Origin of the sequence: Actinomadura sp. NBRC 104412 (assembly GCF_030269515.1) — a bacterium.
Lineage (GTDB): Bacteria > Actinomycetota > Actinomycetes > Streptosporangiales > Streptosporangiaceae > Spirillospora.
Genome location: NZ_BSTM01000010.1, coordinates 172,399 through 228,856 on the forward strand (window position 1 = coordinate 172,399; position 56,458 = coordinate 228,856).

54 protein-coding genes and 3 tRNA genes (1 of these 57 cut by a window edge) are annotated in these 56,458 nt (G+C 72.2%); 35 read left to right on the forward strand and 22 right to left on the reverse strand.

Annotation, left to right across the window (positions count from 1 at the left end; translation table 11 throughout):
* On the reverse strand, positions 1–1,008 hold the 5' portion of the coding sequence (locus QSK21_RS15420) for a copper amine oxidase (protein ID WP_285696471.1). The gene continues 231 nt to the left of window position 1, outside the view; the window shows 1,008 of its 1,239 coding nt (coding positions 1–1,008); the start codon lies at positions 1,006–1,008; its stop codon lies beyond the left edge, outside the window.
* Positions 1,009–1,084: 76 nt separating this feature from the next.
* Positions 1,085–1,879, reverse strand: coding sequence for a hypothetical protein (locus tag QSK21_RS15425; RefSeq protein WP_285696472.1), 795 nt, complete (start codon positions 1,877–1,879; stop codon positions 1,085–1,087).
* Positions 1,880–2,089: 210 nt separating this feature from the next.
* Here QSK21_RS15425 and QSK21_RS15430 point away from each other — a divergent pair, with 210 nt between their 5' ends.
* Complete coding sequence (locus QSK21_RS15430) at positions 2,090–3,571, forward strand: APC family permease (RefSeq protein WP_285696473.1); 1,482 nt, start codon at positions 2,090–2,092, stop codon at positions 3,569–3,571.
* Positions 3,558–4,316 (forward strand): IclR family transcriptional regulator, encoded by a 759-nt coding sequence (locus QSK21_RS15435; RefSeq protein WP_285696475.1) that lies wholly within the window; start codon positions 3,558–3,560, stop codon positions 4,314–4,316. The genes QSK21_RS15430 and QSK21_RS15435 overlap by 14 nt, the downstream gene beginning before the upstream one ends.
* Here the strand turns inward: QSK21_RS15435 and QSK21_RS15440 are convergent.
* Positions 4,240–5,952 carry a cytochrome c oxidase assembly protein gene (locus QSK21_RS15440; RefSeq protein WP_285696476.1) on the reverse strand — a complete coding sequence of 571 codons (1,713 nt, stop codon included), beginning with the start codon at positions 5,950–5,952 and terminating at the stop codon, positions 4,240–4,242. The genes QSK21_RS15435 and QSK21_RS15440 overlap by 77 nt on opposite strands.
* A gap of 84 nt (positions 5,953–6,036) precedes the next feature.
* Positions 6,037–6,708: an SRPBCC family protein gene (locus QSK21_RS15445; protein WP_285696477.1), complete on the reverse strand. Its 672-nt coding sequence runs from the start codon at positions 6,706–6,708 to the stop codon at positions 6,037–6,039.
* 145 nt (positions 6,709–6,853) lie between these two features.
* On the opposite strand from QSK21_RS15445, the gene QSK21_RS15450 reads away from it, so the two are divergent.
* From QSK21_RS15450 to QSK21_RS15465, 4 genes are all read left to right on the forward strand, one after another.
* A complete protein-coding gene (locus QSK21_RS15450; protein WP_285696478.1) occupies positions 6,854–9,538 on the forward strand; it encodes a helix-turn-helix transcriptional regulator in 2,685 nt (894 codons plus the stop codon).
* Positions 9,535–9,657: a hypothetical protein gene (locus tag QSK21_RS15455; RefSeq protein WP_285696479.1), complete on the forward strand. Its 123-nt coding sequence runs from the start codon at positions 9,535–9,537 to the stop codon at positions 9,655–9,657. Before QSK21_RS15450 ends, QSK21_RS15455 begins: the two co-directional genes overlap by 4 nt.
* Positions 9,658–9,701: 44 nt before the next feature.
* Positions 9,702–10,808 (forward strand): winged helix DNA-binding domain-containing protein, encoded by a 1,107-nt coding sequence (locus tag QSK21_RS15460; protein ID WP_285696480.1) that lies wholly within the window; start codon positions 9,702–9,704, stop codon positions 10,806–10,808.
* Between the two features lie 95 nt (positions 10,809–10,903).
* On the forward strand, positions 10,904–11,710 hold the full coding sequence (locus QSK21_RS15465) for a mycofactocin-coupled SDR family oxidoreductase (RefSeq protein WP_285696481.1): 807 nt from the start codon (positions 10,904–10,906) through the stop codon (positions 11,708–11,710).
* On the opposite strand, the gene mftF is transcribed toward QSK21_RS15465, so the two are convergent.
* The 6 genes from mftF to mftA are packed head-to-tail and all read right to left on the reverse strand — an operon-like array spanning position 11,700 to position 16,852.
* Positions 11,700–13,175 carry a mycofactocin biosynthesis glycosyltransferase MftF gene (gene mftF / locus QSK21_RS15470; protein WP_285696483.1) on the reverse strand — a complete coding sequence of 492 codons (1,476 nt, stop codon included), beginning with the start codon at positions 13,173–13,175 and terminating at the stop codon, positions 11,700–11,702. The genes QSK21_RS15465 and mftF overlap by 11 nt on opposite strands.
* A gap of 31 nt (positions 13,176–13,206) precedes the next feature.
* On the reverse strand, positions 13,207–13,962 hold the full coding sequence (gene mftE, locus QSK21_RS15475; protein WP_285696484.1) for a mycofactocin biosynthesis peptidyl-dipeptidase MftE: 756 nt from the start codon (positions 13,960–13,962) through the stop codon (positions 13,207–13,209).
* Between the two features lies 1 nt (position 13,963).
* On the reverse strand, positions 13,964–15,157 hold the full coding sequence (gene mftD, locus QSK21_RS15480) for a pre-mycofactocin synthase MftD (protein WP_285696485.1): 1,194 nt from the start codon (positions 15,155–15,157) through the stop codon (positions 13,964–13,966).
* Positions 15,158–15,184: 27 nt separating this feature from the next.
* Positions 15,185–16,429 (reverse strand): mycofactocin radical SAM maturase, encoded by a 1,245-nt coding sequence (mftC, locus tag QSK21_RS15485; RefSeq protein WP_285696486.1) that lies wholly within the window; start codon positions 16,427–16,429, stop codon positions 15,185–15,187.
* Complete coding sequence (gene mftB / locus QSK21_RS15490) at positions 16,426–16,713, reverse strand: mycofactocin biosynthesis chaperone MftB (RefSeq protein ID WP_285696487.1); 288 nt, start codon at positions 16,711–16,713, stop codon at positions 16,426–16,428. Before mftB ends, mftC begins: the two co-directional genes overlap by 4 nt.
* A gap of 7 nt (positions 16,714–16,720) precedes the next feature.
* Positions 16,721–16,852 (reverse strand): mycofactocin precursor MftA, encoded by a 132-nt coding sequence (gene mftA / locus QSK21_RS15495; RefSeq protein WP_285696489.1) that lies wholly within the window; start codon positions 16,850–16,852, stop codon positions 16,721–16,723.
* Between the two features lie 90 nt (positions 16,853–16,942).
* Between mftA and mftG the strand changes: the two genes are divergently transcribed.
* Positions 16,943–18,478, forward strand: a complete 1,536-nt coding sequence (mftG, locus tag QSK21_RS15500) for a mycofactocin dehydrogenase MftG (RefSeq protein WP_285696490.1) — start codon at positions 16,943–16,945, stop codon at positions 18,476–18,478.
* On the opposite strand, the gene mftR is transcribed toward mftG, so the two are convergent.
* On the reverse strand, positions 18,475–19,101 hold the full coding sequence (gene mftR / locus QSK21_RS15505; RefSeq protein WP_285696492.1) for a mycofactocin system transcriptional regulator MftR: 627 nt from the start codon (positions 19,099–19,101) through the stop codon (positions 18,475–18,477). The genes mftG and mftR overlap by 4 nt on opposite strands.
* A 148-nt stretch (positions 19,102–19,249) precedes the next feature.
* On the opposite strand from mftR, the gene QSK21_RS15510 reads away from it, so the two are divergent.
* From QSK21_RS15510 to QSK21_RS15550, 9 genes are all read left to right on the forward strand, one after another.
* A complete protein-coding gene (locus QSK21_RS15510) occupies positions 19,250–20,023 on the forward strand; it encodes a FadR/GntR family transcriptional regulator (RefSeq protein WP_285696494.1) in 774 nt (257 codons plus the stop codon).
* Positions 20,024–20,086: 63 nt separating this feature from the next.
* Positions 20,087–20,956: a transketolase gene (locus QSK21_RS15515; RefSeq protein ID WP_285696495.1), complete on the forward strand. Its 870-nt coding sequence runs from the start codon at positions 20,087–20,089 to the stop codon at positions 20,954–20,956.
* Positions 20,949–21,965 carry a transketolase family protein gene (locus QSK21_RS15520; RefSeq protein ID WP_285696496.1) on the forward strand — a complete coding sequence of 339 codons (1,017 nt, stop codon included), beginning with the start codon at positions 20,949–20,951 and terminating at the stop codon, positions 21,963–21,965. Before QSK21_RS15515 ends, QSK21_RS15520 begins: the two co-directional genes overlap by 8 nt.
* 24 nt (positions 21,966–21,989) lie before the next feature.
* Positions 21,990–23,669: an amidohydrolase gene (locus QSK21_RS15525; RefSeq protein ID WP_285696497.1), complete on the forward strand. Its 1,680-nt coding sequence runs from the start codon at positions 21,990–21,992 to the stop codon at positions 23,667–23,669.
* 12 nt (positions 23,670–23,681) lie between these two features.
* The gene (locus QSK21_RS15530; RefSeq protein WP_285696498.1) at positions 23,682–24,557 is read left to right on the forward strand and encodes an enoyl-CoA hydratase/isomerase family protein; all 876 of its coding nucleotides are present in this window, start codon (positions 23,682–23,684) and stop codon (positions 24,555–24,557) included.
* 75 nt (positions 24,558–24,632) lie between these two features.
* Positions 24,633–25,112, forward strand: a complete 480-nt coding sequence (locus QSK21_RS15535; RefSeq protein ID WP_285696499.1) for a PPOX class F420-dependent oxidoreductase — start codon at positions 24,633–24,635, stop codon at positions 25,110–25,112.
* 135 nt (positions 25,113–25,247) lie between these two features.
* A complete protein-coding gene (locus QSK21_RS15540) occupies positions 25,248–26,807 on the forward strand; it encodes an amidase (protein ID WP_285696501.1) in 1,560 nt (519 codons plus the stop codon).
* A gap of 22 nt (positions 26,808–26,829) precedes the next feature.
* A complete protein-coding gene (locus QSK21_RS15545; protein ID WP_285696503.1) occupies positions 26,830–27,291 on the forward strand; it encodes an anthrone oxygenase family protein in 462 nt (153 codons plus the stop codon).
* A gap of 66 nt (positions 27,292–27,357) precedes the next feature.
* Positions 27,358–29,310, forward strand: a complete 1,953-nt coding sequence (locus QSK21_RS15550) for a potassium transporter Kup (RefSeq protein WP_285696504.1) — start codon at positions 27,358–27,360, stop codon at positions 29,308–29,310.
* A 20-nt stretch (positions 29,311–29,330) separates the two neighbouring features.
* Here the strand turns inward: QSK21_RS15550 and QSK21_RS15555 are convergent, their stop codons facing one another.
* Positions 29,331–30,371 carry a zinc-binding dehydrogenase gene (locus QSK21_RS15555; RefSeq protein WP_285696507.1) on the reverse strand — a complete coding sequence of 347 codons (1,041 nt, stop codon included), beginning with the start codon at positions 30,369–30,371 and terminating at the stop codon, positions 29,331–29,333.
* Positions 30,372–30,651: 280 nt separating this feature from the next.
* Here QSK21_RS15555 and QSK21_RS15560 point away from each other — a divergent pair, with 280 nt between their 5' ends.
* A complete protein-coding gene (locus tag QSK21_RS15560; protein WP_285696508.1) occupies positions 30,652–31,449 on the forward strand; it encodes an SAM-dependent methyltransferase in 798 nt (265 codons plus the stop codon).
* Between the two features lie 274 nt (positions 31,450–31,723).
* On the opposite strand, the gene QSK21_RS15565 is transcribed toward QSK21_RS15560, so the two are convergent.
* Entirely contained in the window at positions 31,724–32,761 is a 1,038-nt protein-coding gene (locus tag QSK21_RS15565; RefSeq protein WP_285696510.1) for a LacI family DNA-binding transcriptional regulator, read from the reverse strand.
* Positions 32,762–33,010: 249 nt separating this feature from the next.
* Between QSK21_RS15565 and QSK21_RS15570 the strand changes: the two genes are divergently transcribed.
* From QSK21_RS15570 to QSK21_RS15620, 11 genes are all read left to right on the forward strand, one after another.
* Entirely contained in the window at positions 33,011–33,988 is a 978-nt protein-coding gene (locus tag QSK21_RS15570; RefSeq protein WP_285696511.1) for a carbohydrate ABC transporter permease, read from the forward strand.
* Positions 33,985–34,818, forward strand: coding sequence for a carbohydrate ABC transporter permease (locus QSK21_RS15575; RefSeq protein ID WP_285696513.1), 834 nt, complete (start codon positions 33,985–33,987; stop codon positions 34,816–34,818). Before QSK21_RS15570 ends, QSK21_RS15575 begins: the two co-directional genes overlap by 4 nt.
* A gap of 68 nt (positions 34,819–34,886) precedes the next feature.
* Positions 34,887–36,125 carry an ABC transporter substrate-binding protein gene (locus QSK21_RS15580; protein WP_285696514.1) on the forward strand — a complete coding sequence of 413 codons (1,239 nt, stop codon included), beginning with the start codon at positions 34,887–34,889 and terminating at the stop codon, positions 36,123–36,125.
* A gap of 5 nt (positions 36,126–36,130) precedes the next feature.
* Positions 36,131–36,994, forward strand: a complete 864-nt coding sequence (locus QSK21_RS15585) for a glycosyltransferase family 8 protein (RefSeq protein WP_285696515.1) — start codon at positions 36,131–36,133, stop codon at positions 36,992–36,994.
* Between the two features lie 50 nt (positions 36,995–37,044).
* Entirely contained in the window at positions 37,045–38,919 is a 1,875-nt protein-coding gene (locus QSK21_RS15590) for a glycoside hydrolase family 127 protein (RefSeq protein ID WP_285696516.1), read from the forward strand.
* Positions 38,912–40,624, forward strand: a complete 1,713-nt coding sequence (locus QSK21_RS15595) for a condensation domain-containing protein (protein ID WP_285696517.1) — start codon at positions 38,912–38,914, stop codon at positions 40,622–40,624. Before QSK21_RS15590 ends, QSK21_RS15595 begins: the two co-directional genes overlap by 8 nt.
* Positions 40,625–40,688: 64 nt before the next feature.
* A complete protein-coding gene (locus QSK21_RS15600; protein WP_285696519.1) occupies positions 40,689–40,940 on the forward strand; it encodes an acyl carrier protein in 252 nt (83 codons plus the stop codon).
* A 74-nt stretch (positions 40,941–41,014) separates the two neighbouring features.
* Entirely contained in the window at positions 41,015–42,487 is a 1,473-nt protein-coding gene (locus QSK21_RS15605; RefSeq protein WP_285696520.1) for a class I adenylate-forming enzyme family protein, read from the forward strand.
* Between the two features lie 106 nt (positions 42,488–42,593).
* Positions 42,594–43,283, forward strand: coding sequence for a 2'-5' RNA ligase family protein (locus QSK21_RS15610; protein ID WP_285696522.1), 690 nt, complete (start codon positions 42,594–42,596; stop codon positions 43,281–43,283).
* A 40-nt stretch (positions 43,284–43,323) separates the two neighbouring features.
* On the forward strand, positions 43,324–45,000 hold the full coding sequence (locus QSK21_RS15615; RefSeq protein WP_285696524.1) for a B12-binding domain-containing radical SAM protein: 1,677 nt from the start codon (positions 43,324–43,326) through the stop codon (positions 44,998–45,000).
* Between the two features lie 115 nt (positions 45,001–45,115).
* Positions 45,116–45,922 carry an SAM-dependent methyltransferase gene (locus QSK21_RS15620; RefSeq protein ID WP_285696525.1) on the forward strand — a complete coding sequence of 269 codons (807 nt, stop codon included), beginning with the start codon at positions 45,116–45,118 and terminating at the stop codon, positions 45,920–45,922.
* Between the two features lie 24 nt (positions 45,923–45,946).
* Here QSK21_RS15620 and QSK21_RS15625 read toward each other — a convergent pair whose 3' ends face one another.
* The gene (locus tag QSK21_RS15625) at positions 45,947–46,882 is read right to left on the reverse strand and encodes a LysR family transcriptional regulator (protein ID WP_285696526.1); all 936 of its coding nucleotides are present in this window, start codon (positions 46,880–46,882) and stop codon (positions 45,947–45,949) included.
* 133 nt (positions 46,883–47,015) lie between these two features.
* On the opposite strand from QSK21_RS15625, the gene QSK21_RS15630 reads away from it, so the two are divergent.
* Together QSK21_RS15630 and QSK21_RS15635 are read left to right on the forward strand one after the other, a co-directional pair.
* Positions 47,016–47,843: an NAD(P)H-binding protein gene (locus tag QSK21_RS15630; RefSeq protein ID WP_285696527.1), complete on the forward strand. Its 828-nt coding sequence runs from the start codon at positions 47,016–47,018 to the stop codon at positions 47,841–47,843.
* 5 nt (positions 47,844–47,848) lie between these two features.
* Positions 47,849–48,406: an anthrone oxygenase family protein gene (locus QSK21_RS15635; protein ID WP_285696528.1), complete on the forward strand. Its 558-nt coding sequence runs from the start codon at positions 47,849–47,851 to the stop codon at positions 48,404–48,406.
* Positions 48,407–48,551: 145 nt separating this feature from the next.
* On the opposite strand, the gene QSK21_RS15640 is transcribed toward QSK21_RS15635, so the two are convergent.
* Positions 48,552–48,959, reverse strand: a complete 408-nt coding sequence (locus QSK21_RS15640; RefSeq protein ID WP_285696529.1) for a nuclear transport factor 2 family protein — start codon at positions 48,957–48,959, stop codon at positions 48,552–48,554.
* Between the two features lie 60 nt (positions 48,960–49,019).
* Between QSK21_RS15640 and QSK21_RS15645 the strand changes: the two genes are divergently transcribed.
* On the forward strand, positions 49,020–49,640 hold the full coding sequence (locus QSK21_RS15645; protein WP_285696531.1) for a TetR/AcrR family transcriptional regulator: 621 nt from the start codon (positions 49,020–49,022) through the stop codon (positions 49,638–49,640).
* Positions 49,630–50,988, forward strand: coding sequence for a protoporphyrinogen/coproporphyrinogen oxidase (locus QSK21_RS15650; RefSeq protein WP_285696532.1), 1,359 nt, complete (start codon positions 49,630–49,632; stop codon positions 50,986–50,988). Before QSK21_RS15645 ends, QSK21_RS15650 begins: the two co-directional genes overlap by 11 nt.
* Before the next feature lie 54 nt (positions 50,989–51,042).
* Here the strand turns inward: QSK21_RS15650 and QSK21_RS15655 are convergent, their stop codons facing one another.
* Positions 51,043–51,807, reverse strand: coding sequence for an SGNH/GDSL hydrolase family protein (locus QSK21_RS15655; protein WP_285696533.1), 765 nt, complete (start codon positions 51,805–51,807; stop codon positions 51,043–51,045).
* 184 nt (positions 51,808–51,991) lie between these two features.
* Here QSK21_RS15655 and QSK21_RS15660 point away from each other — a divergent pair, with 184 nt between their 5' ends.
* Positions 51,992–52,462 carry an acyl-CoA thioesterase gene (locus tag QSK21_RS15660; RefSeq protein WP_285696535.1) on the forward strand — a complete coding sequence of 157 codons (471 nt, stop codon included), beginning with the start codon at positions 51,992–51,994 and terminating at the stop codon, positions 52,460–52,462.
* Between the two features lie 4 nt (positions 52,463–52,466).
* Here the strand turns inward: QSK21_RS15660 and QSK21_RS15665 are convergent, their stop codons facing one another.
* Positions 52,467–52,895 (reverse strand): hypothetical protein, encoded by a 429-nt coding sequence (locus tag QSK21_RS15665; RefSeq protein ID WP_285696536.1) that lies wholly within the window; start codon positions 52,893–52,895, stop codon positions 52,467–52,469.
* Between the two features lie 319 nt (positions 52,896–53,214).
* Positions 53,215–53,742: a hypothetical protein gene (locus QSK21_RS15670; protein WP_285696537.1), complete on the reverse strand. Its 528-nt coding sequence runs from the start codon at positions 53,740–53,742 to the stop codon at positions 53,215–53,217.
* A gap of 170 nt (positions 53,743–53,912) precedes the next feature.
* Here QSK21_RS15670 and QSK21_RS15675 point away from each other — a divergent pair, with 170 nt between their 5' ends.
* Positions 53,913–54,206, forward strand: coding sequence for an SDR family oxidoreductase (locus QSK21_RS15675; protein WP_285696538.1), 294 nt, complete (start codon positions 53,913–53,915; stop codon positions 54,204–54,206).
* Between the two features lie 32 nt (positions 54,207–54,238).
* Here QSK21_RS15675 and QSK21_RS15680 read toward each other — a convergent pair whose 3' ends face one another.
* From QSK21_RS15680 to QSK21_RS15695, 4 genes are all read right to left on the reverse strand, one after another.
* Positions 54,239–54,640, reverse strand: a complete 402-nt coding sequence (locus tag QSK21_RS15680) for an NUDIX hydrolase (protein ID WP_285696539.1) — start codon at positions 54,638–54,640, stop codon at positions 54,239–54,241.
* A gap of 104 nt (positions 54,641–54,744) precedes the next feature.
* A tRNA-Val gene (locus QSK21_RS15685) sits at positions 54,745–54,819 on the reverse strand.
* 32 nt (positions 54,820–54,851) lie between these two features.
* Positions 54,852–54,922, reverse strand: a tRNA-Cys gene (locus QSK21_RS15690).
* A 26-nt stretch (positions 54,923–54,948) separates the two neighbouring features.
* A tRNA-Gly gene (locus tag QSK21_RS15695) sits at positions 54,949–55,020 on the reverse strand.
* A 483-nt stretch (positions 55,021–55,503) separates the two neighbouring features.
* On the opposite strand from QSK21_RS15695, the gene QSK21_RS15700 reads away from it, so the two are divergent.
* The gene (locus QSK21_RS15700) at positions 55,504–56,343 is read left to right on the forward strand and encodes an aminotransferase class IV (RefSeq protein ID WP_285696540.1); all 840 of its coding nucleotides are present in this window, start codon (positions 55,504–55,506) and stop codon (positions 56,341–56,343) included.
* Positions 56,344–56,458: the final 115 nt, after the last annotated feature.

Below are 56,458 nucleotides of genomic sequence, written 5' to 3' on the forward strand. Positions count from 1 at the left end.
GCACTCGGGGTCCTGGTTGAACGTGGCGAACTTCTCGCAGGGCCTGTACTGCGTGAAGGTCACGTCCGGCATGGTCTCCGGGTGCTCCTCGTAGGCGTCGGAGGTGCCCAGCTCCAGCTCGTAGGAACGCGGGTGGTCGTCGGCGTTGCGGCTGTCCGGCGACACGACCCGCCACCAGCGGCGCAGAGCGGTGTTGAGGTTGTCCTCGGTGGTGATGTCCTTCTTCCTCGTCTTGTAGATCGCGGCGCGGCGGCCCCGCTCGCCGGTCGGCGCGGTGTCGTACTGCTCCACCTTCTGGTTCGCGCCGATGCCGAAGTCCACCTTCCAGAACGCGCTGTGGTAGTGGTTCACCGAGTAGTCGCTCTGGCCGGGTCCGATCGGCCAGCCCTCGTCCGGGGTGGTGTAGTCGCGCGGCGCCAGGTCACCGGTCGCCCCCAGCCGGACGCTGATCTGCCCGTCGTCGGCCAGCCGGTACTCGGTCAGGTACTCGTACCAGCCCACCTTCGAGATCGTCTTCAGCACCAGGTCGTGGCCCATCCTGGCGTACGGCTTGGTGGGCGACGGGCCCTGCAGCCGGTACGCCAGGCCCGTCTCCTGCTCGCTGACGCACAGGACCCTCTTGGAGTCCTCGCCGGCGCCCGTCCACGCGGCGCGGCGCTTGCCCTCGCAGTCGTCCCCGTCCATCGGCTCCATGAAGTCCCCGCCGAAGCCGTAGGAGGTGATGTCGTTCCATTCGTTGAAGCCGGAGTCGTAGGGCACGTTGAGCTGAGCCATCGTGATCGAGTCCAGGACGTTCAGCAGGGCCTTGTCCCGCGGGCCCCTGAACGCCACCTTCTCCAGCACCAGGCCGGTCTTCTCGTCCACGTGCCAGCACAGCTGCCACCGGCTGCCGTTCGGCAGCTTCTCCTCGACCATGGCGTTGTCGCCGCAGTACTCGGCGCGGTCGCGGTCGGGCGCTGCGGCGGCCGGGGCCGCCGCAGCGCCCGTGCCGGCCATGGCCAGCGCCACGGCCGCGGCGCCCCATCTCCATCTGCGCGGCCTCCGGGCCGCCGGTGTCTGTCGCGCGTTCGGATACATCGGGCTCCTACCTCAGGCGGGCCACCGTGCGACCGGACAGGTCGATCACGATGTCGGTGATGTCGATGAAGGGACCGTTCGGCACGCGCGTGAACAACTGCACGCACCGGCTGGCGCCGCACTGGTCCGCACCCGTGTCGGCGGGCCGCGCGGTGTAGGTGGTGGCGGTGGCCTGGACCTGCGCGGCCGAGGTGAACGCGCGGCCCGCCGCCCGTCCGAACCTGGCCTTGAAGTCGGCGCTGAGGGGGTGGGCCAGGAAGATGGCCACGGCCTCGGCGGTCTCCCGCTCCGAGGGCGGCGGCTGCATCCTGCCGCGGCTGAAGGTGCCCTCGACCGCGCCCGTGCGCAGGTTCACCACCCGTTTGATCAGCTTCTCGGACGTGTAGTCGTAGAAGTAGACTGCCGCGCGCCTCGGCGCGTCCGGGCCGTCCTCGCCCGGCTTGGGCGCGGCCAGCTCGAACGACAGGTACTCCGGCCCCGGAGCCCCCTTGACGTCGGTGCCGGTCAGCCCGTTCGCGGCGGCCGTCTTCGCCTGTCGCAGCTCGGCCGGTGTGAGCTGGTCGCGGCCGAATCCGCCGCCGGCCGGCGGCGCGGTGGCCGTCGGCTCCGCGACACCCGCGGTGGACGCCGGTGAGGCGGCGCCGTCGGTGTCCGGTGGCGCCGACGCGGTCGCGCCGACGATCCCGCTGAGGCCCAGCGCCACCACGGCGGTGGAGGCCGCCGCGACCATCCCCCATCGCAACCGCTGGGCCCTCGATCTCCAGGGCGGAGCGCGATGCTCGCGCTCGTCCGCCTCGTCCATGGCCCCTCCCGAAGGTGAGTAAGGAACGGCCTCACCTTCGGCCGGGCCGGTTTCGCCGCCGTTACCCGGCCGAAAAGAATCCGGCGCGGTGAACGGGAAAGCACGGCGCCGTCCTTCTCACTCGCCGCGTCGCCTGCCGTAACACGGGCGCAACCCGGGGGTGACGCCGATCACCTAGCTTCATGATCGCTACGGCGCGGGGAGGATCATGTGAGCGCACTCGCCACCGCCATCGCCGAGGCCCTGAGCAGGAGCGACACCCCGGTCTCCGGGCCGCGGGGCGGGCGCGGCCTGGACCGTCGCCGGCTCGGCGTGCTGCCCGTCGCGGCGCAGGCCGTCGCCACGGTCGCGCCGTCCCCCGGGATGGTGTCCGCGACCGGCCTGGCCACCTCCCTGGGCGCCGTCGCGGTGCCCGTGCTCGGCCTCGCCGCCCTGCTGATGGTGCTGGTCTCGCTGGCCATCGCCCAGTTCGCGCGGCGCATCACCGCGGCCGGGTCGCTCTACACCTACGCGGCCAAGGGGCTCGGCCCCGCCGGGGGCTTCCTCACCGGCTGCCTGCTGCTCCTCGCGTACGGGGCGCTGGTGGTGATGTGCCTGTTCGGCGCGGGCCGCCGGACCGCCGGGTTCCTGACCGAGGCGGGCGTGCCGCTCCCGGCCGGAGGGGACGGTCCCACCCTGCTCGCGGCGGCGCTCCTCGGGACGGTCATGACCGCCTGCGTCATCCGCGGCGTGCGGATCTCGGCGTCCCTGACGCTGCTGCTGGAGGCGTGCTCGGTCATCACCGTGCTCGCCGTCCTGCTGCTGTCGGCGGCGACCGGGGCGCCCGGCCTTCCCGCCGCCTCCCACGCCTCCGGCACGGCGGCCTCCGCGCTGATCGTCTCGGTCACGGCGCTGGTCGGGTTCGAGAGCGGCTGCGGTCTCGGAGTGGAGACGCGCCGCCCGTTCGCCGTCGTCCCGCGCGTGGTGATTTGGACGCCGGCGGGCTGCGGGCTGCTCTTCGTCCTCGCGGGCGCGCTGCACCTGGCCGGACCGGGAGGCGCCGGGCCGCCCGGTGAGGGACCGGCGCCGTTCCTGCCGGGGCTGCTGCACCTCGGGCTGGCCTCGTCGCTGTTCGCGTGCGCGATGGCGTCCGGGAACGCGGTCACCCGCGTCCTGTTCACCATGGGGCGCGAAGGGATGCTTCCAGCGGTGCTCAGCCGGACCCATCCGCGCCGCCGCACCCCGCACGCCGCCGCGTACGCGATGACGCCGTTCGCGATCGCGCTGCCCGGCGCGCTGTGGGCGATGGGCCTGCCGCCCGGGCCGCTGTCCGGCGCGCTGTCGGCGCTGACCGTTCTCGCGTTCCTGGCCGCCTACCTGCTGGTCTGCGCCGCCGCCCCGCTCTTCCTGCACCGGATCGGCGAGCACGTCCCGGCCACGACCGGCACGGCGGTGCTGGCGGCCTGCGCGTCCGCCGCCGTCCTGGCCGGTGTGGTGGTCACCATGGCGGGGGAGGGACGCGTCCGCCTGCTCGGCCTGTTCGGCCTGACGCTCGTCCTGGGCATGGCCTGGTTCCTGCGGGTCCGCCGCCGCGCGCCGCACCGGGCCGCGGCCATCGGGTACTTCGACCCGGCCGCGCCGGAGGACGTGCTGCCCGGAGCGCTGCCCGAAGGCCCGTCCTGGGGCGAGCGGAGCCGCCATGGCCGCCACTGACCTGCCGCCCGTCGGCCGCCAGCCGAACGCGATCCACAACGCCCTCAGCGTCCTGGAGGAGGTCGCGCGGGCGGGACCCGGCGTGACCGCCAAGGAGATCTCCACCGCGCTCGGGCTGCCGCCGGCCACCACGTACCGGCTGGTCAACCAGCTCGTGGCCGAGGAGTATCTGGTGCGGCTGCCCGATCTGCGCGGCTTCACGCTGGGCCGCAAGGTGATCGAGCTGGCCGGCGCGGTCGCGCCGCCGCGCCTGCCCGGCCCGGCCGCGGACGCGCTGGCCGGGCTGCGCTCCGAGGTCCGCCTGGCGATCAACCTGGTCTCCTACCGGCGCGGACGGCTGCGGATGCTGGACTCCGACCCCGACCACCCGCCGACGTCGGACGCCGTCCTGTCCCGGCACCCGCACGCCTCGGCCTTCGGGAAGCTGCTGCTCGCCGAGCACGGCGACTGGCGGTCGCCGGCCGGCGGCGGCCGTCTGCGCCGGCTCACCGCGCGCACGATCGCCGATCCCGTGGCGCTGGACCGCGAGCTGGACCGTGTACGGAACGAGGGCTTGGCCAGGCAGTGCGAGGAGTTACGCGCGGGCCGCGGCTGCCTGGCGGTCCCCGTACGGGACGCCTCGGGCACGCTGGTGGCGGGGCTCGCGGTCAGCGGCCCGCCGGATCGCATCACCGCCTTGGAGACACCGATCCTGCGGCGGGTACGCGACTGCGCGGCCGATCTGAGCCACCTGCTGCCGCGCTGACCCTTTTCTGGAAGAGCAGGACACCCGCGGCCAGGAACGCCAGGTTCACGGCCAGATGTCTCAGTTCCCCCCGCCGGAGCCCGTCACCCAGCGGGGTCAGGTACAGGAGAAGCGAGCCCGTGACGAGCAGCCCGGCCCCCACCGCCCGGCCGGCTCCGCGCGCGCGGACCAGAAGGAGCAGCCATTCGCGCGGACCCCGGTCCCCATCGATCCGCGCGGGACGCACCACGTCCAGCGCGAGCCGTATCGGCGCGCCCGCCACCAGGAGGGACGAGGCCAGACCCGTCAGCAGCGCCTGCTGGACGACCAGTGCGCCCGTCTCCTCGAACGCGTACCGCGCGACCCCCGACTGCGTCGCCACAACGACGACGAGCAGGCTCGCGTACCAGGCCAGGACGCGCGACTTCGGCCAGCTACGGCTCCGCGCGACCCCGGCCACGTAAAGACCGGCCAGCACCACGACAAGGACGGCGAAGAAGAGGTCGAACCGCCACAGCGTCGCGAGCCGCCCCAGCGTCGGCTCCGCGAGCGGAGCCTGACCCAGCAGCGCCTGGACCGCGCCCTCCTCGACCGCCGCCTCGGACGGTGCGGTACGGCTCAGCGCGACGGCCAGCCCCATCGCGGCGGCCATCACCACCGTCTCCACCGTCGCGAGCCGGGCGAACCCGTAGACGGAGCCGGCGGCGACAGCGGGGAGCGTGTGCCTCCGATGCCACCAGCCGAACCACCCCAGGACCGCGAACGCGACCCCTTTGGCGATGGCGAGCCGGCCGTAGTCGCCCGCCACCAGATCTGCGACGCTCGGTGTGCGGGTGGCCAGGTTGGCGACGCCGCTGAGGCCGACCGCGAGAAAGCACCACGGGGCCATCCGCCCGAACCGCTCGCACATCACCTCGATCCGCGGCCCGCGCCGTGCCGCGTGCGCGACGAGTACCACCAGCCCGCCCACCCAGAACGCCACCCCGACGACGTGCAAGGCCAGGGACGTCACCGCCGCCCCATGGTTGGTCGCCGCAGCCGAATGCCCGGTGAGCGGCGGGGGCAGCAACGCGACCCCTGCGAGCGCCAGCGCCCCCAGCGCGCCGCCTGGCGTACGCCGCGTCCATGTCAGCACGGCGAGGGCGAGTGTCAGTGCCACGACGAGCGCGAGTGCGTTTCCTTGCGGCAGGTCCCTGATCTGCTGGAGGACGCTACCGGTGGTGAGCACCCGTCCAAGCGGCTCCCCGAGCACGTCGGACAGCGTGAGGGCGAGCGTCGCCGCCGCGGCCAGAGCCCACCCGCTCGACAGCCACGCCGCCGCACGGAGGTGGCGCGCCGCCGCGGGGGCCAGCCTCCCGCCGTCGAGCGGGATGAGCACCGCCGCCGCGAGCACGGCGCCCACCGTCAGGACCGCGAGCCCGTCCAGGGCCAGCCGCACGGCGGGGAGCCCCCAGCCGGTCAGCCGTCCCGCCTCGTCCAGACCGGGGACGACCTGCGCGCCGTCGCCGGAACCGCCGCCGGCGAGCGCCACCGCCAGGACCGACGCCGCCACACCGGCGGCGACCGCCGCGACACCTCCGGCGCGCAACGCGAACCCGCTCACCTGGGTGGCCCGAAGCAGATCGTCGACCCCATGGCGCCGCTCCCTCGCCCTCAAGCCCGCCTGAAGACGATCACGCTAACGCCCGTTTGCTTCGCCCCTGTTACGTTGTGCGCACCCCTTACGTTGTGCGCCGCGGGGTCAGGTGCGGGAGCGTCCCCTCAGCCGTGCGAACAGGCGGCGGAACATGCCGGCCACCATCACCTTCAACAGCGTGGTGCCCTTGATCGCCGAGGCCGGCTGCTCGGCCGGCTTGGTCTCGGTGGCCGCCTTGGGCTCGGCGGTCTTCGGCTCGGCGCCTTCGGAGGTGGCGGCCTGCTCGGCGGCGGGCTCGGCCTCTGCCGCCGCGGGCTTCCGCTCGCCCTGCTCGGCCTCGATGCGCTCCTGGACGCACTTGGCCATGTCGCCGACCATGCGTGCGGACACGTCCGCCATGATGCCCCGGCCGAACTGCGCGAGCCTGCCCGAGACGGTCAGGTCCGTCTCCAGGAAGACCTGCGCGCCGTTCCCCGAGGGCTCCACGCGCATCTTCGCCTTCGCCTGGGCGGTGCCCGCGCCCCTGGCGTCCTTGCCCTTCGCGCTCAGCACGGCGGTGCGCGCCTTCTCGTCCAGCTCGACGATGGTGGCCGTCCCGGTGAACGACGCGGTGACCGGGCCGAGCTTCACCTTCACCTTGCCCCGGAAGGAGTCGTCGCCGAGTTCCTCGGTGAGCTCCGCCCCTGGGAAGCACGCCGCGACGTTGTGCGCGTTCTGCAGGAAGGCGAAGACCACGTCGGGATCGGCCTCGACCTCGAAGGTGTTCTCAATGAGCATGGGCCGTCCTCCAGGGGGTCGCCGAGAATCTCGGGTGTCTTGACCTTAATGGCACGCGCTCCGCTCGCCTAGGTGCGATCCAAGGATTCGGCAACGCCCGTCCGGCAGGACGGACCGGTACCGGGGTGTCGGCCATGCTGGGGGCATGTCCGCGGAGACGATCATCCGTGCGCTGGACGGAATCTACACCCGTGGCGCGGCGATCCTCCTGAGGGGTCCGGCGGGGATCGGCAAGTCCGCGCTTCTTGCGGAGGCACGGCGGCGGGCCGCCGAGCGCGGCGTGCGCGTGCTGACCACGGCGGGGGCGCGGGCCGAGAGCGGGCTGCCGTTCGCCGGGCTGCACCGGCTCCTGCGGCCGCTTCTCGACCGGGTGGACGACCTGCCCGCCCCGCAGCGCGACGCCCTGCGGACGGCGTTCGGCATGGCGGAGACCGTCGCGACCCCCGGCCCGTTCCTCATCGGGTTAGGCACGCTCGGGCTGCTCGGCGCCGAGGCCGCCGGCGGGCCGCTGCTCCTGACCGTCGAGGACGCGCAATGGCTGGACCGGCCGACCGCCGACGCGCTGGCGTTCGCGGGACGGCGGCTCGGCCCCGAAGCGATCGTGCTCGTCGCCGCCATCCGCGACGGGTACGAGAGCCCGCTGTGGGAGGCGGGGCCGGTGGAGGTCCGGCTCGGCGGGCTTCCGCGCGAGGCGGCGCGGCGGCTGCTCACGTCGAGGTTCCCGGGCCTGCCGCCCGGCGTCCGCGAACGCGTTCTGGACGAGGCGGACGGCAACCCGCTGGCGCTGCTGGAACTCCCGCAGGCCCTCGACCACGCGGCCCCCGGCGAGGAGGAGACGCCGCCCGCCCGTCTGCCGCTGACCCCGCGGCTTCAGCGGGCGTTCGGTGCGCGGGCCGCCGAGCTGCCCGCCCCGACCCGTACCGTGCTGCGCGTGGCGGCGCTGGAGGAGGACTGCCCGCTGGCCCCGGCGCTCGCCGCGGCCGGGATCGTCGACGGGGCGCCGCGCGGTGTCGAGCACCTGGCCCCGGCGGTACGGGCCGAGCTGATCGAGACCGGCGACCGTACGGTCCGGTTCCGCCATCCCCTCTACAGGGCGGCCATCCGCCAGGCGGCGAGCCTGGCCGAGCGGCATGCGGCGCACCGGGCGCTGGCCGAGGCGCTGGAGGGCGACCCCGACCGGCGCGTGTGGCACCTGGCGGAGGCCGCGGTCGGGCCGGACGAGGCGGTCGCCGCCGAACTGGCCGAGGCCGGGCGCCGGGCGCTCCGGCGCGGGGCGATCGGCACCGCCGAGGCGGCCTTCGAGCGGGCCGCCGCGCTGGCACGCGACCCCGCCCGCCGGGGGCGCCTGCTGCTGGACGCGGCGGCGGCGGCGAACGACCGGGGACGCGGCGGGACGGTGCTCCGGCTCCTGCGCGAGACCGAGCATCTGGAACTCGGCCCGGAGGAGCACGCCTACCGGATGTGGATCGAGGACGACCTGCCGCTGCGCGACACCGGGCGGGTGCGGGCCCTGGTGGACGAGGCCCGCCCTGGAGATCGTGACCTCGCGTTGAACCTCCTCATGGCGGCCGCCGCGCGTTGTTATTGGGGCGACCTCCGGGACGAGGGCCGTGAGGTGGTGCGCGCCGCGGACGCGCTCGGCGTCGCCTGCCGAGATGACCGGCTGCTGTGCGTCCACGCGCTCGCGGCACCGATCGAGCGGGCGCCGTCCGTCCTGTGCGGTCTGCGCCAGGCCGTGCCGGGAGAGGACCCCACCGCGCTGTACTCGCGGGCCATCGCCGCGTTCGTGGTGGGAGCGTTCGACCGGGCGCTTCCGCTGCTGTCCGCGTCCGTCCGCAGGCTGCGCGAGCAGGGGCGGGTGCGCATGCTGGCGCACGTCCTTCCGATGCAGGCGTGGGCGGCGCTGGAGGTAGGGGACTTGGGTGTCGCGGCGGCGGCCTCGGACGAGGCGAGCAGGACCGGGCGGCCCCTGTGGCAGGCCGCGGGACGGGTCGCCGGGGCGGGCCTGGCCGCGCTGCGCGGCGATCGGACGGGTGTCGAGAGGCTGACGGCCGAGGCCGAGCGGGTGGCGCTTCCGGCCGGCGCGACGGCGCTGCTGGCCCTCGTCCAGCACACGCGCGGACGACTGGAGCTGGCCGAGGGACGCCACGCCGCCGCCTACGAGGAACTGCGCCGCATCTTCGAGCCCGGTGACCCGGCCGCTCACGCCCCGGCCCGTCGGCACGCGATCGGTGACTTCGCCGAGGCCGCGGCGCACAGCGGTCACCGCGACGAGGCGCTGGCGCGGCTCGCCGAACTGGAGCAGGACGTCCCTCAGGCACCGGCGTCATGGGTCCACGCCCAGTCGCTCTTCGCCAAGGTGCAGCTTGCCGCCACCGGCGACGGCGAGGCGGCGGAGCGCGCCTTCCGGCGGGCGCTCGGCGAAGGCGGGCAGGCCACGGCCTTGATGCGGGCGAGGCTCCTGCTCACCCAGGGCGAGTGGCTGCGGCGCCGGCGGCGGCTGATCGAGTCACGCGCCCCCCTCCGCGCCGCACGCGACGCCTTCGACGCCCTGGGGATAGGCCCGTGGGCCGAGCGTGCCCGCCGCGAACTGCGCGCGACGGGCGAGCGGAGCCGGCGGCGCGAGCGCCACTCGCCGGTCGAGCTCACGCAACAGGAGCTCCAGATCGTCCAGATGGCCGCACAGGGCCTCTCCAACCGGGAGATCGCGCAGCGCCTCTATCTCTCCCACCGCACGATCGAGTCGCACCTGTACCGGGTGTTCCCGAAGCTGGGCGTCGCCTCCCGCGCCGAACTCGCCGGCGCGCTCGGCGACCACCCGTCCTCATGAGCCGGCTTCAGCTCACCCTCGCCGTGGGCGACCACGACATCACCCGTCCGCTGATCGATTCCCGCACCGCCTACGACCATCCCATACGTCCGTCGAAGACGGGGGACGCCTCAGCCTGACCAGGCCGGCCGCCGCTGGAGTCGGGCAGATAGGATCACGTCGCGTGGATGAGGTTCTCAGCAGGTCGCGGCTCAACCGGGCGGCGCTGGCACGGCAGATGCTCCTGGCCCGTCAGGAGGTGACGGCGGCCGCGGCCGTGGAGCGGCTGCTGGTGATGCAGGCGCAGGAGGCCAGGCCCCCGTTCGTCGGTCTGTGGAGCCGTGTCGCGGGGTTCTCCGCCGACCTGCTGCGCCAGGCCCTGCACGGGCGTGAGGTCGTGCGCGCCACGCATGTGCGGGGCACGCTGCACCTGCTGAGCGCGGCCGACTACCTCGCCTTCCGGGCGCCGGTGCAGCCGGTGCTGACCGCCTCCGCCGCGTCGATCGCCAAGCGGCTCGGCGGGCCGCTGCCGGAGCAGGGCGAGCTGCTGGCCGCCGCGCGGGCGATCCTGGAGAAGGGCCCCGCGGATTTCGGGACGATCCGCGAGGGGCTGCGGGAGCGGTTCCCGCAGGTCAACGAGCGCGCGCTGGGTTACGCGGTGCGGATGCAACTGCCGCTCGTGATGGTGCCGACCGGCGACCCGTGGGCCTTCCCGGCGAACGCGGACTTCACGCTCGCGGAGCTGTGGCTGGGCGAGCCCATCGCGCCCGACGAGTCACCCGCTCCCCTGGTCCTGCGCTATCTGGCGTCCTATGGGCTGGCCGGCGTCGCCGACATGCAGACCTGGTCCGGGTTGAAGGGCCTGAAGCCGGTCTTCGAGGAGCTGCGCCCGCGGTTGCGGGTCTTCCGGGACGAGAACGGGAGGGAACTGTTCGACCTCCCGGACGCGCCGCGCCCGGAGGCGGAGGTCGCCGCGCCCGCCCGGTTCCTGCCCGAGTTCGACGGCCTGGTGCTGGCGTACGCGGACCGCGGCCGGATCGTGTCCGAGGAGCACCGGCCGCGCCTGGTGACCAAGAACCTGCGGGTCCCCGCCTCCTTCCTGTGGGACGGCTTCGTGCGCGGCACGTGGAAGGCCGCGATCAGGAAGACCTCGGCCACGCTCGTCCTGACGCCGTTCGAGCCGCTGCCCGGCGCGGCCCTGGCGGAGCTGGAGGAGGAGGGGCGCGGGCTCCTCGGGTTCCTGGCGCCCGGCGTGGCCACGACCGACGTCCGTGTCGACCCCGCCGGCTAGCCAAGATCCCTTTCCTCCCTTGTTTCTTTTGGCACCGAGTGCCATCCTGTTGTGGCTGATAAAGGCCGGCGTGGGGGAAGTCACGGAGGACAGCCATGGGACGCTTGACGGGCAAGGTCGCATTCATCACCGGCGCGGCGCGCGGGCAGGGCCGCGCGGAGGCCGTACGGCTGGCGGCCGAGGGCGCGGACATCATCGCCGTCGACCTCGCCGAGTCGGCCGGCCCGGACGTCCTCTACCCGCCGGCCACGCAGGCCGACCTGGACGAGACGGCCAGGCTGGTGAAGGAGCAGGGGCGGCGCGTCCTGGCGCGCAAGGCCGACGTCCGCGACCTGGGCGCGCTGGAGGCGGCCGTCCGCGACGGCGTCGCCGAGCTCGGGCGGCTGGACATCGTGGTGGCCAACGCGGGCATCGTCAACTACGGCCGCGCCTGGGAGATCACCGAACGCCAGTGGCAGGACGTGATCGACGTCAACCTCACCGGGGTGTGGAAGACGGTCAAGGCCACCGTGCCGACGCTGATCGAGCAGGGCGAGGGCGGATCGGTCATCATCACCAGCTCGGTGGCGGGCCTGAAGGGGCTGCCGCTGCTGGCCCACTACGCCAGTTCCAAGCACGGCGTGACCGGTCTGGCCAAGGTGCTGGCCAACGAGCTGGCCTCGTACGACATCCGGGTCAACAGCATCCACCCGCACGGCGTGCGGACGGGCATGACCGACACCTCGATGCAGGAGCTGCTGGACGTGGAGCCCGCCTACGGCCCCATCTACATGGCCGGCCTGCCGTACGAGATGGTCGAGCCGGAGGACATCGCCAACATGGTCGCCTTCCTGGCCTCCGACGAGGCCAAGTACATCACCGGCTCGCAGATGCGCGTCGACCTCGGGGCCCTCAACCGCTGAGCCCTCCGCCGCCGGGCCGCCTCAGGCGGCGCACCCACCGGTCCAGCCCGTCGGGGAGACGGACCTCGGGACGCAGGGGAGCGGCGGTACGCGCACGGGCCGCTGCCGCCGTCACCCCCGATCCGTACGCGGCGTCCTCCGCGAGCCGCAGCAGCGTGTACCGGACGGGATCGACATCCGGTCGTTCCCGCACCCACTCCAGGGCGATGGGCGCGAGCATGGCCAGCACGGCGCCGCGCGCCAACCGGCTGCGCCCGCAAGCGCCCATCGCGAGCAGTCCCAAAGGCCACCACTCGCGGCGCAGCGCATGCCCGATCGCCGCACCATCGGCCACGACGCCCTTGGCGACGACGGCCGCAGCCAGGCTCCAGCCGGTGGGCAGCGATGACAGCCTCCTGGCCAGCAGCGCCGAGGCGACACCCTGGCACACCGCGGCCGAACCGAAGTTCCCCCGCGCGAGCAGGCCGAGCACGGCGAGGTTCCACGCGGACGGACGCGCCGGTGCGAGCCGGCCGGGGTGGCGCAGCGCCAGATCGGCCGCGGACGTGCCGTACTCGTGGCGGCGGCGTGCCCACTCCACCGGGCGCAGCCGTGGCGTGTGGGCGACCTGGACGGCGGGCTCGTAGCGCACGTTCCAGCCGAGGTCGCCGAGCCGCCACACGAAGTCGACGTCCTCGCCCAGCCGCAGCGCCTCGTCGAAGGCGGCGGCCTCCTCCAGCGCCGCCACCCGCACGACCAGGGTCGCGGTGGGGACGAAACCGAGCCTGCCGCCCGGCCTGACCAGCGCGGGCCGCCGTCCCATGTCCAGGGCCGACCGCGCGGCCTCGTACCGTGCCAGCAGGCGCGGGTCGCCGGACCGGGGCACGATCCGCGGAGCGACGGCGCCGACGCGCGGGTCGTCGAAGTGCGGCATCAGCACGTCGAGCCAGCCGGCGGCGGGGCGGCAGTCGGAGTCCACGAACGCGACGAACGGGGTCCGCGCGAGCCGCGCCCCGGCGTTGCGCGCGGCGGCGGGACCGCGGTTGCGGTCCAGCCGCACCAGCCGGGCGCCGTGCGCGTCGGCGGTCTCGCGCAGCGGACCCGGGTCCGGCGAGCCGTCGTCCACGACGATCACCGGGACGTCCTTCAGGGCGGCCAGGGTCCGGTCCAGTTCGCCGGCCCGTCCGAAGGCGGGCACCACGACCGTCACGTCATGCGGCCCCGGCCGGGGCGCCGGCACCGGATGGGCCAGGCCGTGGTCGAGGAGCCGCCGGGCCAGGGCGCGTTCGACGGGCGACGCGACGGCCAGGCCGCCGGCGCCCGCGCGGCGCAGCGCCGCCAGGTGCGGCAGCGCGGCCTCGCCGAGGCGCACGACCTTCCACGGCGAGCCGCCGGTGATCACCCGTCCGCCCGACCACGGCGACGCGTACCGGTCCAGCGCCACCCGGAAGCCCACGGGAAGCACGGCCGGACGCCTCTCGCTCACCACGCCCGGAACCCTTTCACGGCTCCGCCCCTCATGGGGGCGGCCCAGGCGACGCCACACCCGGATCGATGAGGCGTCCGCTCTCCTCCACGCGCCCGCCGCCGATCCGCGCGGCGACCGTCGACGCCATGGCGGCCACGATCGCGCGTCCCCGCTCGGCCGAGGACCCGGCCGGGTCGCCCAGGACACCCGACGGCGACACCGCGCGCACGCCCTTGGCCACGAGGTCGGGCATGATCTCCGCCAGCGGGCGGGTGTCCCCCTCGACCTCGCCGAACGGCTGTACGAGGTGGGGCGCCAGGTACAGCATCACGGAGGTCTCGGTCACGCCCGCGTGCGCGTCGCCTCCCGGGGCCTCACAGCCGATCCACGCGGCCTCGTGCCCTTCGGCGCGCAGCCGGCCCACCGCGGCGTCGAGCGTGCGGACGTTGCCGCCGTGCCCGTTGACCAGGACGACCCGCCCCGCCCACAGTGCCAGCGAGCGGACGGTCTCCACGATCACCGCGTACAGCGCGGCGTGCCCGATCGAGATCGTCCCGGGGAAGCCGGCGTGCTCGCCGCTGGCCCCGTACGGCATCGCCGGGGCGACGAGCACCTGCCCGGCGGTGCGTCCGCGCAGGATCCCGGCGGCGCGCTCGGCGACGGCCTGGGCGATCACGGTGTCGGTGGACAGGGGCAGGTGCGGCCCGTGCTGCTCGGTCGAGCCGACTGGCAGCAGGACCAGCGGGTCCGCCAGGACGTCCGGCCAGGCGGCTCCCGCCAGGTCGTGCTCCCCGAGGCTCGGCATGTCAGCCGGCGGACCCGGTCCCGTCCCCGAGCGTCACGCGGAAGCCGGGCGGGATGTGCAGGTCCGCCGGGGACAGGTCGTGGACGCTGGAGTGGCCGAGGCCGAGCACGGCGGAGTCGAGGCCGCCGCGCATGATGTCCAGCACGTTCTCCACCCCGGCCTGCCCGTTGGCGGCCAGGCCCCACAGGTAGGCGCGGCCGATGAGCACGGCCCGTGCGCCCAGGGCGAGCGCCTTGGCCACGTCGCCGCCGCGCCGCACCCCGCCGTCCAGCAGCACCTCGATCTGGTCGCCGACCGCCTCGGCGATGGACGGCAGCAGCCGGATCGTGGCGGGCGTGGTGTCGAGGTTGTTGCCGCCGTGGTTGGAGACCGACAGGGCGGTGACCCCCGCGTCGACGGCCCTCTTGGCGTCGTCCACCCTCGTGACGCCCTTGAGCAGGAAGGGTCCTCCCCATTCCTTGCGGAGCCAGGCCACGTCCTCCCAGGTGGGAGGCGGTGTCTGCATCCACTCGCCGTAGGCGCCGAAGAAGGTGGGCGCCTCGCCGCCGGGCGGCGTGAGGTTGGGCGTGGTGAGGTCGGGGATGCGGCCGGTCCTGGCGAACCGCCACAGCCAGCCCGGGTGGGGCAGGACGCCGGGCGCCATTTTCACCGCGGTCTTGAGGTCGATCCTCTCGGGGATCATCGGGCTGCCCCAGTCGCGGCCGTTGGAGAACGACCAGTCCAGGGTGGCGATGAGCGCCTTGGCGCCGGCCTTTCGCGCGCGCTCCATGCGGTGGAGCATCGTGTCGCGGTCCCCGCTCCAGTACATCTGGAAGAAGACGTTGGGGTTGGCGGCGGCGACCTCTTCGATGGGCTTGCTGGCGAACGAGCTCAGCCCCATGATCACGCCCCGGTTGGCCGCGGCGCGCGCCACGGCGACCTCACCCTCCGGGTGGACGGCCTGCACGCCGGTGGGGGAGATGACCACGGGCAGGGCCGTCTCGACGCCCATCACGGTGGTGGACAGGTCCCGGTGCGCCTTGTGGCCCGCGACCTTGGGCGCGAAGCCGAGCTCGGCGAACGCCCCGGTGTTGTCGGCGATGGTCCGGCCGCGCTCCGACCCGGCGAGCAGCGCCCCGTACACCATCCACGGCAGCCGTTTCTTGGCCCGCCGCTGCGCCTCGGCGACGGTCTCGAACCAGGGGTTCCTGAACATCTCTGCTGTCTCTTCTCGATCCGGTCGTTACGGGACGCGCAGGCCGGCCAGCGGATCCTCGGCGCACTCGCTCACCGGTGGCCGTTCCGGTCCGGGACGGCGGGTGAGGAGCCGGACGGGCACCGGGCCGCGCCGTGCGGGCGCGGTGCGGTGGGAGTGGTCGGCCGAGGGCTTGGGGATGCCGGCCCGGTCCGCGGGCCGCTTGGCCAGCAGCGCCTCGCCGTGGCCCTGGACGCATTCGGGGTCCGGGCCGTCCAGCGGCAGTCCGGTGAAGAACTTCGCGGCCATGCAGCCGCCCTTGCAACTGTCGTAGAACCCGCAGGACGTGCACGCGCCACCGTGCTGCGGCTCACGCAGCCTGCGGAACAGCTCCGACTCGCGCCACACCCCGGCGAACCCGCCGGAGTCCCGGACGTTCCCGGCGAGGAATTCCTCGTGGATGGCGAAGGGGCAGGCGTACACGTCGCCGATCGGGTCGATGAGGCACACCACCCGCCCGGCGCCGCACAGGTTGAGGCCGGGCAGCGACTTCCCGTAGGCCGACAGGTGGAAGAAGGAGTCGCCGGTCAGCACGCTGTCGCCGTGCGCGACCAGCCAGTCGTACAGCTCGCGCTGCTGCCCGCTGGTGGGGTGCAGCTCGTCCCAGACGTCCGCGCCTCGGCCGGACGGGCGCAGCCGGGTCAGGCGGAGCTGCGCGCCGTACTCGTCGGCGAGGGCCTTGAAGGCGTCCATCTGCGGGATGTTGTGGCGGGTGCACACGACCGAGAGCTTGAAGTTCCTCATCCCCGCGTCGCGGAGGTTGGCCATGGCCCGCAGGGCGGTGGCGTAGGAGCCGCGGCCGCGTAGCGCGTCGTTGACCTCGGCGGTGGCGCCGTCCAGCGAGATCTGGACGTCGACGTAGTCGTTGGCGGCCAGCCTCCGCGCCGCCTCCGGCGTGATCTTGACGCCGTTGGTGGAGAACTTCACGCCCACGTGGTGGGCGGTGGCGTAGTCCAGCAGCTCCCAGAAGTCGGGGCGGACGGTCGGCTCCCCGCCGCCGATGTTGACGTAGAAGACCTGCATGGCCTCCAGCTCGTCGATGACGGCCTTGGCCTCGGCGGTGCTCAGCTCGCGCGGGTCGCGCCGTCCCGAGCTGGACAGGCAGTGGTCGCAGGACAGGTTGCAGGCGTAGGTGAGCTCCCAGGTCAGGCAGATCGGCGAGTCGAGCCCGTACTCGAACAGGTCGACCAGCCGCGTCCCTGGCGCGGTGGCCCGCGGCGCGGTGACGGTCATGGGGTCCTTTCGACGATCATGGACGACCTGACCAGGGCGCCGAGCGCCGCGCCGAAGGCGTCCAGGTCGGACGCGGGGACGCCGGCCTCCGCGCAGGCGGCCCTGGCGGTGGGCGCGTCCCCCAGCGACCGCAGGACCTCCAGCAGCCGGCGGTCCTTCAGGAACGACAGCTTGCGGGTCCCGAAGTGGTAGAGGAGCGCGCCGAAGGGTTCGGGCCGCACCGAGACCTGCGGGTGCAGGTCCCAGGCGCGGTCGAGGTCGAACCCTGACATGACGGGAGCCACGGCCGGTCTAGTAGACGCCGCACATGCCGTCGATCGAGACTTCCTCGACAAGGGAGTCGGCGAGGGCGAGCTCTTCGGCCCGGGCGTCGTCGGCCGCCTGGTCCCTGGTGTCGGGGGCGGTGCCGGTTGCGGTGTCCATATGGCCTCCTCCTTGATCGGCCGGCCTGGTAGGCGGGTTAACCGGATACTAAGTGCATCGAGTGTCAAAAGGAAGGGGCGGTCCGGGACGATGCCTGATCGGCGCCCTGACGTCCTGGTGGTGGGCGCGGGCGGCAGCGGCGCGGCCCTGGCCGCCCGGCTCAGCGAGGACCCCCGCCGCCGGGTCCTGCTGCTGGAGGCGGGACCGGCGCCGCGCGACCCGTCCGGGTTCCCCGCCGGGCTCCTGGACGCCCGCCTGGTCCCCGGGGCGCAGCCGGGACACGCGGGTGTGCGGGCCTTCCCGGCCCATCTGATGCCGGGCAGGCCGTACGCGGCCGTCCGGGGGCGCATCCTGGGCGGCTCGACCACGGTCAACGGCGGCTATTTCATCCGGGCCCGGCGCGCGGACTTCGCCCGCTGGGCCGCGGCGGCGGGCGACCCCCTCTGGTCGTACGAGAAGGCGCTGCCCTTCATGCGCGCTCTGGAGACCGACCTCGACCATGGGGCGTCCGCGCTGCACGGTGACAGCGGGCCGGTTCCGGTACGGCGCGTCGGCCTCGGCCATCCCGCCGCCGCCGCGTTCGCGGCCGCCGCACGCGAACTGGGCCATCCGCCGGAGCCGGACAAGAACGCACAGGAGCCGCCCGGTTTCGGGCCGGTGCCGTCCAACACGGTGGACGGCCGCCGCGTCAACACCGGGATCGCCTACCTGCTCGGCGAGGCGGCCACTCGTCCCAACCTCACCGTGGTGGGCGACCGCCCGGTGCGGTCGGTGGTCGTGCGCGGCGGCCGGGCGGTGGGCGTCGTCGCCGGAGGCGAGGGGCGCTGGACGGTGGTGGAGGCGGGGGAGACCGTGCTGTGCGCGGGCTCCCTGGTCACCCCGCGCCTGCTGCATCTCTCGGGAATCGGCCCGCCCGCGGACCTCGAACGCGCCGGGGTCCCCGTCGTCCACGGCCTGCCCGCGGTGGGCGCCGCGCTCAGCGACCACCCGCAGATCGTTCTGGAGTGGACGCCGCGGCGGCGGATGGACGCGCCTCGCGGCTCATGGCTCGGCGGCGTCCTTCACCTGGCAGGGGACGTGGAGATCCTCCAGTCCCTCGTCCCGGTCTCCGGGCTGGTCGACGGGACGACGGCCGTTCCCGGCGCCCCCATGGCCTTCCTTGTCTCGGTGCAGACGCCCCGCAGGACGGGCGGGTTGCGCACCGTGTCGGCCGACCCCGAAGCGCCGCCGCGCATCGACTACGGCTACCTGGGAACCGAGGCCGACCGGCGCCGGATGCGGGAAGCGGTGCGGGCGGCGGTGGCCGTGGTGGACTCGGCGGCCTTCGGCGAGGTCTCCCAAGGGCCGGTGGGGCCCGTCCGCAGGACGCTGGACGACGATCGCCTGCTCGATCTGTGGATCCGTGCGCACCTCGGCACGTCACAGCACACCTGCGGCACCGTCCCGATGGGCCCGGCGGGCGACCCGTCCGCGGCCGTCGACGCCTGGGGGCGGGTCCACGGCCTCACCGGGCTCCGCGTCGCCGACACCTCGATCCTTCCGGTGGCGCCGGTACGAGGACCCGCGTGCACGGCCGTTCTCATCGGGGAGCTCATCGCCCACGCCATCGATCGCGGCCTGGGCTAACCCTTCTCCAGGACGGCCGTCAGCCCGCTCGCCACCTGCCGGATCGCCTCGTCCAGCAGGCCCGACAGGGCCGTCTCGTCCTCTCCCGCCAGCCACACCTGGTACGCGGTGAGCGCCCCGGCGAGCACGACGTTCCCGGCGAGCTGGGGCTCCATCGCCGACTCCGGCAGCCCGGTGCGCGCGGCCACGAACTCGATGATCACCCTCCGCCACGACTCGTACCGCAGCGTCGCGTCCGCCTGAAGGGTCGGCACCCCGAGGATGAGCTGCATGCGCTGCCGGTGCCAGGGCACGTCCCTGGGGTCGAACCGGTTGAACTCCACCACGGCCTCGCGCACCACGTCCATGATCGGCCGGTGCGGGTCGGCCTCCTCCAGCAGGCGGCGCAGCCTGCGCAACTGCTCCTCGAAGTCCCCCCACACCAGGTCGTTCTTCGACGAGAAGTAACGGAAGAACGTCCGCCGCCCGATCCCCACGGCCGCCGCGATCTCGTCCACGGTGGTCTCGTCGAACCCCTTGGCGGCGAACAGCTCGAAGGCGAGCCGCTCCATGGTGGCTCGCGAGGTCACCCGGGGCCTGCCCATCACCTGCTGGGCGCCGGTCCTGCCACGTGGTGAATTCACGTACACCAGGGTTCCACGGCCCACCTCGTCCCCACGACACTCTTGCGTCCACGGCCGGGGTGTTGTCGCCGTGCCGAGCACGCACCGGTGACCCAGTGGGCGGTCAGGTGGCATGGCCACTTGGCCGGAGGTGAGATATAAGTGGGCCGTGGCCGAGACATCCCGGCGGCGGCCCGATCCCGTCAGCCTGCCCGGCATCACGCCGCTGACCACGACCCGGCTGGCCGACGACCTGGCCGAGCGGATCAGAAGCCTCATCCTCAGCGAGGACATCGCCGAGGGCGCCCGGCTGCCGCCCGAACGGGAGCTGGCCGAGCGCTTCGGCGCCAGCCGTCCCACCGTCAGCCAGGCGCTGCGCGCCCTGTCGCTGATGGGGCTCGTCGAGATCCGCCGCGGCTCGGGCGCGTACGTGATCCGGCGGCCGGAGACGATGGTCACCACGTCGGTCAACCTGATGCTCGACTTCGACCGCGACTCGGTCGGCCGGCTCCTGCAACTGCGCCTGTGGCTGGAGACGCTGGGCGTCCAGGAGGCCGCGGCGAGGACACCCGAACTGGACGAGGAAGAGGCCGCCGCCGTCCGGCGGTCCCTCGACCGGCTCGGGGACGGCACGCGCAGCGTCTCCGAGTGGATCGCGGCCGACACCGTCTTCCACGCGACGGTCGTGCGCGCCGCGGGCAACCCCTACCTGGCGGCCATGTACGAAAGCATCCACACCGCCGTGCTGTCCTACGAGTACAAGGACTGGGTCGACACCGAGGCGGTGCCGGACTGGCTGGCGCGGTCGGATCCGCGGCAGCACCTCGCCCTGCACGAGCCGATCGCGACCGCCGTGCTCGCGCGGGACCCCGAGGCCGCCAAGCGCGCCGTCGACCGCCACCATGAGGCGATGCTCCGGCACATCGCCTCCCTGCGGCCTTGACACCCTCCCGGAGGCGTTGTCCAATCCGGCTAGGCCACTTTGCCACTTCGAGGGAGCGGGACGATGACCGCGTCTCTTCGCGTCTCCGACCCGGAGGCGGCCTGGACGGTGGACGACCCGCGCGAGCTCGCCCTCCGCATCCGGCTCCGGGCGGTACGGATGGTGGCGCCGCACGGCTTCGGCTACCTCGGCCAGGCGCTCTCGTCCGCCGAGCAGGTCGCCGCGCTGTTCTCCCACGCACGTCCCGGCCTCGACCGCCTGGTGTGCTCGCCGGGCCATTACGTGATCGGGCCGTTCGCCGCTGCGGCGGAGCTGGGCCTGCTGGACGAGGAGACCGCTGCCTCCTACGGGCAGGACGGCTCCCCGCTGGAGGCGATCGGCACGGAACGGTCGCCCGTCTTCGACCACACCTGCGGTTCCCTCGGACAGGGGCTGTCCGCGGCGGTCGGCTTCGCGCTGTCGGACCGCCTGCGCCGATCCGGCTCCCGGAACGGAGCGCCCGAGGAGCACGCCCGGACGTACGCGATGGTCAGCGACGGCGAGCTGGAGGAGGGGCAGGTCTGGGAGGCCGCGATGTTCGCCGCCCACCACCGCCTCGACCGCCTCACCGTGCTGGTGGACGCCAACGACTCGCAGGTGGACGGGCCGGTCAGCGGCATCACCACGCTGGAGCCGATCGCGGGCAAGTGGTCGGCCTTCGGCTGGCACGCCCAGGACCTCGACGGCCACGACGTGGACGCGGTACGGGCGGCGCTGGAGGCCGCGTCCGCCGAGACCGGCCGGCCCAGCGTCCTGATCTGCCGGACGTCCACCCTGCACGGCCTCGACTGCCTTCCCCGTGACGCCGACGGCCACTTCATCAAGCTGCCCCCCGAGCTCGCCGCGGCCGCCGTCGCCGAGCTCACGTCCCGGCTGGAGCCGACCCGTGAGTGAACGCGTGCGCGAACCGCCGTACCGGACCGAGCTCAAGCCCTACGGGCGGGCGCTGCTCGACCTGGCCCGCCGCCGCGACGACATCCTGTGCCTGAGCGGCGACCTGACCCGGCAATGCGAGGTCGATCTGTTCCAGGCCGAGCTGCCCGGACGCTTCATCCACGCCGGGATGGCCGAGGCCAACATGATGGGCATGGCCGCCGCCCTGGCGCGTTCAGGCCACACCCCGTTCGTCCACACCTTCGGCGTCTTCGCGACCCGCCGTCCCTACGACCAGATCGCCAACGCCATCGCCTATCCCAACCTCCCGGTGCGCATCGTCGGCTTCATGCCGGGGGTGTCGACGCCGGGCGGGCCGAGCCACCAGGCGATCGACGACCTCGCGCTGATGCGCGGGCTGCCGAACCTGACCGTCGTCGATGTCGCCGACGCCGTGGAGGCCGCCCAGGTCCCGGAGGCCGTCGTGGACGTGCCGGGACCCGTGTACGTACGGCTCAAGCGCGGCGAGATCCCGGTGATCTTCGACGCGGGGCACCGGCTGACCCTCGACCGGGCGCGGATCCTCGTGCCCGGCGACGACGTGGTCATCTACGCCTGCGGCATGATGGTCGCCACCGCGCTGGCCGCCGCCTCCGCGCTCGCCCGGCACGGCGTGTCCGCGGGCGTCGTCGCCGTCCCCGTCGTCAAGCCGCTGGACACCCGTACCGTCCTCGCGGCGGCGGCCGGGGCGCGCGCCCTGGTCACGGCGGAGAACCACTCGATCGTCGGCGGCCTCGGCTCCGCCGTCGCGGAGGCCGTCGCCGAGGCGGGGCTCGGACGCCCGCTGCGCCGCGTCGGGCTGCGCGACACCTTCGCCGAGGGCGCGCGGACCGCCGCCTACCTGTTCGACCGCTACGGCCTGTCCACCCAGGCGCTCGTCGACGAGGCATGGTCCGCCGCGGGCCGCACGGACGCGCCCCCGACCGCACCGGTGCCCGCCCCCGACGAGGGCGAGTACGCACCCGTCTGATCCCCCTCGCGGAGGAGGTCGTCCATGGCCCCTGATCTCATCCTCACCGGCGCGAAGATCTGGACCGGGCTCGGCTGCCCCGTCGGCGACGGCCACCCCACGTCCATCGCCGTCACGGGCGGGCGGATCACCGACATCGGCCCGGAGAGCCGCACGACGGCCACGGCGGGCGACACGACCACCGTCATCGACGTCGGGGGACGGCGGGTCGTGCCGGGGCTGGTCGACTCGCACCTCCACGCCGTCCGCGCCGGCTGGAGCTACCTGGACGAGCTCGACTGGACGGAGGTCCGCTCGATCGGCGAGGCCCTGGACACGGTGCGGCGCGCGGCCTCCGAGCGCGAGCCCGGGATGTGGATCACCGTGCTGGGCGGCTGGCATCCCGCGCAGCTCGCCGAGAGGCGCATGCCGACCAAGGAGGAACTGGACGCCGCCGCGCCCCGCCACCCCGTCTTCGTCCATCCCCTGTACGGGCACGACGACCACGGCGTGCTGAACGCCGAGGCGCTGAACACCCTGGGCTGGACCGGCCGCTGCGCGGACCCCGACGGCGGGGTCCTCCATCGCTCGGACGACGGCACCCCGGACGGCAGGCTCGCCGGCCTGGGCGCCTACCAGCACATCAACCGCGTCGCCCTCACGCCCGGCCCGGAACGGTCCGAGGCGTCGACGCGGGCGTTCTTCTCCCGCCTCGCCGCGCTCGGGCTCACCGGCGTCATCGACGCCGGGGGACTGGGCATGGGCCCGGACAGGTACCGCCCGATCCGCGCGGTCTGGCGCGCCGGCGACCTGCCCATCCGCGTCCGCCTCAACCTCGGCGCGCTCACGCCCGGGTCGGAGGCCGAGGAGATCGCCGCCTGGCAGTCCTTCCTCGACCCGGCGGTGGGCGACGACCTGCTGTCCGTCCTCGGCGTCGGCGAGGTCATGCACTTCGGCTGCCATGACTGGGAGGGCATGGTCCCGTTCGAGATCACCGACGAGGCGTACGAGGAGTTCGCCGCCATGGCCCTCCGGGCGGCGCGGCGCGGCTGGCCCATGACCGTGCACGCCATCCTGGACAGCTCGATCGGCCGGATCCTGGACGCGATCGAACGGGTGGACGCCGAGACCCCGGTCCGCGATCTGCGCTGGTCGCTGTGCCACGCCGAATGCATCGGGCAGAAGGACCTGGCGCGCGTCCGGGACCTCGGGCTCGCGCTGGCGTTGCAGGGCCGGCTCGTCCACAAGGCCCGGGTGTGCGCGGACCGGTGGGGCGAGGAGGCCGTCCGCAACGGGCCGCCGCTGGGCGACATCGCCGACCTCGGCATCCCGTTCGGCGCCGGCACCGATGGGACCCGCAGCGCCTCGTACAACCCGTGGCGGTCCCTGCGGTGGTTCGTCACCGGGCGTCCCCAGGACGGCGGTCCCGCCCGGGCCGAACGGCACCGCCTCGGCCGCGAGGCCGCGCTGGACGCCTACACCAGGGGGAGCGCCTGGCTGTCCTTCGAGGAGGACCGGCGCGGGGTCCTCGCCCCGGGGGCGTGCGCGGACCTCGCGGTCCTGTCGGCGGACTACTTCACCGTCGCCGACGACGACCTCCCGGCGATCACCTCCGACCTGACCGTCGTGGACGGCCGCGTCGTCCACGCCGCCGGCGACCTGGGCGACGTGCCCGTCCAGCGGCACGACCCGCGCCCGGGACCCCGGCGCCGCACCGACCAGTGAAGGGACCGGCCGATGTCACTCCAGTCCTTCGTCGACCCGCCCAGGTTCGAGGAGTACAGCGAGCGCTTCAAGGAGTTCTTCCGCATGGAGCGCGACGAGGACGGCGTCCTGCTGGTCGAGGCCCACACCCTCGGCGGGCCCGTCCAGCTCAGCGTCCAGAACCACCGCGCGCTCGGCCAGATGCTCAAGACGGTCGGGGCCGACCCGGACAACGAGATCCTCATCCTCACCGGCACCGGCGAGGAGTTCATGATGGGCTCGGACCCCGAGGGCTTCGCCCTGGAGGACGCCGACCTGGAGTACTGGGCGTACGAGTACGCCTACAAGGACGGCCGGATCAACGTCTCCGCGCTCGTCAACGACCTGGAGATCCCGACCATCGGCCTGATGAACGGCCCCGGCTTCCACTCCGAGATCGTGCTGATGTGCGACCTCACGCTCGCCGCCGAGGGCGCCACGATCTTCGACCTGCACTACGACATCGGCTCGGTGCCCGCGGACGGGATCCACAACGCCTTCCAGGAGCTGCTCGGGGTCAAGCGCGCCGCCTACGCCCTGCTCACCGGCGAGGCCATCACGGCGGAGAAGGCCCTGGAATGGGGCATGGTCAACGAGGTCGTCCCGCGCGACCGGCTGGTCCCGCGCGCCCGCGAGATCGCGGCCCACATCCTGACGCAGCCGCGCACCGTCCGCCGCCTCACCACGCAGATCGTCCGGCGTCCCTGGAAGCAGCGCGTCGTCGACGACCTCGACGGTGGCTTCGGCATCCAGATGTTCGGCCATCTCGCGAAGAAGAGGTCCGTCCACGGCGAGGCGCACATCAGGTCGACGGTCGAGTACGTCCGCGAGGGCCGCAGGAACAACTTCGATCCCGATCCGGAGCGATGATCCCTTGCCCGGCCGATCGGCCCCCGCTACCGTCGAACTAGATTCGGGTTTCAATTCCCACGGACGGGGACGAGCGTGGCAGCGAACCGGCGGGCCGCCGGGGTCAACCAGCGGGCCCAGATCAGGATGACCGACGCCGAGGTCGAGGAGTTCCTCGCCGGGCGGCACACCATGTCGGTCGCGACCATCGGCCCCGACGGGTCGATCCATCTGGTCGCGATGTGGTACGGGTTCCTGGACGGCTGTGTCGCCTTCGAGACCAAGGCCAAGTCGCAGAAGGTCGTCAACCTCCGCCGCGATCCGCGGATGACCGTGCTGGTCGAGGACGGCGACTCCTACGAGCGGCTGCGCGGTGTCGAGCTGGTGGGCAGGGCCGAGATCATCGAGGACCCCGACCGGCTGTGGGAGGTCGGGGTGAGCGTGTTCAGCCGCTACCAGGGCCCCTACACCGAGGAGATGCGCCCGTTCGTGGAGGCGATGATCCGCAAACGCGTCGCGGTCAAGCTGCACGTGGAACGCACGGTCTCCTGGGACCACCGCAAGCTCGGCCTGTGATCTCCCACGGAGGGGCGATCACTTATTGACCTGATCAATATGCGAATTTAGGGTCATTCCGGGGTCGGCGGCGTTACGGCCGGTGCCGGGTGGAGTGCGCCGGGGGCGCCCCGGTCCTTGGCGCGGAGGTGGCACGTGGCTGTCGATGTTCCGGGCAAGGGCGAACTCGCGGCGATCGCCCGTGGTTACGGGATGCATCTGGGCGACGAGGATCTGGCCTCGTTCGAGCCGCTGGTCGGCGGCCTGCTGTCGTCCCATGACGCGGTCGAGGAGCTGTACGCGGAGACCGCGCCCAAGGCGCCGGACGGCCGGTCCTGGAGCGAGCCGGCCGAGAACGCGCTGGGCGCCTGGACCGTCAGGACGGAGCTCCGCGAGGCCGAGGACGGCCCGCTGGCCGGCCGCACGGTGGCGGTGAAGGACAACATCGCCGTCGCCGGCGTGCCGATGATGAACGGTTCGCGCACTCTGGAGGGCTTCGTACCGAGCCGCGACGCGACCGTCGTGACCCGGCTGCTGGCCGCCGGGGCGACCATCACCGGCAAGGCGGTGTGCGAGGACCTGTGCTTCTCCGGGGCCAGCCACACCTCCGTGACCGGGCCCGTCCGCAACCCGTGGGACCCGGAACGGACGTCCGGCGGGTCGTCCAGCGGCAGCGCGGCGCTGGTCGCGGCCGGGGACGTGGATCTGGCGCTGGGCGGCGACCAGGGCGGATCGATCCGGATCCCCAGCGCGTTCTGCGGCGTGGTCGGCCACAAGCCCACGCACGGCCTCGTCCCGTACACCGGGGCGTTCCCGATCGAGTTCACGCTCGACCACCTCGGGCCGATCACCCGCACCGTGGAGGACGCGGCGCTGCTGCTCGGCGTCCTGGCGGGACGGGACGGCTGGGACCCGCGCCAGCCGGCCGACCTGCGCACGCAGGACTACCTCGGCGCGCTGACCGGAGACGTGTCCGGGCTCCGGGCGGCGGTGGTCAGCGAGGGCTTCGGCATTCCCGGCCTCTCCGACCCCGGCGTCGACCAGGCCGTCCGCGCGGCGGCGGACCGCCTGAGCGAGGCGGGGATGCGGGTCGAAGAGATCAGCATCCCCTGGCACCGGCACGCGATGCACGTCTGGAACGTCATCGCGACGGACGGCGCCACCGTGCAGATGGTCGACGGCAACGGCTACGGCTACAACTGGGACGGCCTGTACGACCCGGAGCTGATGGCCTTCTACGGCAGGCAGCGCCGCGAGGTGGCCGACCAGTGGTCGGAGACCGTCAAGCTGGTCGCCCTGGGCGGCCGGTACTCGCTGGACCACCATCACGGGCGCCACTACGCCATGGCGCGCAACCTGGCCTTCGAGGTGCGCCGCCACTACGACGAGGCGCTGGCCTCCTTCGACGTGCTCCTCATGCCGACCCTCCCCATCGTCGCGACACCGCTGGTCGCGCCGTCGGAGCCGCGGGAGACCTCCATCGCCCGCGCCCTGGAGATGATCCCCAACACCGCGCCGTTCGACGTCAGCGGCCACCCGGCCACCAGCGTCCCGGCCGGTCTGTCCGGCGGCCTCCCCGTCGGGCTGATGATCGTCGGCGGCCGCTTCCAGGACGCGACCTGCCTCCGCGTCGCCCACGCCTACGAGTCGCTGGCCGGCGGCTTCCCCGCCCCTCCGGAGGGCGCGCGTCCCGTCGCCGGCCCGGCGGCCGGGTAGCCCGTCCACCGGGGGCCGCGCCATGCCGGACGTCACGCTCGTCAAGATCACACGGCGGGTGGGCCTGCTGGGCGCCGGACTGAACGCGGGCGTCGCCGTCACCGTGCTGTTCCTCGAACTGGCGCTGCGGCGCCTGGACGGCCCGGAGTACGTCGCCGTCAGGCAGGCCGAGTTCGGCGTCTTCACCTCGTTCGTCGGCGCGGTCTTCGTCCCCACGTTCGTCGCCGTGGCCGCGCTGGCGGTCCAGGCGCGCAGGGGACGCGGCCCCGCGCCGCGGCCGGCGCTGGTCGCGTTCGTCCTGCTGTCGCTGAGCCTGCTGGTCACCCTGGCCGTCAACGGGCCGATCAACGTCGAGCAGCTCGGCTGGAACGCGGCGGCGCCCCCGGCGGACTGGGCGGATGTGCGCGACCTCTGGCAGATCGCCCATGCCGCCCGGACGGTCATGATCGTGGCGGCGTTCGGCTGTCTCGTCGAGGCGGTGTAGCCGGCCGGCGGGTGGCCGCGTCCCGGCGCGTCGAGTGCCGCCGTGCTGGCCGGGTAGGCGTCGTCCATGACGGAATTCGCGCCGGTCAGCGGGCCCTCCGGCGCTGACGGCCGCTCGACGGGCACCGCGCGCGGCAGGGCGGCGCTGTCGGCCGGGGCGCTGGGGGTGGTGTACGGGGACATCGGCACCAGCCCCCTGTACGCGCTGCAGACGGTCTTCTCCATCGAGCACGGCGCCGTCCGCCCCACCGGCGAGGACGTCTACGGCGTGATCTCCATGGTGTTCTGGTCGATCACCCTGGTGGTCTCGATCAAGTACGTCCTCTTCGTCCTGCGCGCCGACAACGAGGGCGAGGGCGGGGTGATGGCGCTCGCCGCCCTGGCGCGCAGGACCCTGCACGACGCGCGCGGACGCGGGACCGTGGCGGTCGTGCTCGGGGTGCTCGGCGCCTCCCTGTTCTACGGCGACAGCATGATCACCCCGGCCATCTCGGTGCTGTCGGCGGTGGAGGGCCTCCAGGTGTCCACGCCCGCCCTGTCGCACCTGGTCCTCCCGGTCTCGGTGACGATCCTCACCGTGCTGTTCCTGGTCCAGCGCTGGGGCACGCACCGGGTGGGGAACCTGTTCGGGCCGGTGATGCTGCTCTGGTTCGCCGCGCTGGCGGCCGGCGGAGTGGCCGAGGTGACGCGGCGGCCGGGCATCCTGGCCGGGCTGTCGCCCACGTACGCGATCACCTTCGCCGCCGGGCACCCCTACGTCGCGTTCATCGCGATGGGCGCCGTGGTGCTGGTGATCACCGGTGCCGAGGCCCTGTACGCGGACCTGGGCCATTTCGGGCTCCGCCCGATCCGGCGCGCCTGGTTCTGGGTGGTGTTCCCCGCGCTGACGCTGAACTACCTCGGGCAGGGCGCGCTGCTGCTGCGCGACCCCGCCAACACCGCCAACCCGTTCTACCTGCTGTTCCCCGGCTGGGCGCGGCTGCCCATGGTGATCCTCGCGACCGCCGCGACGGTGATCGCCTCGCAGGCGGTGATCACCGGGGCGTTCTCGGTGTCGGGCCAGGCCCTGAAGCTGGGCCTGCTGCCCTACCTGCGCATCCGGCACACCTCTCAGCAGGAGGCCGGGCAGGTGTACGTGCCCGCCGTCAACTGGATCCTGTTCATCGCCGTGCTCGTGCTGATGATGGGCTTCCGCTCGCCGGAGCGGCTGGCGACGGCCTACGGCGTCGCCGTCACCGGCACCTTCCTGATCACCACGTCGCTGCTGCTGGTGGTGGCCCGGATGCGGTGGCGCTGGCCCGCGTGGAAGGTGGCCGGGGCCGCCGTCGTCATCGGCGGAGCGGAGATCACCTTCTTCACGGCGAACCTGACCAAGGTCGGGCACGGCGGCTGGCTGCCGCTGGCGGTCGCGGTGGTGGTGTTCACGGTCATGCGGACCTGGAAACGCGGCCACGAGATCGTCACCGCCCGCCGCACCGCCAAGGAGGGCCCGCTCTCGGACTTCATCGAGGACCTGCACAGGACCGGGGCGCTCCGGGTCCCCGGCACGGCGGTGTTCCTCCACCACGGCAAGGACACCACTCCGCTGGCCCTGCGCGCCAACCTGGAGCACAACCACGTCCTGCACGAGCACGTGGTCATCCTCTCGGCCGCCTCGAAACACGTCCCGCAGGTTCCGGACGAGGAACGCCTCACCGTCGACAACCTCCGCTACCGCGCCGACGGCATCGTCCACCTCACCGCCCGGTACGGCTTCAAGGAGCCGCATGACATCCCGGCGGCGCTGCGGCTGGCCGCGGCGTCCCGGGCGGTGCGCCATGACATCGAGCTCGACATCGACCCCGACGGGGCCTCGTACTTCCTGTCGCACATCACGTTGCGCGTCACCAAGGCCCCCGGCATGAGCGGGTGGCGCAAGAAGCTGTTCTTCGCGCTGGCGCGCAACGCGGCCAGCCCGGCCGAGCACTTCCACCTGCCCGAGACCCGGACCGTGGTGGTGGGCGCCCAGATCGACGTCTGACGGCGGCGCCCGCCGCGCGGTCAGGGGGTGACGAGGACCTTGATCGCTCCCGTTTCGGCGGGGTGGCCGAAGACCTCGTACGCCTCGCGGAAGTCGTCGAAGCCGAAGCGGTCGGTGATGAAGCGTCCGGCATCCAGCCGCCTGCCCGCGATAAGGCGGAGCAGCATGGGGATGGTGTAGGTGTCCACCAGGCCGGTGGTGATCGTGATGTTCCGCATCCACTGCTCCTCAAGGTGCAGCGTCGCGGGCTTGCCGTGCACGCCGATGTTGGCGACCCGGCCGCCGGGACGGATCAGCGCGACCGCCAGCTCGAACGTCTCCGCGCGTCCCACCGCCTCGATCGCCACATCGGCGCCGAGCCCCTCCGTCGCCTCCATGACGATGTCACGCGGGTCCCGCCGCCCGTTGTTGACGGTGATGTCGGCGCCGAACCGCTCGGCGGTCCCCAGCCGGGCGTCGGCCAGGTCGAGGGCGATGATGTGGGAGGGGTTGAGCATCCGCGCGGTCATGATGGCCGCCAGCCCGATGGGACCGGCGCCGATCACGACGACCGTGTCACCGGAGCCCACGCCGCCGTTCAGCACCCCCACCTCGTAGCCGGTCGGCACGATGTCGGAGAGCATCAGCACGTCCTCGATGGGCATGTCGCCCGGCACCGGGTGGACGGAGGTGTCGGCGAACGGCACCCGGACGTACTCGGCATGGGTGCCGTCGATCTTGTGGCCGAGGATCCAGCCGCCGCCGCCGACGCACTGGCCGTAGCGCCCCTCGCGGCAGAACCGGCATGTCCCGCAGGAGGCGATGCAGGACACCAGGACCTGGGCGCCCGGCTGGATCATCCGGACCTCCGAGCCGACCGACTCGACCGTGCCGACGGCCTCGTGCCCCAGGATCCGCCCGTCGGTCACATCGGGCATGTCCCCCTTGAGGATGTGCAGTTCCGTACCGCAGATCGACACGGCGTCGACACGGACCACCGCGTCGCGCTCGTCGACGATCTCCGGCTCGGGCACCTCCTCCAAGGAGGGGACTCCGGGACCGTGATAGACCATCGCCCGCATCAGTAGCCCTCCTCGGCCGCTCCGGTGGCTGCGTCACCTTCCAGCCTGGTCGGCCGCGGGACGGAGGTGACAGGGCGGCCGCCGTGGCTGTGCCGACTGATGACCCATCCCAGAAGTCCCCTTTCGCTCCCTTTGGGGCTCGCGGGGCGCGGCCGTCCGCCAGGGTTCCCGGGGCGCGGAGGGTCAAGATCGCCGCGACGGCCGCCCCCCGGGGTGTAGGTTTGCCAACAGGCTTTTCGGTGGAAAGCAAGCGTTCGGGAACGTAGCGGCCGGAGGGGTAATGGCGACGGACGAGGTGCCTCCAATCGACCTGAAGACGGACATCGCGCACCCGGCGCGCGTGTACGACTACTGGCTCGGCGGGAAGGACAACTTCGCCGCCGACCGCGAGGTCGCCGAACGCGCGCTGGCCGTGGCACCCGAACTGCCGCGCAGCGCCCGCTCCAACCGCCGGTTCCTCAAGCGCGCGGTGGAGCTGGCGGCCGGTGAGGGCGTCCGGCAGTTCCTCGACATCGGCTCGGGCCTGCCCACGGCCGAGAACACGCACCAGATCGCGCAGCGCACGTCGCCCGGGGCCCGCGTGGTGTACGTGGACAACGACCCGATCGTGCGCGTCCACGGCGAGGCCCTGCTGGCGAGCGACGCCACGACCACGGTCGTGCAGGGCGATGTGCGCCGCCCCGAGGAGATCCTGTCCCACCCCCAGGTGACCGCGCTCATCGACTTCACCCAGCCGCTGGCCCTGCTGCTGCTCGGCGTGCTGCACTTCGTGCCGGACGACGAGGACCCGTACGGTCTGATGGCCCGGCTGCGGGACGCCATGGTGCCCGGCAGCTACCTGATCTTCTCGCACATCACCGGCGACGCCGATCCCGACAAGGGCCGCGAGCTCCAGGAGGCGATCAACCGGGAGGCGCGCGCGACCATCCGCACCCGCGAGGAGGTCGCGCGGTTCTTCGACGGCTTCGAGATCGTGGAACCGGGCATCGTCCCGCCGGACCAGTGGCGCTCCGAAGGCCCCTCCGACCCGGACCGTTTCTGGCTCTGGACGGGCGTCGGCATCAAACGACCCGCCTGAGCCGGAAGGCACGCCCCACACCCGCCGCGACCGCCGGCTTCGTGCGGCAGTGCGGTGGCGCTCGCCGGAGTTGCCAGGAAGGTCGTGCCGCTGACATCACGCCTCCTCCGGGAAGGTGATCGGAGCGGGTCCGGGGTGCGGCGGCCCGAGTACGCCCTGGTCGGCGCGCTCTTCCCGGTGGCTCGCGAGTCGTGGCCGGCGTCGGCCGAAAGCGCGAAAGCCTTTTCGGTGCCCGTGACCGTGAGCTCGGCCGGTTCGGTCGTCAACGGGGCCGTCAGTCCCGGTCGTCCGGCGCGGCGCGGCGTGGCTGCGGCGCGGTGGAGTCGCGGACGACCAGGCGGCACGGCATGCGATGGACGCCGCTGCCGGCGCCGCCGTCGATGGCGGCGAACAACTGCTGGGCGGCGGCCCGGCCGAGGCGTTCGAGGTTCATGTCGACGGTGGTGAGCGGCGGCCGGGCCTCGGTGGCGAAGACGTCCCAGTTGTCGTAGCCGATGACCGCCAGGTCGTCGGGGACCCGGCGGCCGAGTTCGTGCGCGGCCTCGGCCACCCCGTAGGCGATCTGGTCGCTGCCGCAGAACACCGCGTCCACGTCGGGGACCCGGGCCAGCAGCAGCTCGGCGGCCTGCCGGCCCCAGCGCTGCGACCACGCGCCGTACAGCACCTCGCCACCGGCCAGCGGCAGGCCCGCCTCCTCCAGGGCGGCGCGCATCCCGGCGGCGCGGTCCCGCGCGGCCAGGTAGTCGAGCGGGCCTGTGACGTGCGCGATGTGCGTGCGGCCCAGGGTGAGCAAGTGGTTGATGGCCAACCCGGCGCCGCCCACGTCATCGGGGACGAACGAGACGTCGTTCGGGTCGGTCGACGGGGCGTAGGCGTACACCACGGGGACCGGCAGGCCCTCGGTGATGGAGGGCCGCGGGTCGGTGCTCTCGCCGACGACGATGAGGCCGTCGACGCGCCGGGCGAGCAGGGTGCGGATGTAGTGCTGCTCGCGGATGGCGTCGCCGCGGCCGTCGCACAGCAGCACCGACATCTGGCCCGCGCCGAAGGCGTCCTCGGCGCCGAGCAGCACCGGCAGGCTGAAGCGGTCGACGCCGCCGGTGAGCAGGCCGACCGTCTGGGTGCGGCCCGACAGCAGGCCGCGCGCCAGGGCGTTGGGCTCGAAGCCGAGCTCCTGGGCGACCCGCAGCACCCGGGCGCGGGTCTCGGCGCGCACCTGCTCGCGCCCGTTGAGCGCCTTGGACGCCGTGGCGATCGACACCCCGGCGCGGGCGGCGACGTCGCTGATCGTGACCGGCCGCTTGTGGGCCACAGTGAAACCCTTTCATCTGCTGGGGGCTCGGGCTCCCGAAACGATCCGGAAACATTCCGTTGACAGGAGCCTTCTCTAGATCTATACCACTAAGAACCACCGAAAACCTTTTTCGGCGCGAGCGATCTGGCCGGACGGGGACCGCTCCGAGGAGGAGACGCCATGGAGTTCCAGTCGAGGCATTGCGGGGATCCTTCGGGCGGCGCTCGCCGCGGTGTCCGGCGTCCAGACGGACTCGGGTGAGCCGCGATGACCGGGAGTGCGGCCCCACCCGCGGAGAAGACGCGGGCGACCCGGACGGCGCGCGTACCGGACATGGCGCCCTCCACTCGGGTGGCACGGTTCCGCCGGTGGTCCCGGCTGGTCTTCCTGGTGCCGGCGGGCCTGTACGTACTGTTCGCCTTCGCGCTGCCCGTGGCCTACAACCTGCTTCTCAGCTTTCAGGAGACCTCGCCGGCCACGATCTCCACGCTGTTCGCGCCGTTCGCCGGGCCGGCCAACTACGAGTCCGTCCTGTCCAACCCGACCACGCAGAGCGTCATCGTACGGACGTTCCTGTTCACCGCGGGATCGCTGTTCTTCCAGTTCCTCATCGGGCTCGGCCTGGCGCTGCTGTTCAACCTGCGGTTCCCGCTGCGCCGGCTGGCCCGCTCCCTGGTGATCATTCCCTGGCTGCTGCCGCTCCTGATCACCGGGCTCACCTTCCAGTACCTGCTCCAACTGGAGGCCGGCGCGGTCAACCGGATCCTGCAGGCCCTCGGCGTCATCGACGAGCCGATCGGGTTCCTGCTCACCCCTGACTGGGCCTTCGTCAGCATCCTGGTGGCCAACATCTGGATCGGCATCCCGTTCTTCACCGTGCTGCTGTACAGCGCGCTGCAGGACGTGCCCGCCGAGCTCCAGGAGGCCGCCATGATCGACGGCGCGAACGCCTGGCAGCGGCTGATCCGGGTGACGCTCCCCATCATCCGACCGGTCATCGAGGTCGCGTTCGTGCTCGGGTTCGTCTTCACCGTCAAGGTGTTCGACGTGGTGATCGGGCTGACCCAGGGCGGCCCGGCCAACACCACGCAGATCCTGGCGACGTGGGCCTACAACCTGTCGTTCCAGCAGTACGACTACGGCGCGGGTGCGGCCCTCAACACCGTACTGCTGGTCATCGCCCTGCTGGCGGCGCCGATCTACATCTGGCTCAACCGGCAGTGGCTGCGCGGGGGGCTGTCATGAACCGGCGGCAGCGTCCGGTCACCACCGTGCTCGCGAGCATCGCCGCGCTGCTCTCCCTGGTGGTCGTGCTGTTCCCGCTGTACGCGGTGATCATCGCCTCGTTCCAGACCAACGAGCAGCTCATCGGCGCCCGGTTCAACTTCTGGCCACCGGACCCGACCCTCGACAACTACCGCGAGGTGATCGACGTCCAGGGCGGCCACGTCCTCAGCACGCTGCTGATCGCCGTGGGCACCGCGCTGCTGACCCTGGCCATCTCGCTTCCGGCGGCGCATCTGCTGGCCCGCTACCGGTTCCGGGTCACCGCGATCATCGTCGGCGGTCTGCTGGTGGCGCAGATCCTGCCGTCGATCGTCATCGCCAACTCGCTGTTCCTGCTGTACCACCGGCTGGACCTGCTGAACACCTATCCCGGGCTGATCCTGGCCGACGCCAGCTACGCGGTGCCGTTCGCCATCCTGGTGGTGCGCGCCTTCATGCTGGGGCTGCCGGCGGACGTTCTGCAGGCGGCCGAGGTCGACGGCGCCGGGGAATGGCGGACGTTCACCAGCATCGTGCTGCCGATGAGCCGGTCGGCGATCATCACGGTGGCGGTGTTCGCGTTCCTCAACGGCTGGGGCGACTTCATCTTCGCGCTGACGCTGCTGCCCGGCAGCAGCGAAATGGCCCCGATCACCCTCAGCATCCACAACTACTTCGGCCAGTTCGAGCAGAATCTCGGCGCCGCGATGGCGCTGGCCGTCATGGGCCTGCTGCCCGCCGCGATGCTGCTCATCGCCGCGCAGCGCTACATCGCGGCCGGCCTCACGCTCGGCTCGGTCAAGGGATGAACCCCAACCCCACTCCCACCCCGGAGGTTCGCATGGACAGAACGGCAACTCGATGCAGGAGGTTCGGGGTGGGCGCGGCCGTGGCGGCGCTGACCCTGGCGCTCGCCGCGTGCGGCGGCTCCGAATCGGGCGGGGACGGCAAGGTCACGCTGACCCTGCTGGACTACTACACGGCCGGCGGCGGGAAGACGGCCGTGGACGCCTACATCAGGACGTTCGAGTCGAAGCACCCGAACGTCGACGTCAGGCGGCAGAGCGTTCCGTTCGAGAACCTCATGCCCAAGGTGCTGCAGGCGGCCAGCGCCGGAGACATGCCCGACATCGTCATCATCGACAACCCGAACCTCCAGCAGGTCGCGGCCACCGGGCAGCTACGCGCCTTCGACGACCTGCCCGGCTACACCACGCAGGGGTACTACGAGGGCGCCATCAAGGAGTGCGAGTTCAAGGGCAGGCACTACTGCTATCCGGTGGGCTCCAACTCGGTCGGCCTCTTCTACAACAAGAAGATGCTCGACGACGCCGGCATCAAGCCGCCGACGACCTGGGCCGAGCTGACGGACGCGGCCGCGAGGCTGACGAAACCGCCCACCTACGGCATCGCGGTCTCCGCCCCGGCCGACGAGCAGTCCACCTGGCAACTGGAGCCGTTCGCGTGGAGCGGCGGGGGCGGCATGACCCAGGTGGACTCCCCGCCATGGGTCCAGGCCCTCCGGCTGTGGACCGGCTGGGCCGAGAAGGGCTACATGTCCAAGTCGGTGCTCCAGTGGGACCAGTCTCCCGAGCTGCCCCAGCAGTTCCTGCAGAAGAAGGCCGCCATGATGATCAACGGGCCGTGGATCTTCCCGTTGCTGAACGAGGCGGGCTGGAAGTACAACCAGGACTACGGCATCGCGAAGGTCCCGGTGCAGCGGCCGGGGCAGAAGGTCGTCGCCCCGCTCGGCGGTGAGACCTGGACGCTGGGCGACTCCGGCAACGGCGCGCAGAAGAAGTGGGCCTGGGAGTTCGTCAAGGGCACGCAGGAACCCGCGGTCATGCAACAGCTGACCAAGGAGATGTACATCGTGCCCACCAAGCCGGCCGTCACCGCCGAGTTCCTGAAGGGCGGCGAGGAGTACGCGGTGTTCGCCGAGCAGTCGCTGACCGCGCGGCCGCGCACCACCGAGTACGGCGCGAACTACCCGAAGGTGTCGCAGGCGGTCTGGACGGCGATCCAGGCGGCCCTCACCGGTACCAAGACGCCGGAGGAGGCGCTGAAGGAGGCACAACAGACGGTGGGGTCCGTACCGCGGCAGCAGGGCCAGTGACACCGATGCCTTCGGACACCGTTGAGCTCGCACCCATCGTCTGCTGTGTGGACGACGGCTTCGTCCGGCCTCTCTGCGTGCTGATGCAGTCGATCGCCACGGCGGAGCCCGGCGCGGCGGCGGACATCACGCTCCTGGTGATCCACCAGGGTCTCCAGGAGGAGAGCCGCACGGCGATCCGCTCGAACGCCGACCGGCTGGGAATATCGGTGGATCTTCGGCTCGTCCCGCCGCCGGACCCCAGGTATCCGGCGTTCCGTACCGGAAGTGACGCGACGTACACGCGGCTGGCCATTCCCGAGGTCATCCCGGACCACCGGGTCGTGCTCTACATGGACGTCGACATCATCCTTTTGCAGGATATTCGCCCACTGCTGGCAATGCCCCTCGACGGGGCGCCCTTCGGCGCCGTTCCCGACCCGACGAAACCCGTGCTCCGGCTCGGCCGGGCCCTGCCCGGATGGCAGGACCTGGGACTCAGCGGGGATCGCGAGTACTTCAACAACGGAGTGCTGCTGGTCGACATCGAGGAATGCCGCCGGCGGGATTTCTTCGCGACGGCGTCCCGCCTTCTGGTCGAGCGCCAGGACAATCTCCGGTACTGGGACCAGGACGCGATGAACCTGGCCGCCGACGAGGACTGGCTGCGGCTCGACCGCAAATGGAACACGTTCGCCTTCTCTCCCCTCGTGCAGCTCGGCGGGTACGTCCATCGAGGTGAGCCGGTGCTTCCGCTCGCCCGGTTGCTGGCCGAGGAGGAGACCGCCGCCGTCCTGCATTTCGCCGGACCCAGGAAACCCTGGATGTGCGACTATCCCGACAATCCACTACGAGATCGTTACCTTCGGCTCCTTCAAATGACCACCTAGATGTCCGTTACGGCGCTGGTACGTGTGCGACGTCCAACCGGGAGTGCTCCGTGAGTAAACCTGTGATTCCGAGCGGCGGGCGGCTGCGCCCGCTCGGCATCGACGAAGTGCGGCTGGCGCCGGGCTTCTGGGGAGACCGGCAAAGACTGAACGCCGATGTGATCCTCGAACACTGCCGGTCATGGGAGGAACGCCTCGGCTGGATCGACAACTTCCGCCGGCCGGACGCGCCGCACCGGGGCCGCGAATTCAGCGACTCGGAGATCTACAAACTGCTCGAGGGAATGATCTGGGAGGCGGGGCGCGAGCCCGATTCCGGCCTGAAAGCGCGGATCGACGAGCTCTCCGAGATCATCGCGGGGGCGCAGGAGCCCGACGGGTACCTGAACACCCGCTGGCGCGGGAACCGCTATGCCGACCTGGAGTGGGGCCACGAGCTGTACTGCTTCGGCCACCTCATCCAGGCCGGGGTGGCGTCGCTGCGCTCCCCGGGCCCCGGCCTGCTCGGGGAGGTCGCCATCCGCGCCGCCGATCACGTCTGCCGGGAGTTCGCGGACGGGGCCCGCGAGTCGGTGTGCGGACATCCGGTGATCGAGATGGCGCTGGTCGAGCTGTTCCGGGTGACGGGGGAGGAGCGGTACCTGGAGCAGGCCAGGCTGTTCGTGGAACGGCGCGGCCGGCCGGTGCTCGACGACATCCACCTCGGCCGCGCCTACTTCCAGGACGACATGCCGGTCCGGCAGGCCAGGGTGTTCCGCGGCCACGCCGTACGCGCCCTCTACCTGGCCTCGGGCGCCGTGGACGTCGCCGTGGAGACCGGCGACGAGGACCTGCTGGCCGCGATCATCGACCAGTGGGACCGTACGGTGGCCGCCCGCACCTACCTGACGGGAGGCATGGGGTCGCGGCACAGCGGCGAGATGTTCGGTGAGGACTGGGAGCTGCCGCCCGACCGCGCGTACTCCGAGACCTGCGCGGGCGTCGCGTCGGTCATGCTGTGCTGGCGGCTGCTGCTCGCGACCGGCGACCCGCGCTACGCCGACCTGGCCGAGCGCACCCTCTACAACGTGGTGGCCACCTCCCCGGCGGCGGACGGCCACGCGTTCTTCTACGCCAACCCGTTGCAGGTGCGGGTGCCGGGTCGGGTGCCCGATCCGGACGTGGTGAACCCGCGCGTGGAGGCGCCGCTGCGGGCGCCGTGGTTCAGCGTGTCGTGCTGCCCGAACAATTTGGCGCGCACGTTCTCCAGCCTCGGCGGCTACATCGCCACGCGCGACGACCATGGCGTCCAAGTGCAGCAGCTCGCCCCGTGCACGATCGAGACGACGCTGGAGGACGGGCGCCGGGTCGGGCTCCGCGTCGACACCGGCTATCCCTGGTCCGGTGAGGTGACCGTGCGGGTGGACGAGACGGACGGGGGGCCGTGGCGGCTGTCGGTGCGGATCCCGCCGTGGGCGGGCCGGACGGAGTCCTACCTGGTCGAGGAGCGCGACTGGCGTCCCGGCGACGAGATACGCCTCGACCTGCCCATGGAGCCGCGCTGGACCCGTCCCGACCCGCGCATCGACGCGGTCCGCGGGTGCGTGGCGGTCGAGCGCGGTCCGCTCGTCTACTGCGCCGAGTCCCTCGACGACGACCCGCCGCTGGCCGGGCTTCACGTCGACACGTCGGCGCCGCCACGGGAGCTGAGGGACGGCGACGGGCTCGGCCGCATCCTGCTCTCCGTCCCGGCACGGACGGTGTCCGGGGACGGTCCATGGCCCTACGGCGCGCCGCGTCCGGAAGCCCGTGCCCCCGGGGCGACGACGCTGGTCCCGTACCACATGTGGGGCAATCGCGGCCCCGCGACCATGCGCGTCTGGCTCCCGGAGGACACCCGGCTCCGGGAGGTCACCCGGCTTCGGGAGAACCGCGACGATGGATGACGAGGGACGGGTCGTGGTCCGGTTCGCGGCGCGGGTGCCGGACCCGGCCACCGGGCCGCTCACCTGGGGGCAGCGCTTCATCTGGGATGCCGCCGCCTCCCTGGCCCCGCACGACGAGCACATGAACCTCACGCTCGTCGTCCCGGTCCCGGCCGGGCCGACGGTCGGCGAGGTCGCGGGCGCGGTGACGGCGCTGGTCGAGAGGCACGCCTCGCTGCGTACCACCTATCCCCTCGGCGACGACCTGGAGCCCTACCAGGTCGAGCTGAGCGACGGTGAGCTGGAGCTCCGCATCAGCGAGATCCGTGCCGGCCCGGAACGCAGCGTGGAGGAACTGGCCGCGCGGCTGGCGGGCCGTTCGTTCGATCTGGCGAACGAGCTGCCCGTGCGCGCCGGCATCAGCGTCGAAGGCGGTGCGCCCCGGGCCGTCGTCCTGGCGTTCTCGCATATCGTGGCCGACGCGTGGGGAGGGCGGATCCTCCGTGCCGATCTGGAGAGGCTCCTGAGCGGCGGGGATCCCGGTGCGCCGCCGGAGCATCGGCCCATCGACCAGGCGGCGTTCGAGAACTCCGACCTCGGCCGGCGTATCGAGGCCAGGTCGCTCGACCATTGGCGATCCAGGCTGGAGAGGTTCCCGCGGACCATGTTCGCCACCCGTCCGAGAACGGACCCGGCTCCCCGCTACTGGCGCGGGGAACTGTCCTCGCCGGCCCTCGCCTTGGGAGTGGCGGCACTGATGAGGCGATACCGGATCTCCGCCAACTCCGTCGTCCTCGCCGCGCTCGCGCTGCACCTGGGGCATCTGGCGGACATCGACCGGTGCGCCGTGAAGGTGCAGGTCCGTAATCGGTGGGGGCCCGAACGGAACGACTCCGTCGAGATCTTCCTCCAGGAGGTCCCGGTCGTCTTCGACCTCGACCGGGGCTCGTTCGCGGTGACCGCGCGGGCCGTCCAGGACGAGGTGATCCGATCGGCCCGCCACGCGCGGTGCTCGCCGGTGAAGATCCGGGCGCTGCTGGACGACCTCGACACGCGGCGAGGCACCCGCACGGCCCTGGACACCATGATCAACACGATGGGGCTGCCGGTCGCCGCGCCGCCGCCGATCCCGGAACCCATCGAGGACCTGTCGGCCGCGCTCGCCGCGCTGCGCCCCGGCACCGCCTTCAGATGGACGGAGAAACGGGAGGTGGAGGGGGTCAGATGCCTGGTCATCTCCAACCTCCCGTTCGAGGACCGGATCTCGGTGCTGGCGGACACGGCCTGCCTACCGCCCGGCGATGTCCGCGCGCTCCTGTTCGGGATCGAGCGGCTGGTCGTCCACGTCGCCACGGCAGGCGACGAGCCGCGGGCCGCCATCGCCGAATCGGGACTCGTCCCGTTCCCCCGAGGACCGGAATGGCGCAGGCTGGGCGAGTCGTGGACCGACCTGGAGGCCACCGCGGCGATGGTCGCGGACCGGGCCGGGCTCGCCCGCGAGGCGGTGCACCTCGCGGTGGGCGACGAACTGGTCGCCTATCTGGCCGGGCCCGTGCCGAGGCGGGAGTTCGACCGCCTTCCGGAGCGGTGCTTCGCGGCCCTGGCGCAGGACGCGACCGTCGCCCTGCCGGACCGCTTCGTCCTGGTCGAACGGTTACCGCCACCCGTCCTCGGCGCCGACGGATGGCGCCGCCAGCCCGCCCTGGCCGTGGCCGCCCGGCGATGACGGCGACGTCCCGGACCGACCACCCGCCCACCGAAGAGACCCGCCGGAGAACCGGGAGGCGACCATGGCCGACCGCCATCAGATCGTCGACTCCGTGACCGGCCACCTGCGCGCGGCGCTGCCGGAGCTGGGTGACCTGGAGGTCGATGAGGACAAGGACCTGCGTGACTACCCGGGATTCGACTCCCTGATGATCCTGGAGGCCCTCGTCTGGCTGGAGACCGAGTTCGGGGTGGTCATCCCGGACGAGGAACTGAGTCTCGACCGTTTCTGCACGGTCGGCAAGATCGCCGATTACGCCGTCGAGCACCTGTAGCACCGGCCGGCACCGGCGGGAACCGCCGTGCCCGGAACACCGATCCCCGCCACCGCCACCAACGGGAGGCAACCATGAGCACTGGCGGCATCGCCGACGCCGTACGGCAGGGTCCCGGCGCGGCGGACGCGGCGGCCATCGTCAACAACGGACGCGTCTGGACCTTCCAGGCCCTGCTGGACGCCGCGGAGGCGCTGGCCGAACGGCTCACCGGGCCGGGTGTGCCGCACCGGCGGCCGGTGAACGCGGAGCTGTCGGACCCGGTCGCCACCGCCATGGCCACTCTGGGCTGTGACCTGGCCGGCCTTCCCATCGTCCACCGCGATCCCGCCATGCCGCAGTCGGCGCCCGGAGCCGTCACCCTGCACGACGGGAGGGCACGGACACCGGGCGCCGACGAACGGCGGCTCGCGGACACCGGCCTGTGGCTGCGGTGGGACGAGAGGGGCTCCGACGACGCGCCCGGCATGGCCGGCCTCCCCGGCCGGTCGCAGATCTTCCTCACCTCGGGCTCGACCGGAACGCCGACCGGGGTGGTCACGACCGCCACCGCGGTGCTCCTCAGCGCCCGCCGGATCGCGAGGTTCCTGGGGTACGGGCCGGACACCCCGGTGCTGACCTGCGCGCCGGTCTTCCATGGATACGGGTTCAGCACCGGCCTGCTGGCGCCCTTGCTGCGCGGAGCGCCGGTGTGGTTCTGCTCTCCGCGCTCGGTGCCCTCCCAACTGGACCGCGCGGCCCGTCACCACGGCGCGCACACGATGGTCGCGCTCCCGTCGCACTACAACCTGATCGCCGGGCTGCCAGAGGACGCCGCGCCCTCGCCCGGGGATACCAAGGGCCTCGCCGGGCTGCGCGGTTGCGTGTCGGGCGGAGCTCCGCTGCCGCCCGGCGCCGCCGCCCGGCTCCTGCGCCGGTACTCGTTCACGCTCTACAACGGCTACGGATCCAGCGAGGCCGGGATCATCGCGTTCAAGCCGGTCACCGGGGAGGACGACCCGGGAGACGTCGGCGTCCCGCTGCCGGGGATCTCCGTCAGGATCGACACGGCGGCGGAGACCGGGGACCCGGCGCCGGACGGAGAGGGCCGCGGCGGCACCACAGGGGAGCTGCTGCTGTCCTCGGACGGGATGGCGGCGGGCCGGATGGAACCCGGCGGGATGCGGCCGCTCGACCTGGACGACGGCTGGTACCGCACCGGCGACCTCGCCTCCATCGACCCGTCGAGCGGCGCGATCAGGCTGCTCGGCAGGGTCGACACGATGATCAACGTGGCGGGCGAGAAGGTCGGCCCCGCCGAGGTCGAACGGGTCCTGGCCGCTCACCCCGGCGTGCTGGACGTCCAGGTGCTGCCCGCCCCCGACCGGGTACGCGGCCAGGTGCCGGTGGCCCGGGTGGTGCTGCGGGACGCCGCCGCCGAAGGCTCCCTGATCGCCTGGTGCAGGGAGAGGCTGGCGCCGCATCAGGTGCCGGCGCGTATCGAACGCGTCGCGGCGATCCCCCGGTCGGCGACCGGGAAACCGCTGCGAGGACGGGTGCCGTCGTGAACGGGATCCCGCCGGCGTATGTGGTCGACCGCCCGCCCGGACCTCGCCTCCCGCACGAGAATGCCCGCCGATGGACACGACCGTTGAACGATCTCAGGAGCGAGGCTTGCCGGCGACCCACGCACAACGCTCGATCTTCTCCATGCCCTTTTCGAGGCTGCTGTTCTCCACGCTGCGCAGGCGCGAGGCATGGCATCTGTCCCGTGGCGGCCCGACGATCTGGGTCCCCTCGCCGAGCGGCACGATCCTCACCAGCGTCGTCCGCGTTCCGGATCACCTCGGGGCGCGGTTGCGGGAGGCGGTGCTTCCGGCCGGTGACGCGCACGGGGGCCACTACGTCTACCCGGTGGGTGACCTCCACGTGACCCTCACCAACCTGGACGCCTACCGCGATGTCCCGGTCGAACGGATCGAAGAGGCGCTGACGGACTGCCTGTCCAGGGTCGGGCCCGTGGAGCTGTCCCTTCGCGGGCTGGCCATCTCACGGGCCACGGTGTTCGCGCAGGTGCACGCGAGCCCGGCCTGGAGGCTGTTCCGTCTCCGCGCCGCCGTGCGCCGGACGCTGACGCCGTCCGCCGGCGCCATTCCCGGGAGACCCGCCGACATGGTCGGGTTCTGCAATGTGCTGCGCTTCAGGCATCGGGACATCGCGCCCGCGAAAGCGATCGTGGCCGGTCATCGCGATATCGAGATCGGTCGCTTCCTGCTCGACGACGTCGAGATCGTACGGACCGACAAGGTCCTGTCGGCGGCCAACACCGCCATACTCGCCAAGTGCGCGCGGAGGTCGCCGTGAAGCAAATCGTCCGCAATGCCAAACGATTGGGGTCACGGCGATGCGCGTTCATCTCGTAAGCCTTCAGGCGGAGTCCTATCCGCTCACGACGACGCCACTCGCGATCATCACGCTGGGCGCGTTCCTGAGGTCCCGCCATAACGGCGTCTCCGTCACCTACACCGATCTGCAGCTCAGTGATCTGGAGGCGGATCTGCTCCCCGCCCTCGACGCCGAGCGGCCGGACATCATCGGGATCTCCGCCCAGTACGGCACCCTGAGGCAGGCCGGGCTCCTGCTGGACCGGCTCCGGCAGGAGGGCTGGTTCGACCGTTCCCGCGTGGTGGCCGGCAATGTGCTGCCGACCTACGCCTACCCGTGGCTGCTGGAAAGGTATCCGGATCTGCTCTGCTGCGTCGGCCGGGGCGAGATGTTCCTGCTGCGCCTGGTCTCCCAGGTCGCCAAAGGCGAGGTGGATCCCCGGCGGTTGCCGGGATGCGCCTGGTCGGAGGCCGGGCGGCCCACGCTCTCCGACGCCAACAGGTTCGAGCTGGAACTGCTGCCCCCGGCGGACTGGGACGGCCTGTTCGCGCGTTACACACCCGGGCTGTACGAGGAGGTCTGGGTCGAGGCCAGCCGGGGCTGCCCGCATAAGAAGAGCGGCTGGGGATGCACTTACTGCGCCATCATGCCCGACGCCGGTTCACGCGACTGGCGGCCGCGCGGAAAGGATTCCGTCCTGACAGAACTGTCGGTCCTGGCGCGTTACGGCATCTCCCATATCCGTTTCGCCGACGAGGAGTGGATGGCCGACCAGCCGGAGCGTGCGCTGACGTTCTCGAACGAACTGTACGGGCTGCGCCGGGAACTGCTCGACGACGGAATTCCCATGCCGACGTTCGACATGGCCATGCGGGTGGACGACGTGATCCGCCGGAACAGGCGCGGCGGCAACGGCGATCTGCTGGACATGGGCGCGCACCTCGACCACAAGAACAACCACAAGCGGATCGAGGCGCTGCGCCGCCTGCACGAGATAGGACTCAAACAAATCTATCTAGGAATCGAGTCGGGTGCGGCGGGCCAGCTACGGCGCTACTACAAAGGCGTCCGGCCGGAGGACAACGAGCTGGCCCTGAACACGCTCACCGACCTGGGCATCCAGGCGGCCTGCGGGTGGATCATGTTCGACCCGATGGTCACCCCCGCCGAGCTCCAGGAGAACGTCGCCTTCATCCGGCGGAACGACCTGCTGCCCGCGTCCCCGCACGACAGCTTCGTGACCTATCCGCTGAGCCGCATGCGGCCGCTGGAGGGAAGCCCCTCGGTGAAGGTCCTGCGTGACCAGGACCTGCTCGGCCCCCGGACCGCCACCATCGTCGAGTACGAGGTGCGCTACGAGGACCCCGTGGTGGCGGGAATCGTCGATCAGGTCGTGGAGTGGGAGCGCGGCATCGCCCGCCCGGCCCTGTACGCGCTCAAGAACCGGGTCGCGCGGATGGCCTGGCGGGACGGGCGGCCGCCGGAGGACGACAGGATGCTGGCCGACCTGTATTTCGCGCTGAAACGGCTCGATCTCGCATTGGCGGACGAACTCAGCCGTGCCGCCCTCAACGGATGCGGCGAGTCCGGGCTCGCCGCCGTCCGGTTCCGGCTGGAGGAGGAACGCTCGTCCCTGGTCGGCGGCGTCCGCGGAGCGACGCCGATCCTGACAGGGGCCGCGGACCCGGCGGCGTGAGAGGCCGCGTGGTTCCCGCGCGCCCGCGCCTCGTGACATCGTGCCCAGGGATCGTGCCCACCGATATAGTGGCGCTCCCAGCGGCCTTTCGTCCGGAAAGGACGGAGATGCGTTCGTGAACGGCGACTCCTCCGCCGAACGGCGGCAGCGCAACCTGGACACGGGCGTGGCGCACACGGCCCGGGTCTGGAACTGGTTCCTGGGCGGCAAGGACTACTACCCGGCCGACCAGGCGGCGGGGGAGCAGGTCGCCCGGGTCAACCCGGATGTGATCCCTCTGGCCCGCGCCTCCCGCGCCTTTCTGGTGCGCGGCACCTCCCATCTCACCCGCGAGGCCGGGATCCGGCAGTTCCTCGACATCGGCACGGGCCTGCCCACGGCCAACAACACCCACGAGGTGGCGCAGTCCATCGCCCCCGAATCGCGGATCGTCTATGTCGACAACGACCCGCTGGTGCTGGTCCACGCGGAGGCCCTGCTGACCAGCACCCCGGAGGGCGCGACGCACTACATCGAGGCCGACCTGCGAGATCCCGAGACGATCCTGAGCGAGGCGGCCGGCGTCCTCGACTTCGACCGGCCGATCGCGATCATGCTGATCGCGATCCTGCACCATATCCCGGACACGGCCCAGGCCCGGGAGATCGTCGCCCGGCTGCTGGAGGCCGTGGCGCCGGGCAGCCACCTGGCGATCGCGCATGCCGTCCACAGCGAGGTGATGGACAGGGGCGCCGCCCAGTGGAACAAGGTCGGCAAGCCGCCCCTGGTCCCGCGCCATCCCGAGGAGATCGCCGGCTTCTTCGAGGGGCTGGAGATGCTGGAACCCGGACTGGTCACCACGACGCGATGGCGCCCGGACGGCATCGATCTGGGCGTCGTCCGGGACATGGACCAGATGGCCGGCATCGGCCGCAAACCCTGAGCCGCGACGACCCCCGGTTCGCGGCTATGCGCCGGGTCGCCGGGCGGGCGGCACGGTCACCGTCTCGAATCCTCCCTCCGCCGCGATGATGTCGGCGGCGGCCTGGGTGAAGGCGCGGATCCGGTTGGTCTCGGCCGTGGCGCGCCAGGCGAACCGGCGTTCCCTGGCCGGTCCGTCGAGGATGGGCACGTAGGCGATGTCGGGCCGGGTGTCGTACTTGCTCGCGTGGGCGGGCACCACGAAGACGCCCAGGCCCGCGCCGATGAGGGAGAGCATCTCCTGGACGGTGCTGAACTCGGGACCGGATCCGACGAGCGCGCCGCCGGGCGTGCGGGACGGCACCAGGCCCTCGTTCATGTAGGCGGGAAGGCCGCGGGGCCGCAACACCCGTTCGCTTTTCAGGTCCTCCAGTGAGACCGAGCCGCGCCGGGCGAGACGGTGCCGGGACGAGACCGCGAGGACGACCGGCTCGCGGAACAGCACGGGACCGCACACGATGCCGGGTTCGTCGACGTCGACCGGGACCAGGACCAGGTCCAGCTCGTCGCCGCGCAGCAGGTCGAGGAAGTCGCTGTAACGGGCCTCGACGATCTGCACCTGGCAGCCGGGATGCCGCGCCTGGAACCTGGCGGAGACCTGGTGGAGGAACCGCCCGACGACGGTGCCGACGAAGCCGACCCGCAGCAGCCCGTCGACCCCGCGCCCGGCGGAGATCGCCCTGTCGATGCCGTCGAGGATCTGCTGGTAGGCGGGCCGCAGATCCTCCTCCAGGCGCCGCCCGATCGGGGTCGGCACGACCCGGCGGCTGGTTCGCTCGAACAGGGCCGCGCCGATCCTGCGCTCCAGCTTCTTGATCGTCTGGCTCACCCGCGCGGTGGACACGTGCAGGCGTTCGGCGGTACGGCCGAAGTGCAGCTCCTCCGCGAGCGTCAGAAAGATCTCGATATCGCGCCGTTCCACCTCGACCCCCGATCGTGAACCCCTAGGTTAACGACCGTTGCACACCTGGCCATTGTTGCCAACCCGCTCCGGGGCGACCGTTGAGACGCGGCCCGAAGAAGCCGCGCTTATCTCTCAACGAAGGAGCAACGGTATGACCGGCGATATGACCCTCATCACCGGAGGCACCGGAAAGACCGGGCGGCGCATCGTGCAGCGGCTGACCGCGCAGAACCGCCCGGTGCGGGTGGGCTCACGGTCCGGCGGGGTGCCCTTCGACTGGGCGGACCCGGACACCTGGCAGCCCGCGCTGGAAGGCGTCGGCGCGGCGTACCTGTCCTACTATCCCGACCTCGCGGCGCCGGGAGCACCCGAGGCGATCGGGGCGTTCGCCGAGACGGCGCTGCGGTCGGGGACCCGCCGTCTGGTGCTGCTGTCGGGCCGGGGCGAGGAGGAGGCCCAGGCCAGCGAGAAGGTGCTGGCCGCCTCCGGCGCGGACTGGACGGTCCTGCGCTGTAGCTGGTTCGACCAGAACTTCAGCGAGGACTACCTGGTGGACGGCCTCGTGCACGGCGAGCTGCTCCTGCCCGCCGGGGAGGTGGGCGAGCCGTTCGTCGACGCCGACGACATCGCCGACGTCGCCGCCGCCGTGCTCACCCAGGACGGGCATCTCGGCCGGATCTACGAGCTGACCGGCCCGCGGCTGCTGACCTTCGCCGAGGCCGTCGCCGCCATCTCCGCCGCCGCCGGCCGCACCATCGCCTACCGGCGGATCCCCGCCGAGGAGTTCGCCGCGGGCCTGGCCGCCCAGGACGTCCCCGCCGACGTCATCGACCTGCTGACCTACCTGTTCGCCACCGTGCTCGACGGCCGCAACGCCTACGTGTGCGACGGCGTCCGGCAGGTGCTGGGCCGCCCGGCCCGCGACTTCACCGACTACGCGCGCGACGCCGCCGCCACCGGCATCTGGAACGGGCGGTGACCCGGATGAGAACCCTGCAATCCATCACCCTGATGGCGTCCACGGTCAGCACCGGGCTCGTCGCCGGGCTGCTGTTCGCCTACGCCTGCTCGGTGATGCCGGGCCTGGGCCGCTCGTCCGACCGCACCCTCGTCGAGGCGATGCAGAACATCAACCGGGCGATCATCAATCCCTGGTTCCTGCTGCCCTTCGTCGGCTCGCTCCCGCTGATCATCCTGGCGGCCGTCCTCGCCTGGCGCGGTCACGGCCGGTCCGCGCTGCCCTGGATCCTCGCCGGGCTCGCGCTCTACCTGGTCGCGTTCCTCATCACCCGGGGCATCAACATCCCGCTCAACGATCGGCTCGACCGGGCCGGGGACCCCGCCGGCATCGCCGACCTGTCCGCGACCCGCGCGAACTTCGAGGACAGATGGGTGACCTGGAACATCGTCCGCACCGTGGTGCACACCGCCGCCTTCGCCTGCCTCGCCTGGGCGCTCGTCCTGTACGCCCCCAACGCCGCCCGGTCCGGCGCCGCCGCGCACCAGCACGTCACCCCGCCGACAGCCGCCGGAGCGCGCTGATCGGCCTTTCCCACCCCGGCCACGGCGGACGGCCCCATGGCCCCTGCCGTGGCCGACGATCGTTCAACACCAGACAGGCCGACCGTGGAGCGCGGCCGGGCGGCCTTTGCGTGTCCCGCAGGGCCGCCCGATCCAGGTCGCCGTCTCAGCCGGCCGCGGGGGTGAGGGCCTGGTGCCAGCGGGCGGTGTCGGTGTACTGGTGCAGCCAGGAGATCCGCCCGCCGGTGACCCGCCAGAGGTGGACGAACTCGGCCTCATGGGGCCGTCCGGTCGCGCGCGCACTGCCCCGGTAGTGGCCTGTGACGACGATGGTCCCGTCGGTGGTCTCGTGCCAGCTCTCGGCGTAGGGGGCGGTGTCGAAGTCGGCGAAGACCGCGCCCCAGACCCGGGTGAGCGCGTCCCGCGGCCCATGGAAGGCACCGCCGGCCCCGCAGGGCATGCCCGGTGCCGTGTGGACCTGCACATCGGGATGCAGCAAGGCCATGATCGCTGCGCCGTCCGCGGCTTGAGCCGCGGCATAGAAGCGCTGGACGACCTCGACGGCGGTGCGCATGCGTCTCCTTATTAGAAGATGTATTCTAGAACAATCCAACTAAAACATGGATGGGGGCGCATGGGAAGACCTGCGAAGTTCAGCCGGGACCAGATCCTCGACGCGGCCCTGGACCTCGTGGCGGAAGGCGGACCCGGCGCCGTCACGATGTCCGCCATCGCGTCCCGGCTCGACGCCCCGACCGGATCGCTCTACCATCGCTTCGGCTCACGCGACCTGTTGCTCTCCGCTCTCTGGCTGCGCAGCGTCCGCGGATTCCAGGAGGGCTTCGTGGCGGCCCTGGAGGCCGGAGACGCCGAGGCCGCCGCTCTCCATACTCCGCGCTGGTGCCGCGCGCATCCGGCCGAGGCCGCGCTGCTGCTCCTGCACCGCCGGAAGGACCTGATCAGGCATCCGCCGCCCGGAGAGGGCATGGACGAGGACGTCAACGCCCGCGTGATGGCCGCGCTCGACGCGTACGCGGCGGCACATCCAGGCATCGACCGGCGGCGGCTCATGTTCGCCGTGGTCGACGTCCCCTACGGCGGCGTCCGCCGCTACCTGCTGGACGGCCGGCCGCCACCGGCCTTGGTCGATAAGTTGATCGTGGCCACGTGCCGCGCCGTCCTTCCGGATCCACCGGCGGAGGCCGGGCCGCAGAAGCGTTCCACGGAGGAAGGACGCGTGACGCATGCGCAGTGATCGTTCGGACGAGGTGGTCGTCGTCGGCGCGGGCATCGCCGGCCTCAGCGCCGCCCATCGGCTGGCCACGGCCGGGCTGCGCGTGACCGTCCTCGAGGCGGAGCGCGCCCCCGGCGGGCGCATGTCCACGCAGGCGGTGGGGGAAGGGCTCATGGAACGGGGCGCCCAATTCCTGTCCACCGGCTACGAGTCCATCCCCGGCCTCCTCGCGACGCTCGGGCTGGAGGACCGCATCACCACGGTCTCCGGCCGGACGATGGTGGCCGACGACGGCCGATCCTGGCGCTTCGACACCCGCAGGCCGTTGTCCATGGTGGCCGGCGGCCTGCTGCGGAGCCGTGACCTCGTCCCCGCCGCCCGGGGCGGATGGGTGGCACGCCGCGAGCTGGCCGCCCGCCCGACCAACGACCTCGGACGCTGGACCGATCTGGGCGAGCGCGACGGGCTGGAATGGGCGCGGGAGCGGTTCGGGCAGGGCCTGACCCGGCGGCTCGTCTCCCCGACCGTGCACGGCCTCTACTTCCAGGAACTCGATGCCAACAGCGCCGCGCTGCCCGGCACCCTGGCGGCCTTCTCCGCCCGCGGCGCCTCGGCGTTCACGCTGAGCGGCGGGCTCGGGACGCTGACCGGCGCCCTCGCGGACACGCTGACCATCGAGTACGAGGTCCGGGTCGACCGCGTCCAGCGGCCGGAGTCCCCTGGCGGTCGCGTCGTCCTGACCACCTCGCAGGGTCGGCGGGAAGCCGCGGCGGCGGTGATCGCGGTCCCCGCGGGCGCGGCCACGAGGATCCTGGCCGACCCGGCTCCCGACGAGGCCGCGGTGCTCTCCACGCCCTACAGCCGCGGGCTGCTCGCCGGGCTCGCCCTGGCCGAGCCGCTGGCCGAGGACGAACTGGGAGGCGCGTACGGAGTCCTGGTGACACCGGTGTCGTCCTCTCCGCTGGCCGCTGTCGCCGTCCACTCGCGGACCAACGCCGGGCCGGGGGAGGTGCTCACCGTGATGTTCGGGCAGGACGCCGCGCGACGGCTGGCGACCGCCGATCACGCCACCGTCCGCGCCGCCGCCGTCGACGCGGTGGCGCCATGGCTGCCGGGGCTCGCGGACCGTGTCACCGACAGCCGGGTGACCCGCTGGCAGGAGGCCATGCCCTACGTACCGATCGGGCATGCGGAGGCGGTGCGGCGCTACCGCACCCGGCTGCCCGCAGCAAGCCCGGTGGTGCTGGCCGGGGACTACCTCGGCTTTCCCTGGTCCGACTCGGCCGCCTTCAACGGCCTGTGGGCCGCCGACAGGCTGGTCGCCGAGCTCACCGGCGCACCACCCGAGCGAAGCGGTGCCGGTCCCTGATCGCCATCACCCAAGGACCGGGGGCGGCCGGGGAGACCGGCCGCCCCCTGCCGCTCACATCATCGGTCGCAGTTCAGGGCGCTTCGCGGTGCGGCCGTCGCCGGAGGACCGGCCCCGCAGCCGGCGGGCCGCCCAAGGCCCCGCGAAGGCCGCGGCCCACACCAGCTCGGCGCCGGCGCGACGCCACGGCGGCGGGAGAGGCACCGGCGGAAGGGGCTCGGTCCAGGTCTGGTCGCTGCCGGGCAGGCCGAGCGCCTCGGCGACGGCGGCGGCGAGGCGCGCGTGCCCGAGCGGGGCCAGATGGTAGCGATCGGGGCTGAACATCCGTAGATCGGTGGTCACCCGGTGGTGGAAGGTGTCCACCAGGACGGCGCCGTTGCGGCGGACGGACTCCCGGATGCGCGCGTTGAAGTCCAGCACCCGGGGCCGCGCGCGCCGGGCCAGGGGGACGACCCGGGCGATGTCGGGGTAGGTGAAGGTCACCACGCATGCGCCGGCGCCGGTGAAGGCCGCGAGTATCGCGTCCAGGTCCTCGGCCACGGCGGCGGCGTCGAAGCCGGGCCGCATCAGATCGTTCATTCCCGCCGTGACCGTCACCAGGTCCGGTTCCAGGGCCAGGGCGGGGCCCACCTGCTCATCGAGGATCTGCCGGGCGAGCTTCCCGCGGACGGCGAGGTTGGCGTACCGGAACCGCGGCTCCTCCGCGGCCAGCATCTCGGCCAGCCGGTCCGCCCAGCCCCGGTAGCCGGTCCGCTCGTCCCCGTCGTTGAGCCCCTCGGTCTGACTGTCCCCGACCGCGACGTACCTCAGGTAGCCCATCGGCGCGCCCCTTCCAGTAACATACGTACGTGCATGTACGTATGTTAGGTCGCCGCCCTCACCGGCCGACCGGCGGGGGTACGCGACGCCGGAGATGCCGTCCGCTCAAAGGGAATGCATCGTGTCCGGGGCGAGCCGTTCAACCGATGCCAGGACGCGGCTGAACAGGTCGAGGTGAATTCACATGGCGAAAATCACGGATCACTCGCCGCGGCGCGTGCCGGCGGACGAAGCCGTACGCGCCGACACCCCTAGGATTCTTTCCGTGATCTCTGAGTTGCGCGTACGGCCCAGGCACTGCGATGCGCAGGGAATGATGCACGCCCTGCGCTACTACGAATTCTTCGAGGACGCGTTCCTCGATTGGCTGGACGGATTGGGCGGCTATGAATCCCTGCGCCGGGACGGCCACGACCTGGTGATAAAGGCGAGCGGCTGCGAGCATCATCGCCCTGCCCGCCTGGACGAGGTCCTGGCCGTCGAAAGCGCTCCCGCCCGACTGGGCAGGACGTCGCTCACAATGGTCTTCACGATGCGGTACGGCGACGACCTGGTGGCCGTCGGCACGATCACCTATGTGTGCGTGCGCGACGGCCACGCCGTGCCACTGCCCCCGGTCCTCACCCGGCACTGCCGTCCGAACGATGGATCCTGACCGTTCAGGCCCTGGCGTCCGGTCGCCCCGCAGCGGCCCGCGCACTGATCCATGCACGCACGATCGGCCGGCGCAGCATCCTGGACAGCGTGAAGGACACCACGCCGAACGCGATCACCGGCAGGGTGCGCACGGCCAGCTTGGCAGTGGGCCAGTCCTCCAAGACGCCCCTCATCTCGAACCCGCTGAGCGTGAACACAACGAGGAGCGCCACGCCGCCCGGGGCGAACACCCCGAATGCCAAGAGCAACTGCCGCATGTAATGGACGGCCATGGGTCCGCCATCCCAGACCCGCCACATCCATAATCCGAGAATGACCGTCAACCCCAGCGTGTAAAAGATGTCCTCGCCCGTGATGGGATCCGAATAGACGAAGCCGAACGTGGTCACCGCAGCCCAAGACAGGCCCACCCAGATCAGAACGGCGACCACCTCCCATGGTCTTGGGGGGATGGCGGACGACTCCGACGTCATGGGCAACCTCCAGGACAAAGCGCGGGGGGACTGGCTTGAGGAGGAACGTACCGGACAGGCTCGGTAGGGGCGACGCCGACGCGATGCCACAGGACGGCAGTGCGGCCAAGCCCGTTGATGAGGAGCTCTTCCGGAGGGACGGCCAAGCGTGATTTCGCGAATCGGCCGATGAGCGCGTTGAAAGCGATCCTCGCGGTGCCGCCGTCCGGTAAAGGGTCGCCACCTGGGCCGGGCAGCGGGCTCGCGTCTGCACGTCTGGAAGTGCGCTGCCGTCTGGTCAGATGTGCAGTTCCTCGCGCCAGGCCGGCCCCGCGAGCCGCCGCAGGTCGCGGATGATCTGTTGGCGGGAGGCCGACCAGTTGTCCAGGCCCGCGATGCACAGCAGCCGGTGTTCGTTGTCCCAGCGCAGCGCCCACCAAGGGGCCTTGGAGTAGGGCCGGACCGGTCGCACGGCGAGCACGGGAACGTTGAGCCTCTTCGGGTTGCCCGCTTTGCTCTTGAGCGTTTCCTTGTGCATCTCACGGGACATCCCTACCTGGGCCGGGACGAGCCCCACCGCCTCAAGGTCCTTCCACGGCATCCGGGCACGCCACAGGCCGAGGAACCCCACGATGGACAGTGCCTCGGCGTCGACATGGATACTGAACCAGCCGCGAATGGACATGAACATGAAGAAGGCCGGCAGAGCCGAAGAGCCGATCATTACGGTTCCGCCGTGCCCCGGCGACTCCCGTTCGATGGCGATTCCGCCGATGATGAGTCCCAACGTCATGCATGGCAGTACGCCCAGGATCATCAGGGCCACGAAGTCGTTCGGCCTGTACGAAACAGCATCAGCCATGCCACAAAGCTAGCGATCACATCACGGGCGTACCGCCCGATTCGAGCCGGGTCGGCGGCTGTGAACCGGACGGACCCTCGGCGGGCAGGTCGGGACGTTGTCAGCCGGGCTGGGCGGTGGGGCGTGCCGACTGGGTGGCCGCCAGGCTGGTCCAGGAGGTCCGCGGCGCGTTCATGATGATGCAGACCGCCGCGCGGGCGACACGGCGCAACGGCGGCGGCTCCATCGTCAACTCCGGCTCGGCCGACTCCTTCTACGGCGAGGAGAGAACGCTCGCCTACTGCACCACCAAGGCCGCCGTACTCAACATGACCCGGGCCGTTCTTCCGGGCCTCCTTCTCGCGTCCGCGGTCGCCTTCCTGATCGGCGACACCGGCGCAGGCATGACCGGCAGCACCGTCGTCGTGGACCGAGGACTGAGGGCCTAGTGGCGCCACGGCCCGCTCGTCCTTGAACACCGTCAGCGAAGCCGCCCGGCCTGGTGCAGGTGGTCGAAGATGACCTGATCGACGGGGGAGACCCGGTCGCGGTCGGCGTAGGTGAGCCAGACGACTTCCGCGATCTCGCTGCTGGGGGTCGGCCGGCCACGGTGCTCGGCCGTGTAGCAGGTCATCTGCACGGTGACGCCGGCGGCATGGCCGTGGGCTTGCGCGCGGAACGTGCCCACGTGCGCGGCGGTGGCCGGGACGATGGTGACGGCGAGTTCTTCCGCCGTCTCCCTGATCAGGGTGTCAAGGTCGGTCTCCCCGGCTTCCCGTTTGCCGCCGGGGATGTAGTAGACGTCCTTGCCGTGCGAACGGGTGCTGAGGATCCTGCCGTCGTCCAGCTCAATCCAGGCGATCTTGTCGATGATCGTGGTCACCGCTCGATCATCCCGTGACCACGGAACGGCGACGAATCGACAACCTGAGCGCCGTCGCGGAATCACCGTTGGCCATGGCCGGTGCAGTGAGCCGGGAGGTTATGTGGTGGGCGATACTGGGATCGAACCAGTGACCTCTACCGTGTCAAGGTAGCGCTCTCCCACTGAGCTAATCGCCCGCGAGCAAGCCCCTTGTGGGGGCGCGTCGTCGAGGTGGAGACGGGATTTGAACCCGTGTACACGGCTTTGCAGGCCGTTGCCTCGCCTCTCGGCCACTCCACCAGAGCGAGACGGTTGCCTCACCTCAGAGCGGAAGACGGGATTTGAACCCGCGACCCTCACCTTGGCAAGGTGATGCTCTACCCCTGAGCCACTTCCGCGTGCGCTGCTCGGGGCCGTTGCCCGTTGCGGCGACGGAGCAAGGTTAGCGCGTCCCGGCCGCTTCCCCAAACCGGTTTACGGGACGGTTCGATCGGCGTCGAAGGATGGGACGCCCAGGGCAGGGGCATGACCGGACATGAGGCGGACATGACCCGGACATCACGCCGGTCGCCGCGCCGATGGCGGAACGGGTGCGGGCGGCGAGCTGAGGCGGCGTGTTTCCGTGCGGCGGGGTCGCGGGTACGCCGAAGTCCGGCGGCCGGCGTTCCCGGATGGGCTCGAACCCGTCCACCGGGGGTCGTACTGTGGGGTCGGCGGCCGGGTGGACGCCGGACTGTGCCGCCCCGGCGGCCGGGCGTGTGACAAGCGGAGAACGGCCTGTCGCGGCGCGACATCGGGCAGGTCACGCGGGTCCGATGGGCCCTGGATACAGCGCGAGGACCGGGCCTCGGACGGCCCGGCCGTTTGGGAGGTGGCTGCCGGTGACGGCAGGGCAGGGCAAGATCTGGCTGAACGGGGAGCTGCTCGATCCCGATCGGGCGCGGGTGTCGGTGTTCGACCACGGCATGATGGTCGGGGACGGCGTCTTCGAGACGGTGAAGGCCACGAACGGGGAGCCGTTCGCGCTGACACGCCATCTGCGCAGGCTGGCCCGGTCGGCGGCCGGTCTGGGACTGCCCGAGTCCGACCACGACGCGCTGGCGCACGGCACCCTGGAGGTGCTGGCGGCGGCGCCGAAGTGGCCGCTGGCGCGGATCCGCATCACCTACACCAGCGGGCCCGGGCCGCTGGGCTCGGACCGCGGGGACGAGGGCCCCACCGCTTCGATCATCGTGGCCGAGCAGCGGCCGTTCCCCGCGACCGCCGCGGTGACGGTGGTGCCGTGGCCGCGCAACGAGCGCGGGGCGCTGTCCGGCCTGAAGACCACGTCGTACGCCGAGAACGCGGTGGCGCTCGCGTACGCGAAGGAGCGCGGCGGCGGCGAGGCGATCTTCGGGAACCTGGCCGGGAACCTCTGCGAGGGCACCGGCAGCAACATCTTCGTGGTGCGCGGCGGCCGGCTGGTCACGCCGCCGCTGTCGTCGGGCTGTCTGGCCGGGGTGACCCGCGCGCTGGTCATGGAGTGGTTCGGCGCCGAGGAGGAGGACCTTCCGCTGGACGACCTGTACCGGGCCGAGGAGGCGTTCCTGACCTCGACGACCCGCGACGTCCAGCCGATCGCGCGGGTGGACGGCACCGCGTTGCCCGCCGCGCCGGGCCCGGTCACCACCAAGGCCATGGAGGTCTTCGCGGCCCGCGCCGCGGAGCTGATGGACCCCTGACCCACCTCGGTCGCCGCTCGCGTTCAAAAGAGGGTCGTGTCGGTATGGGGTGCTTCCCGAATATTTGAAGGACCCGCATGCTTCGGCGGACGGCGTGGTCAGGAGGGCTCTGGCG

What these genes read in the sequence shown, in the direction of transcription:
- QSK21_RS15585 (WP_285696515.1), top strand. Translation starts at nt 36,131, where the DNA reads ATGCCTTCGGACACCGTTGAGCTCGCACCCATCGTCTGCTGTGTGGAC.
- QSK21_RS15530 (WP_285696498.1), top strand. Translation starts at nt 23,682, where the DNA reads ATGTCACTCCAGTCCTTCGTCGACCCGCCCAGGTTCGAGGAGTACAGC.
- QSK21_RS15550 (WP_285696504.1), top strand. Translation starts at nt 27,358, where the DNA reads ATGACGGAATTCGCGCCGGTCAGCGGGCCCTCCGGCGCTGACGGCCGC.
- mftD (WP_285696485.1), bottom strand. Translation starts at nt 15,157, where the DNA reads ATGTTCAGGAACCCCTGGTTCGAGACCGTCGCCGAGGCGCAGCGGCGG.
- QSK21_RS15425 (WP_285696472.1), bottom strand. Translation starts at nt 1,879, where the DNA reads ATGGACGAGGCGGACGAGCGCGAGCATCGCGCTCCGCCCTGGAGATCG.
- QSK21_RS15655 (WP_285696533.1), bottom strand. Translation starts at nt 51,807, where the DNA reads ATGGGCTACCTGAGGTACGTCGCGGTCGGGGACAGTCAGACCGAGGGG.
- QSK21_RS15560 (WP_285696508.1), top strand. Translation starts at nt 30,652, where the DNA reads ATGGCGACGGACGAGGTGCCTCCAATCGACCTGAAGACGGACATCGCG.
- QSK21_RS15450 (WP_285696478.1), top strand. Translation starts at nt 6,854, where the DNA reads ATGTCCGCGGAGACGATCATCCGTGCGCTGGACGGAATCTACACCCGT.
- mftC (WP_285696486.1), bottom strand. Translation starts at nt 16,429, where the DNA reads ATGACCGTCACCGCGCCGCGGGCCACCGCGCCAGGGACGCGGCTGGTC.
- QSK21_RS15515 (WP_285696495.1), top strand. Translation starts at nt 20,087, where the DNA reads ATGACCGCGTCTCTTCGCGTCTCCGACCCGGAGGCGGCCTGGACGGTG.
- QSK21_RS15635 (WP_285696528.1), top strand. Translation starts at nt 47,849, where the DNA reads ATGAGAACCCTGCAATCCATCACCCTGATGGCGTCCACGGTCAGCACC.
- QSK21_RS15600 (WP_285696519.1), top strand. Translation starts at nt 40,689, where the DNA reads ATGGCCGACCGCCATCAGATCGTCGACTCCGTGACCGGCCACCTGCGC.
- QSK21_RS15575 (WP_285696513.1), top strand. Translation starts at nt 33,985, where the DNA reads ATGAACCGGCGGCAGCGTCCGGTCACCACCGTGCTCGCGAGCATCGCC.
- QSK21_RS15570 (WP_285696511.1), top strand. Translation starts at nt 33,011, where the DNA reads ATGACCGGGAGTGCGGCCCCACCCGCGGAGAAGACGCGGGCGACCCGG.
- QSK21_RS15650 (WP_285696532.1), top strand. Translation starts at nt 49,630, where the DNA reads ATGCGCAGTGATCGTTCGGACGAGGTGGTCGTCGTCGGCGCGGGCATC.
- mftG (WP_285696490.1), top strand. Translation starts at nt 16,943, where the DNA reads ATGCCTGATCGGCGCCCTGACGTCCTGGTGGTGGGCGCGGGCGGCAGC.
- QSK21_RS15660 (WP_285696535.1), top strand. Translation starts at nt 51,992, where the DNA reads ATGGCGAAAATCACGGATCACTCGCCGCGGCGCGTGCCGGCGGACGAA.
- QSK21_RS15455 (WP_285696479.1), top strand. Translation starts at nt 9,535, where the DNA reads ATGAGCCGGCTTCAGCTCACCCTCGCCGTGGGCGACCACGACATCACC.
- QSK21_RS15605 (WP_285696520.1), top strand. Translation starts at nt 41,015, where the DNA reads ATGAGCACTGGCGGCATCGCCGACGCCGTACGGCAGGGTCCCGGCGCG.
- QSK21_RS15630 (WP_285696527.1), top strand. Translation starts at nt 47,016, where the DNA reads ATGACCGGCGATATGACCCTCATCACCGGAGGCACCGGAAAGACCGGG.
- QSK21_RS15645 (WP_285696531.1), top strand. Translation starts at nt 49,020, where the DNA reads ATGGGAAGACCTGCGAAGTTCAGCCGGGACCAGATCCTCGACGCGGCC.
- QSK21_RS15595 (WP_285696517.1), top strand. Translation starts at nt 38,912, where the DNA reads ATGGATGACGAGGGACGGGTCGTGGTCCGGTTCGCGGCGCGGGTGCCG.
- QSK21_RS15640 (WP_285696529.1), bottom strand. Translation starts at nt 48,959, where the DNA reads ATGCGCACCGCCGTCGAGGTCGTCCAGCGCTTCTATGCCGCGGCTCAA.
- QSK21_RS15525 (WP_285696497.1), top strand. Translation starts at nt 21,990, where the DNA reads ATGGCCCCTGATCTCATCCTCACCGGCGCGAAGATCTGGACCGGGCTC.
- QSK21_RS15445 (WP_285696477.1), bottom strand. Translation starts at nt 6,708, where the DNA reads ATGCTCATTGAGAACACCTTCGAGGTCGAGGCCGATCCCGACGTGGTC.
- mftE (WP_285696484.1), bottom strand. Translation starts at nt 13,962, where the DNA reads ATGCCGAGCCTCGGGGAGCACGACCTGGCGGGAGCCGCCTGGCCGGAC.
- mftA (WP_285696489.1), bottom strand. Translation starts at nt 16,852, where the DNA reads ATGGACACCGCAACCGGCACCGCCCCCGACACCAGGGACCAGGCGGCC.
- QSK21_RS15545 (WP_285696503.1), top strand. Translation starts at nt 26,830, where the DNA reads ATGCCGGACGTCACGCTCGTCAAGATCACACGGCGGGTGGGCCTGCTG.
- QSK21_RS15555 (WP_285696507.1), bottom strand. Translation starts at nt 30,371, where the DNA reads ATGCGGGCGATGGTCTATCACGGTCCCGGAGTCCCCTCCTTGGAGGAG.
- QSK21_RS15435 (WP_285696475.1), top strand. Translation starts at nt 3,558, where the DNA reads ATGGCCGCCACTGACCTGCCGCCCGTCGGCCGCCAGCCGAACGCGATC.
- QSK21_RS15465 (WP_285696481.1), top strand. Translation starts at nt 10,904, where the DNA reads ATGGGACGCTTGACGGGCAAGGTCGCATTCATCACCGGCGCGGCGCGC.
- QSK21_RS15615 (WP_285696524.1), top strand. Translation starts at nt 43,324, where the DNA reads ATGCGCGTTCATCTCGTAAGCCTTCAGGCGGAGTCCTATCCGCTCACG.